Below are 57671 nucleotides of genomic sequence, written 5' to 3' on the forward strand. Positions count from 1 at the left end.
AAGGATCATGTGCCTGTTCGTGGCTAAGGGGCGTTACCCGGAAAATCAAAACTCGCGGAGCTCTCCGCTATTCCATATCGCGCCGCGATATCTTCGAGCGCTTCCTGAAAGACGGCCGCGTCGAAGTGGACTCCACATGTTGAGCGGGCAATCAAGCCCCAGGCGTTAAGAAAAAATAGCCTGTTTGCTGAAGGTGACGAGGGCGCGACATACTCCTCATCTGATGATGTCTATAAAAGAGGATTTTGAACCGGATCCTGAGATATCGGACGCCGGGATCGCCTGGCATCGGCTTCGCGGCGCACGGTTTCGTGTTGAAGGTCGGAAAGCTGGATGATCCACGGCGCTCCGGTGCATAACTGGCGAGCGGGAAGGACACCGCTGCTGACCATCCGGTAGGCGGTAGCTCGACTCACCTTTAGAATGTCGGCGGCCTCGTCGAGGGTTCTCTCACCGCGTTCGGCCCGTTCACCTTCTCGATAGACGGAGATGCCGTGGATGTTGCGAAGACTGCAGACGTGGCTTCGCGTCCAGCTGGCGCCATGCCCTGTCCGCTTGCCGGATCGATTCAAGATCGCTGCGATCGACAAATCGGGCAACTGCCTCGCCAAGTTGCGAACGAGATCGACAACATCAGCCTTAACTGCCCAGCGGGTCTGGCCGATCTTGTTTTTCTTCACCGTCATCCGGGTGTGATCGCCACCCTGCCAATGAATGACGAGCGCCAATGTGTCGTCAACGGTATCGACAATGATTTCTTTGATCAGCAGCCGAATGATCTTTTGGCGTGTCTCGATAGACGCGTCGGGACCTGTGCCATGCCTTACTATAGATCGCTACCGAGCATCATCAATCTTGTACGGTCGTCGGCCGATAAAGCAGGCGTGTTACGGTCGGTCGAGAGCATCTCGAACTGGACCTCGAGATCACGCAATAGGATCAGCTTCTCATTCCAGCGCCGCTCCAGTTCGCCGGCGACCAACCGATTGCCCGGATCGACAGCATCATACTGGCGGCGCGCCCTGGCAGCCTCGTATTGTGCTTGCTTGATTAAGTTCTCGAGTTGCTGTTGATTGTCGCTATGACGCTGCGTGTGCGCCTCCATTGCCCGCAAGGCCGCCTCGATTCCCGGAGGTTGCAATCGCTCGAGCACCTCCTGCGCCACGGCCCGATCGACCCGCATGCCGCCGAACCCGATACAGTTGCCGACCGCCATGGCGCCGAACGTGCCGCGACAAACATATCGCTGCGCCGCCTTTCCCGGAGTATTGAATGTGCAATCGGCGACCGCAGCGACCGCAACGGAATAGTCAGGCAACAAAGCTTGGCGCGCAGTTCAACGAGTTTGGTTGCCGAAAGGCCCGGCGCAGCTACGATCTCGATCGAACTTGCCGCAGGATCAAACATCCATGCCGGAATTTGAAATGAACCACCGTGTGCCAGAATGAGCAGATAGTGAACGCCTTCGTGCTCATGGCTGCCGGTTACCAAGACGGTTTGGTCAACCAGTGGATGGAAGGGATAGGTGACCCTTGCTTCAAACGTCGGAAATCCGGCATTATGAACCCGGCTCGGAAGGCGGCGGCAGGACTTGGGCGACGATCGCGACGCTGCTTCAAACTGCATTTTGCCGCGCGCGGCAAAAGCACGTTTATACTGACCAGCAAACTATGCCGATTAACCGACTTTGCCAACGTTTCCGGCACCATAGCAGCCGCCTAGTCGGCATAGCTTAGGGTCTCTCCGTCGCGAAGGAGAGGACACATGAACGCAACTCAGGATCGCATCGCCCTATGCAGGAAGCTAGTCTACAGTCCACATCGGGACGACGATGCACGTGGCACTCGCTAAGCCTGTTTCGGGATCTGATCGACTGGCATGTCGGCAATGGAATACTCCGCAGGATTTAAGCGAGGTTCACGTCGACCGCTTCCCTGAGCATCGTTTCAAACACTGGAGACCCGACTCGGGCGATTGATCGGCGCTCCGCCGCTCGCCTTTGGCGTTACGGGAGAATGGCTTAATACCGACCGCGCTTCCTATTCAGCGCAGTGAGCACGAGAAGATCGACGATGCTGGCCGGTCCCAAAAACGGGATGGCAGCTTCTAGAAGTCGATTGAACGGACCGGTCGGGACCGGCGTCCGCACGCGGTGCCCCACGGTCTGTCGGCCTCTGAATTCTGTTCTGCAGGTAAAGTCAGCCGACGCCGTCGCGTATCGCGACTTTGGAGCTCGTTGGGTTCGCTCGCCAGCCCCTTCCTCATGCGATGCGGCTCCGCCCCTTTGCAAGAAACGCTCCGGCGTCCCAATACTTTTGGCTTTGCTCGACGGCGCTGTATCCCGCAGCTTCGATAGCCTTGCTCCGAAACGCTTCCTGCGGGGTCGTCAACTCCTGCAGTCAGGCGCCTTCCGCCGCTGCGTTATGATCCGTCGGAGCCAGACTTTCAGCGGCTGTTTCCGCCGCTGACTTTATGGCTGCGGACCCTCACGGTTGAACTCTCCAACCCGGATTAGTGCCGGTCGAGTTCGGCTTCGACCTTCTTGCGACTGTTGCCTACGTTCTTCACGGTCTTCTTCACCGCTTCCTTGGAAATGCCTTCCTTCCGGGCTTCGTACTTCACCTCGTGATCCTGACCACCTGCGACGCGAGCACGATCCTGGCTGCGGGCTTTGGATGTGGTTGCCACTGAGATCCTCCTAATGTCGGTCCTTACGAACGGGCGCCGATTCAATAAGTTCCGGCCTCCGTTATGGTGAGGCGCGCTTCGGCGATGTCGCGGACGCGCTGCACATGGCCTCGGGCGAGATGGTTCACTTCGACGATGAGATCGCGCAAGGCATATCTGCGACCGCAGTTAATCAGTAGCGGACAATTCTTCCCAGGCAGTTGGTACGGCTCGTCGTGTGCCTATGAGCAAACCCATGGATTGATTGTCATAGAAAGCAGGACTAGAACAACAGCGCTAATGCAGGAGCGCTCGGCATCCGAACGCAGAACAAGATCGCGGCGGAAGCCACGCAAGAGCGTCGTCTGCGAAGAGAAACCAAGCGGCTCGGCAGGTTGCGGCTAACCTCTGACCGAGTCGGCACCACGAAGGAGCCAACCCATCGGGGACAGATCCCCCTCAGCCGCTACATCAACGTGATTTGGAGTTTGGAATGGATCAATTTGCTACCGCCGACAACACCTCCGCAGCCGCTCGTCGCCGCGAAGCCAGGATTGCGAAGGGCTACAGCCTTGAGGACCTGGCCATCGCCACCGGACTTACGGTCGAGGAAATCGCAGCGGCCGAGGAACCCCTTCAGATCGTGCCTCAGCACCACCTCGAGCGCATTGAGCATGTGATCTCATAGCTTCCGTCGCCACCGGCACGCGGTCCCGGTTTAGGGGCCGCAGTCAACCACGGAGGGCGCGGAACGAAAGATCGATGCTCTATGGGACGTCCTAGGCGCATTGATGCTCCGCTTCACGCCGACAGAATGCGCAAACTACTTCAGGGCTGCTGGATATGAGCCGGATTGAACAGGATTTGCTCTAGTCGATATTGCGTCCAATTGAAGTGTCATCCGCCATTTTAAGATAACTGCAGAATCACTTAAAGAGAACATGGCACCAATGATCGCACAAACAACCGGTCCGCTTCTGCCAACCGACGCAGTTCCGATTGTCGCGATGTTCTTCTACGATATGGCGCAACTATCTGCTCGGTGGCTTAGGTAAGCCACCGCCGTTCGCGGCTTGTGGCTACTCATCCTGCCGGGCTGCGCTGTCCGTCGCGTCACGCGCCGCACCCAATCGATCGCGATGCTGATGCCAATGCGGAAGCGCTTGGACGCCGCCCGGCACCACACCCCTCCTGTATCACCGCTTCTACAACTTCTCGCGGTTATTCGAAACAGGTCTCGCCATCCAGCTCAGCCTCCTGACCGGCCAGAAGGATGAATCTGATTTGCGTCATAGGGAATCCTTCTCACGGGTCTACCTAAAATCATCCCGCTCTAAGCTTACGCGCACAACTCGCGGTTCAGCATGAACTCGCAACATCTGTTTTACGGTGCGAGGGTCATACCTCGATGCGATCGTCAAGCAGCCCGATCTGTCAAAGCCGCGACTATCTCTTCCAATGCAAATCTTAGGCTATCACTCAGCTTTCGATCTTTTTGCCAAACGACGACGTAGTGATATGTTGCCCCTGGCTGAAATTCGCGGAATGCAACGTCGAATTCAGCATATTCGCTCGCAATGATCTCGTTCGTAATCGAAACGCCGATCCCTGCCATGACATAGCCAATGTCATGGCCATTGGCGTCATATTCCACGGCGATGTCAGGAGCGGTTCCCATATATCGAAGGGCATTGACGCTCATTTGGTGAGAGGCAATTTGCGGGTCGATATCGATGATCGCCTCACTAGCAAGATCTTCGGCAGTGACAAGCTGCTGTGCCGCAAATCGATGGTTGGCCGGAAAAAGACATACGTTGGTGGCCGAGCCGACGGGCACCCAATCAAGAATGCGCTCATCAAGAGGCAATCGGGAGATGCCAAGATCCGAGCGGCCGTTTAACACATGATCTGCAATCTGCTCATAAGTTCCTGATTTCACCTGAACGGCGTAAGAGCGGCTTCTCTCCCGAATCCTTTTGACCACTTTCGGCAAGGTCGCGAAGGAGAAAGCGCTTGGCGCCGCGATGCCGATCATTCGCGTATCGTTGTTCCGCAGGAAGTCGATTGACGGTCCGATCCGATCAAGTCCGGCAAACGCCGCGTCGATTGTGCGTAGAAATTCCCATGCCTTGACGGTTGGCACCAGTCTGTTGTTTTCCCGGCGGAAGAGCGCGAAGCCGACAGTCTCCTCTAGCTGCTTGATGTTTTGGCTGACCGCCGGCTGGGTTATTCGCAACATCTGCGCTGCGAGCCTTTCCGAGCCGGCGCGCATAACCTCCCGCAATATTTGAAGGTGGCGGATCTTCACTCCGGAGTCGGTGACGTCCATGGCCGGGAATCTCAATCGTGGTCGAGCGACGCGCCTCATAAGCTGCGCTTATCAAAACTTCCTGAATCTTATAAATTGACGGCGGCAAGTCAAAGTATATTTTTGACATACGCCAAACTTAGAGCGCCGGTTAAGCTAATGAATCCAATCTACCCTCGGTTAAATCTCGGCAAGCCCTTTGTATATGTCGGGAGAATACCTTTCCTATTTCGGTGCGCTCGCAAGAATATTGGAGACTTGCATTGTACGCATTTGTAGATCAATTTTTATCTGGATTGAAGAACACACTTTTAGTGTTTGCCTTGAGCTGCGCTTTCGGGACCCTATTAGGTTTGCTTATTGCCGTTCTCCGCAACTCGACCCGTAAGTCGGTTTCATCGTGCATGCGGGCCTACACGGGCATCATCCGGGGTGTTCCGGAACTTCTGATCATCCTCCTGACGTATTTCGGCGGAACCGCCCTTTTGAGCGCGATTGCCGGTGGCTACATCGAGATTAATGCATTTGCGGCCGGTGTCGCGGCACTGACCGTCGTGTTCAGCGGGTACGCCGCGGAAATATTCCGTGGTGCGATCAACGCGGTTGCACCAGGCCAACGAGAGGCTGCAGCGGCGCTCGGGCTTTCGAACGCGCAGATTTGGTTTCTGATCATCATTCCCCAGATGATCCCGATCGCTCTGCCGGCATTCTGTAACCTTTGCATCTCCTTGATAAAGGATACATCGCTGATTTCCGTCGTCGGGCTGACGGATGTCATGCGCGTCGCCTATATAGGCGCAGGCTCACTGCGCGCTCCACTCCCCTTCTATCTCGCAGCGTCTGCAATCTACCTCGCCCTCACAAGCCTGTCCCTTCTTTCGTTCCGGTTATTGGAGCGCCGCTATTCGCTCCCGGCGATGAAAGGTTGAGGCAATGAGCATGACCATCGCGCTTGAAGCGTTTCTCACCCTTCCCCGCGGCCTTCTTCTCACTCTGGTTCTGACATTCGCATCGCTTGCCGCAGGCTTCGCCGTCTCGGTCCCGCTCGCCTTCCTACGGGCATCATCAAATCCGTGGGCTTCCGCGCCCGTGCTGGCATATACCTATGCGTTCCGCGGCACGCCACTTCTGGTTCAGCTTTTCCTGATTTACTACGGGATTGGCCAGCTTCCCCTCGTCCGCCAAAGCTTTCTATGGGCCGTGATGCGAGAGCCGTTCTGGTGCGCCTTCATTGCTTTCACCCTGAACAGCGCCGCCCATACGACAGAAGTTCTGCGCGGCGGGATCCAGGCGGTCCCGCGTGGGCAGATTGAAGCGGCCAAAGCCTTGGGCCTTTCCCGTTTCCACACTGCCCGTCTTATCGTGTTCCCTTTGACCCTCAGGATCGCTCTTCCCGCCTATGCAAATGAGGTGGTTGGAATGCTGAAGGCAAGCTCCCTTGCAAGCACCATCACGCTGCTTGAGGTGACCGGGCTCGCCCGACAGCTGGTGTCGGAGACATTCGCCCCATACGAGGTCTTCATTGCCGCGGGGGCTTTCTATCTGCTGCTTACCCTCTTGATCACGCAAGGTTTCCAGATGCTGGAGACGCGTTGGACGCCGACGGCAAACCGTCCACCGCCGGCGCAACCTGTACCTCGAAGAGCGAACGGAAAGCCGCCTCTCGCCTCGGCTGAAACTTGACGCCAGCCCACATCCCGGACGCCAACAATCAAACTCAGCAATGAAAGGAACATCGTCGTGAAACGAACACTTCTGCTTGCCCTGTCTCTTGTCGTCTGCGCCAACAACGCGGGAGCAATGGACAGGAAGACACTGACAATCGCCTCTGAAGGTGCTTCGCCGCCCTGGAATGCCATCACCCCCCAAGGGGAGCTCGCCGGCTTTGACATCGACGTCGGCCGCGATCTTTGCCGGAGGATGAAGTTCGAGTGCACTTTCGTGCCTCAGGACTGGGACGGAATCATACCGGCGCTCACCGTTGGAAAGTTCGATGCCATCATGTCGGGGATGGCGATAACTGAGAAGCGGAAGAAATCTATCGCTTTTTCCAAGCCCTACGCCGGAGGTTTCAACCAAGTTGTCATACGCAAAGATCTCAATCTTCCGCCCACGGATACGTTGGCCGAGCTCGACCTCACAACTATCGACCCTGAAAAGCAGGCAAAGATCGAGGAGCTTCGAGCCGCTCTCAACGGCAGAACTTTGGGCGTATTGCGATCATCGAATTCGGAAGCGGTGCTCAATGAACTGTTCGGAAAGGTCGCGACGATCAGGAGCTACGATTCCCAGGACAACATGCATCTCGATCTCGTGGCTGAGCGCATCGATGGCGGTCTTGCCGACTATTTCACCTGGAAAGCCTTCCTCGACAGCACGGATGGCGGGATTGCGACGCTCTACGGCCCGCGGCTCTCCGGTGGCCTGTGGGGCCCGGGTGTCGGCGTCGGGCTCCGGCAAGATGACGGCGAACTGGTTGCGGCATTCGATAGCGCCATCGAGGCCGCCACGAGCGACGGAACCCTGAAGCGGCTGAGCGAGCAATGGTTCAAGATCGATGTTTCGCCGCAGACATCGAACTAGACACTGGCTTTCCGACACGCATTTCCCCCGAAGCCATAGTGCGTGAGCAGTCGGCAGTCCCAAAGATCGAAGGTAGACCATATGTCCGCACCCTTTTCCATTGCTGTCACCGGCCAGTCGCTCATCCGTCATGATCTTCGAACGATCGGCGATCCACGGCTCGCTGAGATCGCCGAGATCCTCAAAGCAAGCGATGTTGCCTTCACCAATCTCGAGACGACTATCTATGGTCGTCATGGTGGATGGCCGCTCAAAGGCAGCTATTTCGGCGCTGCAGCGCCGGATGTCTTGGCGGCGTTGAAGGAGCTCGGTTTCAATAGCCTGGCTCTGGCGAACAACCATGCTTTCGATCTTGGACCGCCGGGGATCCTCTCGACGCTGGAGGAGGTTGCGGCACACAATTTCCTGCATGCCGGCATCGGCCACAACAAGCATCATGCTTCCACGGCACAGAAAATGACGTTCGGATCCCGAAATGTCGCGCTGATTGCCATGGATGCCGGGCCAGGCCCGTCTTTCATGTACGCCGAGGACGCAACTGAGGGCAGGATAGCAAGGCCCGGCATCAATAGTCTGAAAGTCTCCAGGGTATTCGACCTGGAAGCGGGAACATTCAACTTGCTTCGCTCCATTCAGGAGCGTCTTCTAAGTTCGCCCTTGGAGCGCGCGAATTATGCCCAGCCAGAGGATCCGCCTGATCTTCATGGCCAAGACGAAATTGATTTCTATGGAACCGTGTTTCGCAGATCAGATGAGACCGCTCGCCGCATCGTCATGGACCGGCACAGCGCCAGGGCTCACCTTTCGGCGATCGCGGAAGAAGCGGGCCGCGACACGCTCGTCATCGTGTATTTGCATCATCACCATTGGGAGCCGAACTGGCAGCAAGTCCCCGTCTGGGTCCGCGAATTTGCGCACGATTGCGTTAACGCGGGCGCAGGCCTCTTTGTCAGCCATGGCGCTCCGGTCCTTCAAGGGGTTGAGATATATCGGAATACGCCAATTTTCTACGGCCTTGGCAACTTCCTCTTCCATACGGAAAAGGACGAACAGGAATGGAGCCCGCCGGAAGTGTGGAGGAGCGTCATCGCGACCTGCAATTTTGGATCTAGCGGACAGCTGGAAAATGTACGCTTGCGTCCGATTGTGATCGGTGGAACCGAGGCATTATCGAATCCTGCACGCGATCGCCTCCCCTTCCCTGTGCTCGCCGATGGCAGAATGGCGGCAGACATCCTTGACGATCTTGCCGACCGCAGTGCCGGTTTTGGCACTGTGCTTGACCGAGAGAAGAACGTTGGCCAGATCGCTTTTTAGAACCTGCAGTATGCGGCGATAACTCTACGAACCGCTGACCAATTTTTGCGGCCGCGCTCTTGTTGGTCTTTTTATGGGGAAACGTCCTTGTGTTCTTCCATCTCTTCATCGACAATCGAGCTGACGAGGGCAACGACCCGGCTGCGCACACGCGGAGAAAGGAGCAAAACGTCGTCTATCAGACGCCGTCCCTCCGCCGTGGATATGTAGGCAATCTTCCCATCGATCTCTGTTATGAATTGCTGGCCCTGAGTGGTTTCGGGATCTGGAAGGCCTTCGAAAAACCTCGAAACCGGGATCTTGAGGCAATTGGCAAGCTCGTAGAGCATCGAAGCGCTGACGCGGTTCTTACCGCTTTCATATTTTTGTACCTGCTGCAAACTGACCCCGATGCCGGCGCCGAGATCCCCTAGGGATACATTCGACTGCATTCGGCGGATACGGATTTGCTGTCCGACATGCCGATCGACTGGATGTACCGACTCGCGTGCAACATCCGACTGTTTGGCTTGCGCAGGTCTCGAAGTCCGAACCTGGGCTGCTACATAGCGCTTCATGGTGGTCACCCCGATGGAGAGTTTCACGCGGTGCGCCCCCGCTGAAAACTCGCTCAACCCACTGATCGGGGAGTTAGAACACCGTGCTAGACGGCCCTGTGGCCTTTAGTTCCGAGGAACCTGGACATACGCCACAGGCTCCTCGACCGAAGGTCAAGGAGTGTGGTGCCGAATCGGCCGACACCAACCGCTAACAGGGGGTTCTAATCCCCAAGGCAGCGCGTACTGCCTCGCTGCGAAACCTAGTTGAAATCCGCCCGCCGCGCAACCGAATTCTTTACAAGATTCAATAGCTTCGCTTTACGCGCGGACACTTGTCTCAAAAGCGAGAGGTCACGCTTCGGGCGGTAAAGTGGTCAGAAAACCAAAGGAGGTGCGATCAGCGGAACGCCCATTGCGAGGAGTGTCTGCCCACCCTCCGGGAGGAGTATGCCACCGCAAGCTCCGCCCATAGGGGGTCCTGGGTGAAGCTGGAAAAGGGCCCGCAAGCGTCGATAATGCTCATCTTGCCGAACTGCTCGAGAAGCGTTGCAATACCCCCGCGGCTAACTGCATTCAGCAGCGAAAACGGCTCGCACGGCGAGGAGATGATGCGATGGCCCCAAACCCCCGGCCGTTCGTCCTTTGACAGTGCGTTGAGAAGCTGTGTGTCACGATGGTTGTTCCTCAACGCCTCGCAGAATGCCCAGCGCATCAACGGATAATAGATCGTATGCCGACTTCCACCCAGGACACGCACGCCAGGCAGGATCGACGTTACGATGAACATCAGCAGAAGGTTCGGAACGATCCGGCCAGTTCTCAGGGCCTCCACAAGACTTGGCGGCGAGAATTCAACACAGACATCATCTGTCTCCTTCGACCGGAGGACCCTGCCATCCAGCCAAAGTGGAAAAAGCCGCCCTTCAATGCAGCCCCAGAAAAAATGCGTCGAGTTTTTCAGCCAGCCTCGCCAAGCCGTGTCAGCGAGTTGATCGATGCAATGGATGAGGCGCATCGCGAATGCTCGGTCCTCGATCAACGAGGCTCGCAGCCAGGACCGGCCATCGGAAAGGTGGTCCGCGACCAGATCGGCAACGTCGCTATCGTCAAGCTGAAGAAAGTCCACCTGGCTGTCAGAATACCGCTTCCAGAGGCAAAGATTTGCCGCTTTGATCGCCTCTGCCGCCGACTGGAATTCGCCAAGAGGCAAAAGGTCTCGCAAGCAGGAAATTGCCTCCGAGTCATGACCGGGCCTGTCGACGTTTTGAAGATGGAATCTGTAGCAGCCGTTTCTGCCAAGAATGCTGTAGGGGATCATTTTGCTGCGCGACAGGCCGAAGACATTGACTGCATCGCCATCGACGTGGAGCCAGGCCGGACCCTTGCGACCGCGTTCCACGAACTTCACTGTCGAGCAAGCGTAGGAGATATAGGATGTCCTGCCATGCGCGCGAAGTCCCATCAGGGAGAACAGATGGGTGTAAAAGGCGTCAGGCTCGATCAACAGGTGGAGGTGGGGGCCACACTGCAGCACCGGAGCGACTTCGATTTCGGTTTGAAAGCGCGTCACGGCCCCTGCTGAATAACCCTGACGTTGCGCGACGGCCGCCACGCGTGACCGCAATAGAGACATTGCCTGGCTTCGCGCGACGCAGCCCGATTGATCCGATCCAACCGAGAAAGCCGCCTTTGCGTAGTCGTTCAGCGATGCCTGCTCAAACTGACGCAACCAAGGGAATAATTCAAAAATGAGGGTCAACACCTCACCTTTTGAAACCAGGTCGCTATTGGGCGACGTCTCCATCCTCAGACGCACCGGCTTTCCACCGGCGCTCCCCGATCCATGTTAAAGTGAAAGAAGAGCGCGACGGTCACCATCAGCGCCCCGAAGAGGCCGAAAATCCCCGAAGGTGGAATTGCGTCTCCGATCGTCCCGATGATGCCATACGCAAGAAGCCCTATCGAAACACAGATCGTGTGGATCTGGCTTCGCGCCCGCCCCAACATGTCAATCGAAACAGTCGATTGAACCCGTACATCGATCAGGATCCGCGTGACATTGTAGCAGAAGCCAAGCAACACCAGTTGAACGAGCGCGGACAAAAAGCTCTGGAAAACAGGAAAGCCCAACAGAACAATGCCAGCAAGCGCCGCCTGGAAGAGGATGCTTTGTCGTCGCGAACGCGCCCTTCTGAGAAGAAGGGTTGAACAGCCCGCAATCGAACCGAGGGCCCAACCTGCCTCGAGATAACCGAACTCTAGCGCCGACCCCTTGAGTTCGCGAGTGACATATGCGGCGCCCAATACACTCACAAGCATGCCCATCGCATAGGTCAACGCATACATGACGGCGATGGTCTTCAGTGGGTGAACGACGAAGGTCGTCGGCAACAGATCCATCCGACGAATGCTCTTTGCCTGCAAATCCGATCGAGAACGAGAAGGCGGCTGTCGGCCGAGCAGTGCCAGCAGCCCCAACAGTGATAGGCCGAAAAAGGCGCCAGGCAAGATCGACGTCAGATTCATCCCGATGGCGGTTAAGCTGTACCCGGTGACGATAGCGGCGATGAGATTGCCCGCCTGCATCGCAATATAAGACGCCGAATTGAATGAAGTGAGGTTCTTAGGACGCACGATGTCTGGAATGATGGCCTGCAGCGCAGTCGAATAGGTTCTGTCGATGAACGCGAAGATGGTCCACGATAGGCAAAGAACACTAAGTGGGTCACCGAACATGAGACCAATACCCGTTGAAAATATGAGGATCAACCTTGATAAATCGCAAGCGATACAGACGAAGCGACGATCAAATCGATCAACTAGAACGCCGCCAACGTTGCTGGTGAGCAACTCGGCGGCACTGCCGAGCGCCAAAAGGATGGCGAGAGCGCTCGCGCTCTTGCTGACATCTGTCGCAACCCATGCCGCCAGCACGAAGTAGACATTCCGGCCAGTGGCCGACGCCAGAACACAGAAGAGATAGATGCCGCGAGAGGCATAACACCCTATGCCGCTGCTTTTTGTTGCGCCCACTTCATCCACACTCCCTACTGGCAGGTTCATGGGGACATGCTATTCTTCTGAAGAGCTGGCGGCTTTCACGAATTTGATATTATCTCTAGTTCAGAACCAGGCTACTCCTTCCAGAGCGCCCGGTACTCGGCAGGGGAAAATCCCGTCTCTCGGCGAAATCTGGTCGAGAGGTGGCTCCCGCTGGAGTAGCCACAGGCGATGGCGATCTCGGTCACGCTGATCGCAGTCGTGCGGAGAAGGTCGGTCACGCGTTCAAGACGGCGTTGGTTATAGAAGCCATAGGGCGTCGAGCCTTGCGACTGCTTGAAAGCGCGGGAAAAATGCTCGTAGGTCAATCCCGCCTCTTCAGCCAGAGCGCGCACGCTTGGAGGTCGATCGATGTGAGCTTCAATCCGCCCTATCACGCGCTTGAGAACGGTAGGCGACAATCCTCCTCGAGACAATCTGCCAGATGTGCCGGAGCGGCGCTGCAGAAGTCCGAAGATAGCCGCGAGATGCCCTTCCACGATCACACTCCCCATGGAATCGTCGTGTGAAAGTTCTCCGGCAATCTGCCGCGCCAAGCATTGGATCGGCAGATCTCTAAATCCAAGCTCCGGACGCAAGGTGCCGACGCGCGGCAGCTTAGTCGTGAGGTTTGAAAAAAAATCCTGCGTCACGGTTATCATAAGATAACAACCCTCAGCATCCCCTTCATCCCAACCGCTCCAGTGGCAACCGGGCGGAATGTAAACAAGCGAGCCGTCTGGACGCGGACTGAACTCGACTCTTCGTCCGTCCAGAAAGTTTTCGCCGGATGCCGCCGTACCCCTTATGTTGAGGAAGATCAGGTGGTCATCCGCGACAACGTCGATAACCTGTCGCCCGAGACTGCGCCGGCGAACGACATCTGCGCGGGCATGGCTCCAATGGCCTTGCTGGTGAAGGATGATCTCCCCTTGTGACTTCTTCATCCTCTCGGGGTGAATTGATGGAATGATCCCCACTCGACAGCTGCTCCCTTGAAAAACCGGTGTGTTAGCGACCCTACCTCACCCCAAGTTGTCAACAAGCCAGGCTTTAACCTCAGGTCGAATTTCATGTCAATTTCATGAAAACCAATCAAAATCGTGGATGCGAAAACATGACGTTCGCGATCATCTTCTGCCGACATCATCGCTGACGGCACAATCTTTTCGGGATGCGCGATTTCCCTCCTGAATCCCAACAACGCGATGGTGCGAGAGAAAGGCAGGCTTTCGCATGCGTGAATTTGCCGACTTCATTGAGGAGTGCGACTGCGCCCCGCGCCTTAACGAGCTTTCTGAGTTTTTTTCGACCACCGCATCCGGTGAGGCCGGAATGCCTATCCGTCCGCCTGAGCTCGATCGCCGCTTGTTCCCAGTGGACATGACGTTCAGGCGCTTTTCAGCCCTTCATCCGCTGCGCCAAGGTCCATTCGATAAGCACTACTTGAGCAGCATACCCTACCGCCTCGAAGAGGAGTGCCGCATAGGCGGCGCGATCCTCAAATACGCGCGGGCCAGAAAGGGTCAACTGCAACTCTACACGCTAGGTACAGCCGAGGGGACGATGGCTCGTGTGATCGGCGAACTTGGCAAGGGCAGGATAGAAACACTGTCATGCAGTCCCAACGTCGAGAACCTTAGAAGCTTCTATGCCTATGGCGTTCCTCCTCATGCCATGTTTTTTCACGGACCATTTCATCATCTGACATCGCAAAGGGTCCAAGAAGACGTGGAGCTCCGAAAGTTTGGCAGCGGTTTCGATATCATCCTCGAGGACAAGACTTTCCAGATGTATTCGCCAAATCGCTTCGATCAGATCCGTTTCGTCTCGCAGCATCTCAAGACCAACGGGCTCTTCATGTTCGTCGAGAAGTTCAGGCATGAAGACGACGAGGAATATCGCCGGCGGGAACGCCAGAAGGACCATAGCTTCAAAGCTCGCTTCTTCAGCGCGTCAGATATTCGCGCGAAGGAAGAGACGGTGCTGACGCGAATGGATCGAAACGAAGTCACCCTTTCGGAGATGAGCGAAACACTACGCCGGTTCTTTGGACACTCATTCGTCACCTGGAACAGCGGCAATTTCTACACGCTTGTCTCCAGCAACAGTCAGCAGAATCTCGACCTGTTCCTATCGAAGCTGTCCCCACCCGCGATTCCGGCAGAATATGTCTATGCGGACCTTCCTTACCGCCTTTACCCGGAATCCGAAGCAAGGCGGCTATCGGGGCGATCCTGGACCCTTTAGCGGCTCCTCATCTTCACCGTCGCGTGAGCGCAACTGCGTCACGTCTTCACGAGCCTCAACTGGAACAACGTTCGCGTCAGCAGAAAGCGCTCCATCACGTTGAGCAGCCCTCAGCGCTTTGCCATCTCGAAAAGCCCTTTTTCTCCAAACAGGCAGGAACAGCATGAAGAAATCGATTGGCGAAGTCCATCACTTCGTTGAGCTGAGCCCGCCGGGCAACGCGCATCTGGTCCTGCCACGAGCGCCATCATTCGCGGATGAGGAAGATGTTCCAAAGTGCGTACACGTCGCCGAAGCGTGTGTCGCTATCTCGCGCACGCAGCACGTTGCCGACAAGATCTGCACGCAAATCGAGGACTTCTACCAATCCCTCGTCTCCGTGGGACCTGACAGGTTTCTAGCTTTCGAAGGTGGAGGCGCGATCATAAGGCCGACAAGTGAAAGCTTGTTCTTCAGGGTCTCAGCGCGAGACCACGTCACCTTCTGTGGCATCCGCGCGCTGCTGGAAGCAGGCTTGTTTCTGGCCACGTCCGTGTCCGAGGGGGCTATAGAGTGGCGTCACGCAGACGACACGCGATCTGGTGAGACCTGCAATCGCCTCCACAACGACCGCTGCGGAAGCGACGAACAATAGCTTCGTCCAACTTCGCCACCCAAAGGAAAATCGATCTCGGGACAATCAGGTCGTAGTGCTTTTCCAATCTACCAACCATTTCGTCACCCCGCTTTTCTTCGAGTCTCAGAGGTTGATGCCGCGAGCGCGGCTAGCAGCCCTTTGGCGCCGCTCCGCTATGATCTGCTCACTGCTCTGCAGACGGACAGTCTGCTGCAGGACCTTCAACCGCTCCTGCATCGCCGCGAAAGCTCGGCGCTGCGGTGGCGGCACGCGGTTGACAAGATCCTTGTCACCTCGGACGAGGGCATTGCGACCAAAGCGCTCGTCGAGCGCCCGGCTGACGGCCGCAAACTCCCGGCCAATGCCCGGATCGAGGAACGCGGCGGAGACGCCGAGCCTTCTGCTGTCCTTCCTCGCCTCGGCCGTCAGGCGCACCAGCGCCTCTTCCGCAGCTTTCGAAAGAGCTGGAATGGCAACCGCCATGCGCCGCCGTTCGTCCGTGATAGCCTGGCGTTCTGAGTTGAGCGCATTGGTGTAGGCCGCACCGAGCGCGCGCAGACGCGCTGCAGCTTCCGGCACGGTCCGCGTCGCCTCTTTCCGCTCTCGGCCAGAGGCCAGCATCCGGTCCATCAGGCGATCCGAACCACGCAAGGCACCATAGGCGGCAGGATTGTTGGTCACCGCGGCTCCAATGCGCTCGGCGGCAAAACCTTTCTGAAGAAGTTCCTCGATCTTGCCGACGACTTCAGCCGGATCGCGCCAGATTGTCGTTGCCGCGTTCGCCAGTGCCACACGCTGCTGACGATAGAGAGGCGAAGCAAGAGCCCGAGATCGCGCCTCGTCGTCAACGGGGATCTTGAACTCGGTGACGGCGGCGAGCATCGGGGGAATGGGAAGGTTCTCCTTCCCCACCCCCTTCTCCGTCTCTGTCCTCAGATCGACACTGGCGCCGGCAACGATCTTTGAGCGATCCCGACGTTCGGCGAGGTGCTGCTCGTCGGCAAAGCGCCGCACGGCTTCGAACAGCCGCATCAGCTTTCCGCGCCGTTCATCCGTGAGATCCTCCGGCACGCGCTCGACTATGTTGCGTTCAGCGATCACATCCGCCTTCGCGCTAAATGCGCTCCAGCCAAAGCGGGCCGTCAAAGCTTCGCTCACCGCCTTGATCTCCTGCACCACCGATCGATCTTTGGCGGTAAGCGCAAAGGCCGTCTTGTAGGCATCGTCCCCGCCCTGGCTGCGCACCGCCTCGATTTCCACAAGACGCGCCATGGCGCGTTCGGAGAGCGTCGGGATCGACAATGACATATGCGCGCGGCGCGTCTGCTCGCGCAGTTCGAACCGTACGGCGTTCCTGCGGAACTCGGTCGCATGGGCACGGGCCATCGGAAGCAGTTCCTTCACGGCCGCGACAGCGAGATTGCGCTCTTCACGCGCCACGCGTCCGTCGACGATCAGCTCGGAGCCACGCAGCCGGCCAAGCCGACCAGGGGCTGCCGCAAGGTCGTCGGCGAGCCTGCTGGGTGCGACTCCGATATCCGACGCCAGTGCATTCAGCAAGACGAGCGCTGCATCCGGATCCCGGTAGATCTTCTCCAGCAGCGGCCGCAGGATCACCTCCCGCTCTGTCCAGGCCGGCGACGCAAGCTGCGCCAACCGCGCATCCTCCTCGACGCTGCTGACAAAGGACGTGGCCGGCGGGATCAGATAGCGTGTTTCAGCAGCACTTGCGCCCGAGACGGAGTGGGATGCAGTTCGCGCGTCACTGGATGTCGCTTCGACCATCGTCTGGCTCCGTTCTTCATTGTAGGCGACCCGCCGTTCCCGCTCGATGGCAAAGCCGAGGGCCACGCTTGCCCTCTCCCAGAGCTTGGCCACCTGCTCCCTCTTCTCGGCAATCCAGGCCCAGCGCCGGGTAAGGCTTTCCTCCATCTCGGCTGCGGCAAGCGAGAGATGATCGAGCCCGCGGCGCCGGGCGAAGTCGTTCGCGTGTGCGCGGTAACTGGCCTCGCTCTCAAAATCGAGCGTCGTCGTCTTGGCACCGGAGCGCGACAAGCGTTCGACGAGCGGATTGAAGAGTTCCGGCCGATGACTTTCCCGCTCGATGCGCTCCTGTCGTGCGCTAGCGGTCTCGACCTGGCTGGCCGTCCAGACGTTGCGATCGACCTCTCTCTCCTCGTAATGCTTGTGACCTGTCTCCTCGTCGACAACGGCAATCTGGACCTTGACCCGCTCGACACCATCCTTTCTGAGCGTCACGGTGTCGCCTTCCTGGATGCCGGCCTCCTCGAGTGCCTTCGGCAGGCTGACGCCCCAGAGCCGATGGGCGGTTCCGTCGTCCGTCCTGACATCGGCATAGGGGCTGTCGTCGGCATCCTCGTCCTCGGGCCGGAATTTGGCTTCGCCGGTTTCGACAAGCTCGCCGGTGACACCGGCGGCATGATCGACACGCGGTTTGCGTCCCCATTCCGGTCTCGGCTCAAAATCCTCTTTCGCCGCATAAAGATCGACGCGGTCGCGATGCCGGGTCATCGACACATAGGTCAGATGCCGGTCCATCATGCCGGTGGCGAGCACGAAGGTGCGGTCGACGGTCGACCCTTGAGATTTGTGGATCGTTGCGGCATAGCCGTGGTCGACATTGTCATAACTGTCCTCGCCGAAGACGACTTTATTGCCATTGTCGAGCAGAACCGACAGCAGCGGATCGCCGCGTTTGTCGCCGGTCGCGGTGACCGTGCCGAGCATGCCGTTCTTGACATATTGCGGCCCGGAGTGCTTGGCCCGCGGCTCGAGGAAGCGGGCGTTCTCCAGGAAGATGATGCGGTCGCCGGCGGCAAATTTTCGCGCCCCGCGCTCGGTCCGGAAGCTGCGGCTTTCGCCGAGGGCATTATCGCCGGCCATCACCTCACGCAGCGCCTCGTTGAGCTTGCGGACATCGTCGTTGGTGTGGGCGAGCACCAGCAGTTCATCACCGCGAAGACGGCCATCCCTGCCCTCAGACGTTGATCGCTCGATTGCCTCTCTGCGCGCAGCAGCCCAGTCGGAGACGATGCGATCGATCGTTTCCTCGCGTGACCCTGCCTCGACCAGATGGCCATGGCGGGCATAGGCGTCTAGGCCCTTCTCGACTTCGCCGCGGGCAAACAGACGCGAGGCATCGCGCGCCCAGGCCTCACGCTGGCGGCGCACGCCGGCAAGCTCAGCAAAGCCGATGCGTTCGGTAATTGCCCGGAAGGCAGCACCGGCCTGGATCGGCTGCAGCTGCATCGCGTCGCCGACCAGCACGACCTTTACCTCAGCCTCCTCGGCAATCTTCAGCACACGGGCCATCTGCTGCGAGGCCACCATGCCGGCCTCGTCGATCACCAGCACATCACCGCGATGGAGCGTATCGCGGCCATTGGCCCAGGCCAGTTCCCAGGAGGCAAGTGTCCGCGACTTGATGCCGGAACTGTCTTGCAGCCCTTCCGCCGCCTTGCCGGCAAGGGCTGCACCGATCACCCGGCGTCCCTCGCCCTCCCAGGCAAGACGTGCGGCAGCAAGCAGCGTCGATTTGCCGGCGCCGGCAAGGCCTACAATAGCGGCAATGCCACCATCACCGGTGACATGACGGACAGCATCGACCTGCTCTGCATCGAGCCGGAACGGAGTTTTGGGATCGCCGCTCTCGATGCTCTCCACGCGTTCGATCGCCACCGTCACATTCCGCTCGGAAACGCCGAAGCCGCGACGCTCCGACAAAACCCGCGCCGACTGCGCCATGTCGTATTCGATGCGCAGCATCTCCCGCGTGGTAAACATCGCGGGCTCCGACACCTTTCCTGTCTCTGCCTCGATCTCCTGCGGCTTCAGTATGACCAATTGGTCCGACGCCATCAGCCTGGCGCGGATGTTGGCAAAATCGGTGGGATCGTCGACATAACGGTGCAGCGCCTTAGCGATTTCCCTCTCGTCGAAGGTAGAGCGTTCATTGCCGAGCTGCTTCAGCAAAAGCTCCGGCTCTGAAAGCAGCCGATCGGCCATCTCCTGGCGGCGGGCGAGATCGGCCGGCGCGAAGTGGAGCTCCCTGCCCTTCCTCGCCAGCGCCGCCTTCTCCGGCCCGAGATGTTTTTGCGCGATGCCGTCGAGGCCCTGTTCGGCATAGGAGCGACCGTCGAGGCGGATGTCATGTCCGGCCAGCGCCAGATGCCGGTTGGCCGTTTCCGCCCAGGCGATCTTCCACGCCTTCATCGTTTCCTTGTCGCCCGCCCAGACTTTGTAGACGATCTTGCCGTTCGGGCGGTCCGGCGTGACGACGCGCAGCGGCTTACCATCCTCACCAAGCACTGGAACCTTCTTTGCCCCGAACCCCTCCTCCGTCAGCGGCCGGAGCGTCGTCATCAGGTGGATGTGCGGGTTGCCGTCCTTGTCGTGATAGACCCAGTCGGCGATCATTCCTTTCGAGGTGAGATTGTCGCGGACGAATTCGCGCACCAGCGTGATATTCTCGGCCCGCGTCAGCTCCTCCGGCAGCGCGATGATCAGTTCGCGGGCGAGCTGCGCATCTGCCCGCGTCTCGAAGGCGTCAACGGCATTCCAAAACACTTCGCTGGCCTTGCTGACGGACTGACCTGATATCGCCGACCGCAGCCAATCCGGGATCTCATCCGGCAGCGCCAGTTCCTCATACATCAGTTCGCCCGCCCCACCGCGATAGCTGAACGACGTTCCCGCCTGCTCGTCCATCATCCGGGCGCGGTGGCGATAGGCGGCAGCCGAGACGATGCTGCGTCCCGATCCCCTACTGATCACCTGCGCTCTGACGAACATGATCGCCACTGGCGTCTCCAGACTGGCCCAAGCACGTCGCGACAGCGACGTATATTGCGCCCTCAAACAGATCGGACCGAAGGGCCGATGCCGCTTTTCTGGTTGCACGGTAGCGCATTTTACTATTTTATTCTAGTTAGTATAATCGCTTCGTTTCGATTACCTGAACCCGAAAAGGAACCAGGGATGGCTGCAAAATCATCGATTTCCGATCTCGACGCCCAGATCGAGAAGCTGCGTGAACGCAAACGCCTGCTGATAGTTAAATCGGCCGAGCGTTTTGCCCGAGCCGCGACCAGAACCGGGCTGGCGGAGATGGAGATTGCCGACGAGGAGGTCGATCGGATCATCGAGGAAATCGCCGCGCGATTTCGAAAGGGGGAAAGGAAAATCGCCGCTGGCCCCGCTCCTCAAGCGCGTCGATCAGGAGATAGCGGCGCTGGAGCGCAGGGGCAGGCTCCAAATGACGGCTGAGCGGAAGCGCGACGCGCGCGAGAAGTTCCTGCTCGGCGGAATCGTCGTCAGAGCAGGGCTGTCGAAAGCCGATCGGGCATTCCTGCTCGGCGGCCTCATAGAACTGGCAAAGCTCGCCCCAGGCTCCATTGAGCATCGGCGGCTGCGCGATATCGGCGAAGAGGCTTTCAAGGCTCCGTCGCTGGCCGACGTTTCATCGCATCTCAAGGAGACGGCGGAATGGGCCTAAGAGGGAAACCGCATCCGAGCCTGCTGCTCGTTTTGGCGCCGATCGCCGTCACCACGATCACAATCTACATTGTTGGCTGGCGGTGGCCAGGGCTCGCCGTCGGCATGTCGGGAAGGATGGAATATTGGTTCCTGCGGGCAGCACCTGTACTGCCTCTAATGTTCGGACCTCTTGCCGGACTTCTGACAGTTTGGGCCCTGCCGCTGCATCGGCGAAGGCCGGTCGCCATGGCAAGTCTTTTGTGTTTTCTCGGCATTGCCGCCTACTATGCGCTACGCGAATTCGGCCGGCTTGCACCGACTGTGCAGGCCCGGGTCGTTCCGTGGGATCGAGCGCTGTCCTATCTTGATATGGTCGCAGTCATTGCTGCCGTCGCCGGCTTCATGGCAGTGGCGGTGTCAGCCCGCATCTCCGTCGTCGTGCCAGATGAAATCAAGCGTGCCCGGCGTGGAATATTTGGAGATGCCGATTGGCTGCCGATGGCGGCAGCAGGAAAGCTGTTCCCGCCGGATGGGGAAATCGTGGTCGGCGAGCGTTATCGGGTCGACAAGGAAATCATCCATGCGCTTCCCTTCGATGTAAACGATCGCAGCACATGGGGACAGGGCGGGAAGGCGCCATTGCTCACCTACAGACAGGACTTCGATTCCACCCATATGCTGTTTTTCGCGGGATCGGGCGGATACAAAACGACCAGCAACGTCGTGCCGACGGCGCTCATATATACCGGACCCATGATCTGCCTCGATCCTTCCACTGAGGTCGCACCCATGGTCGTCGAGCACCGCACCAATGCGCTCGGGCGCGAGGTCATGGTGCTCGATCCGACGAACCCGATCATGGGCTTCAACGTGCTCGACGGGATCGAAGCATCCAAGCAAAAGGAAGAGGACATCGTCGGCATTGCCCATATGCTGCTGTCGGAAAGCCTTCGCTTCGAAAGCTCGACGGGATCCTACTTCCAGAACCAGGCGCACAACCTCCTGACCGGTCTGCTCGCCCATGTGATGCTCTCGCCCGAATATGAGGGCCGGCGAAGCTTGCGCAGTCTCCGCCAGATCGTTTCCGAACCGGAGCCCTCGGTGCTCGCTATGCTGCGCGACATTCAGGAGCATTCCGGTTCGGCCTTCATCCGCGAAACGCTCGGCGTCTTCACCAACATGACCGAGCAGACGTTTTCGGGCGTCTATTCCACAGCATCGAAGGATACCCAGTGGCTGTCGCTCGACAGCTATGCCGCGCTCGTCTGCGGCAATGCCTTCAAATCGAGTGATATCGTTTCGGGCAAGAAGGACGTCTTCCTCAACATCTCCGCATCGATCTTGCGCTCCTATCCGGGCATCGCTCGTGTGATCATCGGCTCGCTCATCAACGCCATGGTGCAGGCCGACGGCGCCTTCCAGCGCCGGGCGCTGTTCATGCTCGATGAGGTCGATCTGCTCGGCTACATGAGGGTGCTCGAGGAGGCGCGCGACCGCGGCCGCAAGTACGGCATCTCGATGATGTTGATGTACCAGTCGGTCGGGCAGTTGGAGCGGCATTTCGGGAAGGATGGCGCGACGTCATGGATCGATGGCTGCGCTTTCGCCTCTTACGCAGCGATCAAGGCGCTCGACACGGCGCGCAACCTCTCTGCGCAATGTGGCGAGATGACGGTGGAGGTGAAGGGCAGTTCCCGCAACATCGGCTGGGACACGAAGAACAATGCATCCAGGAGATCCGAGAACGTCAACTTCCAGCGCCGGCCGCTGATCATGCCGCACGAGATCACCCAGTCGATGAGGAAGGACGAGCAGATCATCATCGTCCAGGGGCATAGTCCGATCCGCTGCGGCCGGGCGATCTACTTCCGGCGAAAGGAGATGGATCAGGCAGCGAAGGTCAATCGTTTCGTCAAACCGGTGCTATGATCGTGGTTTTATGAGCGGCCCACCTCGTCCTCGCCGGCATAGGCGTCGACGGCGTTTTCGAGTTCGGCAAAAAGCTCATCGGGCATCGTTTCGATAGTGCCGACGGTGCGTCGGTCTGCCTGCCTGATCAGTTGCTGATAATCTTCGATATTGAGGAGAACCAGCCGGGGTTTGTTCCGCTGGGTGATCGTCACCGGATGACGCAGCGCCTCGGCGATGATGTCGCCGGATTTACGTGAGAGGTCACTGGTTGAATACGTCCCGCTTGGCTTCGGCATTGGGCTTCCTTGCTATCGCTGGAATTTACAGCATTTACAACATTACTGCGATTGTTGTGAAACTTCGCAGCCGTCCTTCCTCGGCTCACTTGAGGGCCATCGGCAACTGAGAGGCAACCTCGTCTGTCGCCTCTCAGTATGTGAGATGGTGCTGCTACCACCATGACCAAACGACGCGCCCCGCATAGACCGGGATGCGAGTTGCCAACGTGATATCCTTGATGATCGGCGCCAGCGAGCCGAGTTCGTCCGCAATCAGCGCAACGAGCTCAGGATAGTTGATATCGACGCCAGTGTCGTCGGCAGCCCAAGCGCTCATCCAATCGCCGCCGTTGACGCGGAATTCATGCGTGTCGTAATCAATTTCGAGTTCGTCCAGCAGATTGATAGTGAAGCGCCCGAAAATCTCGATCTCGCCCTCCAGCTGATATTCGGCGAATTCATCCTCCCCGATGAGAACACTTCGTTCCAATTCCATGATGACGCTGATCCGATCGATTGCCGCGTCGAGCCCCTCAACCAGGCGATCGTGAAGCTCTCGCGAAAAATCGCTGTCGCAGCCGAAGCGGTTTGCCAGGACGACGAGCCGGAAGCCGGCAAACTTGGTGTAGAGTATGAGGTTCTGATCGGTTGTCATAATGTGATCTCCTTCGTTGATGACGGAGATCGGCCACTCTCTTGCAAAGAGGGGTCAAGGACCGCGGGACGCGGCTCGCAAGCGGGGGAACCGATTTTTCCAGAGCGCAGTGAAACGCAGCAGCGGAAAAATTGGGGGAGACGCGCCGTCCTTGACGCCGGATTTGCTGGAGTAAAATTGGACGTCAGAGAGAGAAGAGACCCGCGGACCCGAAGGGGACGCGACCGTTTCCGGCGTGAGCCGGCAGGAGGTGTCGAGGATAGAACCGCCGCCCTGCGGCTGGGCAATTCGCTCACGTCATTCCGCGAGAGGGGGCGTGACCGGAGGCGGAGACGGTGTTCGGGCTCCGTGAGCGGAGCGAATAGCACCCGGCCGCCGATTGGCCGGCTCGCCCAAATCCATGATCTTCGGCTTCAACGATCATCACAAAAATGAATCGGTGTGGGCCGACCGATTCATAAGTGTCGTTAGACGCAAAAGCTGGAAGAGGCGACTCTCCGTCATGCTCACTCAACCCTATCAGCTCTACATCGAACGCAGGGACGCGACGAAAAACATGGCGCGCTTCTACGCGCTCGCAATCGAACCGACGTTGTTCGGCACACCATGCCTGACGCGGCGATGGGGACGCATCGGAACGATCGGACAAGCCATGGTGCATCACTTCGACAGAGAGGAGGATGCAGTCCGTATGTTCCTCGAACTTCTCCGATCAAAACGGGCGCGCGGCTATAGGCCGAACACAAATGTCGGACGGGAACCCATGGTCCGGGCTGTCCGCGGAAGTCTTCCTGGTCCTTGCCGGTAATTATCGGCGTGAAGCGCAGCTTCGGGTCGACGCGCCGGTCGATCCGGCGTGCCGGCCCAGGCGAGGAGGCAAACGCCGCCTCAGAAGGGTGGCGCGGCGTCGATGGCGCCCTCCTGCTCGGCGATCGCTACCCTCAGTTCGGCCCGAGCGATCTCCAGCTCCGCTTCGATCTGGCGGCGCTCAGCCGGATCGGCGTTTCTGAGCTCGGCCCGCAGTTCCTCAACCTGAATTTCGAGTGCAATCGTCATCGTCGTCGTCTCCTGAAATGTGAAAGATGACGCCCGGGGTCGTGAGGATCGGGCCGGGTCAAGGATCGCGTCAGCGACCGGCGGAGCCGGCGAGCGGAGGAACCGATTTTCTGACGGTGCCCTTCAGGGCGCCGGCTGAAAATAGGAGGGGCCGCGAAGTCCTTGAGGCGGCACGAGCCTCACGGCAGACTTCAAGTATCTGAGCAGACAGGGTCCTTGGTCTCGTGTGGCACGACAGGAGGATTGAAGGCGGGCTCGATGCCCGCTTTCAATCCCGCTATTGCGCGCAAAACCTGAGATACGGCGAAGCCGGCCCCGATTGCTCGGGGCCGCTCGCTTTGTTCTTCAGTTCGGGCTGTTCCAGAGGATCACCTTCTTGCTAGGATCGCCGCCGGGTGCCGGTGCGAGATTGCCGAAGATCACACCGATCTCGGGAGCCTCAAGCTTCACTGAGAGGTATTCCTCGCCGGTCTGCCGCGCGATGCGGTTCCAGGCGGCGCCGATCTCGAAGCCCGTCTTGCGGTGAATGACGCGGTAGTCGGGCGCTTCTTCGCTTGCCTTGCTGGCATTTGGGACGATGGCGATCGGGGCGTTGACCCGGATCGTGGCGAAGACGCCTTCGAGGATGCCGTCGGTCTTCTGCGTGAGCGTTGCGATCGTGGTGGCCATGGTTGTTGTCTCCTTCGGTTGCTCGGGACCATTCCCGATGGCGCACGAAGAGACGGCCGACCTGCTGCGGTCAGCTCGCCTGAAAATTTTGCAAAATTCTATTTTCCACCAGGATAAACGAACCGAAATCGAATTTTGCAAAAATTTCGGGCGAGTCTTACCCCTTCAGGGGTTGGCCGCCAAAGCAGGCGGTCGTCTATACGAGCGATATAAAACGGGAATGGTTCGGGGCAATCGAAGGAGACAACAAACCATGGCCTCCCGGTCCAAGCACTGGGGGATATTGGCCGCACACTCCACGGACGCTTCGCCCGCATGTCGATCAACACAATACCCTCGCCCGCTCCCGGCTGCGGCAGGCTGTGAGCACCTCGATAACATTTCTGCTGATCGGCGAGGTCGCCGCGGCACCGCATTGCCGTCTGCACACCGTGCTCCAATCCCGGGTGAAGCTGTTCACGCGGGCGTCGAATGAGTGATCTTCCCCAAACGTGCCCGCTCCCAAGCACCTGAGCCGCCGATGGGTCGCCAGGTACATCGCCATTGGCAAACACGCAACCGGAACGATCTGAGCCGGCTTCATCCGCGGAGCCAAGCTCGGTGAGATCACAAGGCAACAGGATCGGAGCAAGTCACAAACGGAATGCCATAAAGCGCGACATTTTGATCGTCCGAAACCAAATACGCTCCCTCCGCCACGGCTTGCGCCATGAGCAGATGATCGAAAGGATCGCGGTGATGAAGTGGAAGAGCAGCGAGAGCGATAAGATGCGCGTCCGAGATATCCAGCCGGTCGAAACCTTGATCCGGCAAAATCGCAACAATCTCTTCGATATCGGCATCAAGTTTGCCGATGCGCAGCTTCACAGTGATTTCCCAAAGGGAGACAGCACTGACGAGGACATCATTCTCGGGATCGCCAATAAGGCGACGCGCATGGTTCCCTAGCTTCTCGTCGTCGTTCAGCCACCACAGCAAGGCATGTGTATCGAGCAGCAGCCTCACGTCCCGTCTTCCATGGACTTCAGAACATCCGCCGGCAGACCATCGAAGTCATCGGCAACTTTGATCTTTCCGCGCAACGCGCCTGGTTTCCGCATGACGACGCCGGCTGACGGCGGGCCGATTTCGGCGACAACCTTGTGATGCGACGTCAGGACGAACCGCTGGCCGTCTTCGACCTGCTTGAGGAAAGACGTCAGGTTGCCGCGAAATTCCCGCACGCCGACACGGCGGGGAGATGGTATCTGCTGCCGAGATTGGGTCATGGCGAAGCTCCGTTTCAGCGGCAAATGTGTACACAATTTTTGCGAAATGCAAGCATCTCCTTCAGCCGTATGGACAGATGGCGCTTACGCGCCATCTCCCGCCGCTTGCCAAAACGGAGATGCCAAGTCGGCGGGCCTTGTCGGCAAGATTGCCGGTAATGCCGGAGCCGGGGAAGATGACGACGCCAGCCGGCATGACCGAGAGCATGTCGTCATTGCGGCGGAACGGTGCGGCCTTGGCGTGCTTCGTCCATTCGGTTTGAAGGCGATCTGTATCACCTTGCGCGCTTCTGCCCAGCAGGCAGCGATACGTTCGGCGCCCTTCGGCGAGCCGCCGTGCAGCAGCACCATGTCGGGATATTTGGCGAGGGCTTGATCGAGTTTCGCCCAGATTCGTTCGTGATCATTGTAGTCGATGCCGCCGCCGAAGGCGATCTTGGTGCCTGCCGGGATCAGCACTTCGGTCTCGGCGCGCCGGCGGGCGGATGGAAAGTCTCTGGAGTCGATCATCGCCGCGGTCATGTTGGCGTGGCTGACCTTGGAGCCCGTCCGCGGCCGCCATGCCGAGCCGCATTGGCTTCGAAGTGGTCGCCCGCATAGGCGCGCATGAACTCGAAGGCATTGCGGCGCTCAAGCAGCGTGATGCCTTCGGCAACGAGGCGCTCCAACTCGACACTCTTGACCTCCGAGCCGTCCTGCTCGCGCTGACCGTTGCGTTGGCTATCCTCATTACGCTGAAGCTCCCGCTGGATGCGCTCGCCGGCGCGGTGGAAGAGATTGACCGTCGACCACAGGAGGTCTTCGAGATCGGGCTCCAGGCGGGTATCGCCGAGCATTTCGAATAGAGCATCGAACATGGCGGTCAGCGCCGACTGGACGACCGGCTCCTCCGGCAGCGGACGCGGGTCCGGTTCATCCTGGAAGGGGCGATGGCCGTAGATCTGCATCTCGTAGATGAAACGGTCGGTTGGGGACGAGGCGGGGCGGGGCTCGAAGGCGTCGTCGATGGGAAGACTTAGGTTCAGATGGTCTCCGTCGGATTTGGGCCGCGCCTCTCGCGGCCTGACGGCGATCCCTGTCCACGCGGCAGACGGGCCGGAACCGCGGCGCCTGACGCCGCGGCGAAGCGCCGGGCGGCGGAAGGGAGGTTTCTTGCTGTGCCAGGAATGGCGGGCCGCACGCGGCCCAAGCCAGGGGAAGAAACCTGAGCGACCCGCTGAAGGCCCGCCCGCCGCATGGTAAGGGTCGCCTCTCGGCAGGCCCGCGGGCGGGCGCCTACCCGTGCGGCGACCGGCAGAGACCTGCCATCCTGTAGGCCCTCACGCCCTCACCTTCCCCGTCCGGCTCGATCATGCGGGCAGAAAGGCCAGAGCGTTTCAGAACGAGCTGCGCCCTGAGATTAGCGATGAGCCGTTCCGGACTGAGCCGGCGCAGATCCTCGTTGAAGTCGCCGAACTCCGGGGCAAGCACTAGCGGCAGGATCCCCAGCGCCTGGGCGCGGTAGCTCAATCCCTCGATACGTGCCGGCCGGCCGCATCGGCGTCAGCTGCGATGTAGAGACGCCGGCAGCCATCGGGCAGTCGGAAGGCGGCAAGGTGATCGGCGGTTCAGTGCCGGCCGGCTCGAAGGGCTGGGTAGCACGCGATTAGAACTCACTTCATGCTGGCGCAGCCTCTACATTTTGACCGGCTGACTTCTAATCAACGCACCGTTGACTTCTAATTATCATGATCGTTAATTTTAATTTTTGGAGGCTGGAATGCACGTATCTTCTTTCCTGCCTTGGCGTTGAAATCGGCCCCAGCGGCCGTAACATTTACATACTAACTATTTTGCGCTAGTAAAGTCCGCGAAGCTCATGCTACGCCTTCCTTTTACGGCTCGATCAGCCTTTGGCCAGGCAAGGGAGGAACGACGTGCGACAGTTTTTGATCGGCAACCAGGCGTTCGACGACAGTTCTCCAGAGTTTCTGCCGCAGCTCGAACGCGCTTACGAACAGAAGCTCAGGCCACTTTGCCCGTGTCGGCAACCGCCGGTGCCGATGTACATTGCCCGGATGGATGGCCAATTCCTGATCAAACGCATGCCGCTCTCAGGCCGGCAGCATGATCCCGGCTGCTCGTCTTACGACCCGCCGTATGAGCTATCCGGCCTCGGGCCGTTGATCGGCAACGCCATCCAAATCGACGCGGCGACCGGTGCGGCAACGCTGAAACTCAATTTTTCGCTGTCGAAACGAGGGGGCCGATCGACGTCGACATCGCCTTCGGAGCCGTCGGAGACTGTGCGAAGCGAGCCCAAGAAGCTCTCGCTCAGGGCGATGCTCCATTATCTCTGGGACATGGGGGAGCTGACGGAATGGACCTCGCTATGGGCCGGGAAACGCGGCTGGGGGCGCGTGCGCAGCAGTCTGGTGAACGCGGCAAAGCAGATGATCGTCCGCGGCGGCCCTCTCAGCGATATCTTGTTTGTCCCGGAAGTGTTTCATCAGGACGACAAAGAGGGGATTTCAGCGCGGCGTGCGGCTATGTTGGCCGGCGCCCAGTTAACCGGTCCCGGTCCGCGGAAACTGATGATGACCGTCGGAGAGGTAAAGGAATTTTCCTCAGCGCGCGATGGCCAGAAGATGCTGGTGCGCCACCTGCCTTTCCCCTTCATGCTCGATGAGGGGGCGTGGAAACGGTTGAATGCCCGATATGAAACCGAACTGGAACTGTGGCGATCCAACGAGGGGTTTCATCTCATCGTCATCGCCACGTTCGGCATTTCGGGAGCGGGGATAGCTTCGGTCGAGGAAGTGGCGCTGATGGTGGTCAACGAGAACTGGATCCCGTTCGAAACCATCCATGAACAGCGTCTCCTGGAGCGGCTCTCCAGCCTGAAGCGAAGGAGCGTGAAAGGACTCCGGTTCGATCTTTCGCGCGACCAGCCGATTGCCTCCGTGACCTTACCGGAGGCAAGGCCAGCGCCGATCGCCATGTTCATCGTTCCGACGAAGGCCGACGAAGACTACGACGTTGCATTGAATGAGATGATCGCCGCGAGAGCCGAGATGACGCCGTGGATCTGGCGTGTAGCCGACGGCGAAATGCCGCGGCTGCCATAATCCACACCAGCCTCCTTGGTCAGCGACGTAGACGCCCTAAAAGGAAGCCATCGAGCGGGCGATCTCGACTGCGTGAAGCTATATCCCGGTCAAATCGGCCCAGAGAACTCTCTGCCATTTCTGCATAGCTGCACTGCACAAAAAATGTTTACCAAGCGGTCAAAATATGAGCATATTGCCTCCAGTTGATGCAATCGATGGTTTTCCTCCCAGTGCCATCGTATCAGCTGTTCCCCTCTGGAGGTTATTGACCTTCACACCTTAAAGGGCCCTGGTTTTCCAGCGGCCCTATTTTTCTGCATAGTTGGTGAGGCGGCCCCCTTTGCATTGCATGACCACATCGAAAGCGGAGCGCTTGCGGTTGGCGGGTAACCCACGCTTCAAGTTGGCGGGTCGAGCTTGTTCGCCGCGCGCTCCTATGGCACCCAGAAATCGGAGATGGAAAGCGGAGCATATTTCAGTTATTGCAGTTATAAGCGACTTGCCCTATATACATGGTCAGAGGTGTTCGCCATGACCAGCCATGTTCTTCAATTTACCAAATTGTCGGATCGCGACCGCAAGGCCGTCGCGCCTATGCCAAATCTGGCGGAGGGCGACCAACTGGAACTACGGATTCGCCGTGAAGGTGGACAACTTCAAACCCTTTCTCTCCCAGCCTCGGCTCTCGCACCTGTCGAAGCACTCCTCGATCATCTGTTGCGCGGCAAGCGTGTTGCCGTGCTCACGGAAGATCAGGAATTGAGCCCGACCGACGCCTCCACCATCCTCGGCATCTCACGTCCTCTCGTGGTGCTGCGCATGGATCGCGGCGATCTGCCCTTCCGCTATGTCGGCAAGCACCGCCGAGCCAAGTTGAAGGATGTTCTCGCGCTCAAGGACAAGCTCGATGCTCGCCAGAAAAGCCTCGACGCGCTGGCCGAGGACACAGAGGATCTGATCGTCAATCATGGCCTCTAAGCCGCCTGTCGCGGTCTATGATGCCTGCGTCCTCTACCCTTTCCATTTGCGTAATGTCTTGGTCCAGTGTGCTTTCGACGGTCTCGTCGACGCACGCTGGACCGACGACATCCACGCCGAGTGGATTCGCAATCTGGCCATCGGCTCACCCGATATACCCTTCGCCCGTCTGAAAGCGACCCGTGATCGGATCAAGGAAGTTTTGCCCGATGCCGATGTCGGCAACCACCGAATTCTCATCCCCGACCTCTCGCTACCGGATCCGGATGATCGTCATGTTTTAGCTGCAGCCATCGCCGGAAAGGCTTCTCTGATTGTCACGTGGAATCTCAAGGATTTCCCAGCCGCGGACCTTCGGCCTCATGGGGTGGCCTGCGTGTCGCCAGACAATTTCCTCGTGGGCCTCCATTCCACGTTTTCGAGCGCATTGATCGACAGCATCAGGCGCGGCCGGTTGAATTTACGGAAGACGGTGCCGGCGGTTCACGAATTCATTGATGCACTGGACCATCAGGGGCTCCGCGCGTTTTCAGTGGTCCTGCGTGAGAAGGCCGCACAATTGGACTGACGGTCGAGACCGACAGAATTGTTTGAGGCCCGGACGCAACCCGTTAAGCTCGATCCGACGAAGAGCGGCCGAGGTCAGTCGCGGCGTCTCGATAGTAGATCTCGCTCACCCGAAACCGGCCGTCGATCCGCTTGCATTGGATGATGATGTCGACCGCGATCGTCAACATCTCGCGGATGTCGTGCCGTTCGAGGTCCCCACCACCCTCCGACTCCTTGACCAGCAAAGTCAGCTGCTCAAAGGCGAGGCGGGCCGAGTCGGCATGGACCGTGGTGATGGAGCCAGGATGGCCGGAGTTGACATTGCGGATGTAGTAGAATGCCGTCCCGTCCCGCAGCTCCTGCAGCAAAATGCGGTCGGGCCGCATGCGCAGGCAGGATTCGAGCAGGTCCTTCGCGCCGACCTTGGCGAGCCCCTGCCCGCCTTTGGAGTAAAGGAGCCGAACATGGTTGGGCTGCGGGACCACCAGCTCGGGAGTGTCTTCGATCGAAATAATCCGCTCGCTTTGCGGAATGTGGCGGATCAGCGCTTTCGATAGAGTTGTTTTTCCCGACCCGGTGGCGCCGGAGATGATGATGTTCTTTCTTGCAAACACCGCCTCCCGGAGAAACGCTTTGTAGGCGCCAATGCGATAGTATTCCAACAGCCTTTGGTCCGATCGGCTCGCGTCGCCGTCGACCCGCAAAACGTCGGCGAACAATCCTCCATGATCGAGATCCTCAAGGGTCAGCGACACGGAGGACGGCTTGCGGATGGTGATGCTGACGGTTCCCTTCGTCGTTGCCGGCGGGATGACGATCTGGATCCGCTCATCATCCGGCAGGGTCGCCGACAGGATCGGCCGCGTCTCGTCGATCGATTGATCGGAGAAGCTCGCGACGGCGCGAGCGAGACGCATCAGCCGGTCGAACGAAAGTTCGGGCATCTCATAGGTCTGCCATCCGTCCCTACCCTCCGTGACGACCTGTCCCGGCAGGTTGACGACGACCTCATAGAGCGTCTTGTCGCGTAGGAAGCGTGATAGTGGCGAAAGCAGTTCGCGCACGACGCCGGAGTCGGCAGCTTCAGTCATTGCCGAACCTATTTTGTCACGAGCTTCGAGGAGGGGCTGAAATCCCCAAGGACAGCACGGTCGTAGACGCGATTGCGGGGCTCGGTCACGCGAAGCCGATAAACGCTTGAGAAGTCGAGGTCGCGTGCGACGAAGATCGAAACCAACTCGCCCTGATGTTTCATGAGCGTCGGCGGAATGTTGATCGACTGCTCGACGGCGATCGCCGCGGCCTGCTGACCGGCGCTGGTGGTATTTTGCGCTTCGACGTCGCTGTCCTGCAGCCGGCTGCTGGCATAGGAACTGGCATCACCGACGATCGACAGGAGCATTGCGCTGCCGAACCGCTCCCACCAATGGGTGTCCACATAACCATCGATGCCGGCCCGGCCAAGCGCATCGGTCGCCGGCGAAGCCAAAGTGATGATCACGCCTTTCGGCGTCTTCGCCCGGTTCCAGAGAACGAACAGGCGCTTTTGGCCACGGCGAAGACCGCCGCGATATTCTCCGACGATCTGCGTGCCTTTTTCCATCAGCACCACACGGCCATTATCTGAGAGAACGTCCCGGTTGATGACGCAGCTCGTGAACCCTGGCTGATCGGAGGAGAGCGCGGTCTCGAGAACGCAAGGAATGGATGTCCCCATTGCGACAATGAAATCGCGGTTGCCCAACGTGCCGGCGCGCGATCCCTGCAACTGCGTCGGCGTCAGCAAGCGGTTGAAGCGCTGGTCTTCGTTTTCACCCTGCGAGGCGAAGCCGCCGGGATTGGCGCCGAGCGGCACGTAATTCGAGGCCTGATCCGACGCCTCGCCCTGATCCTGCCGCCGCGTGGCCGGCGATTTCTCGCCGCCATAGGCGATGACCGGCGCACGGCGGGCAGCGTCGAGCAGCTTGTCATCCTCGGTCGGCGCCTGCTCGGCGGCGACAGGCGTCGGGAGCTGAAATTGCGGCGGTGTCGCCACCGGCTGTGGCTCCTTCGCCGGTTCGAAATCCGATGTCTGCCGGATGACAACGCGCTCCGGCTGGGCACCGTCTGACGGTTTGTCCTGCCCTCGCATCGACCAGAGAGCGAAGGCGACAAAGACGACGATCGCCAACGCGACAGTGCCGCGTTTGAGGGTGGGGTTATTGTCGAGCCGGCCACCGGCCGCCGTCTCGGCCCGCTCGCCCGGAATCTGGGCAATCTCTTCCTCGGCCATGTCACCTCCTATTGCGCCGCGCCGGGCGGCACTTTGACGACGCGCTCGACCGACGGTGACGTCGTGTTGGTCTCGGAATTGATGCCGACGCGATCGTAGGCTTCGTTGAAGACGCAAAGCACGTCGCCGCCCCGGCGCAGGATGAACTTGCGGCTGATCGCGTGAACAAGGACGAGATTGCCGTCGACCGACTTCGAGACCAGGCTTTCGCTGCCGTCGGAATTTTCCATATAGATCGCCGGCATTTCCTGGTTGCCGGCGAAGGCGAAGGTCGTGACCTTGCCGTTGTCATAGACCGCTTGCGGTTCGAGCGCTTGGGATCCTTGCGCCGAATAACGCCAGTTGCGCGGTCCATAGGCTTCGTGAAGGGCAAGCACGCGATCGGCCTCACCGGCCTGCGCCGCCTGCGCGCGCGCAGCTGCTTCCTGGCGGTGCCGCTCCGCTTCATCAGCGGGATAGCGATATTTCACATAGAAAAAGGTGTTCTGACCGGCTTCAACGCTTCCGTCGCGGACAGTGAGTTCCATCTGGTAGCTGCGGGTCGAGCCGTCCCGTCGTGTCGTCACGACCGAGATATTCGTCACCGGCTGATTTTCCCTGGGCTTCAGGAACAGGATGTTGCCGGCCGGCGCCACTTCCCAAGCAACGCTGTTGCCAAGCGCCACATGAGCGATTTCCTCGTCGGCGGCGAATTCGATTTGCACCGAAGACCGCAGCGTGCCGACGACTTTGGTGATGTTATAGGGCTGGTAGTCGACGAAACGGATGCGGTTGTCCTGCGCGGCGCCGCGCGGCGTCTCGAGGGCGAGCGCTGCAGACGAAAACCCGGTGGTCAGAATGAGCGGAAGGAGAAAGTGCAGTCTCAATTGATGGCCTCCGGATCGGCGCGATATTCGCTGACGACGAAGCCGAGCGGATTGGTCAGCCGGTCGGTCGAGGACATCGGAGCGTTGGCATAGGAGAAGGTCAGGGTCGTAACCCAGTGCGTGGTGCGCACCTCGTCACCGCGGGTCACGGTCCTCATATAGCGGACGGATGCCACATTGGCGTTGATCAGCGAGATGGAAACAATGTTGATCCGCGACGTGGCGCTGCGGCCATAAATGTTCTGCGGGGAATCGGGATTGCTGCCGCGGTAGACTGCGGCAAATCGAGTCTGTTCCGGCTGCGTCGACAGCAAGGCGACGGTGCGGAAATTCTCCTCGCCCTCGCTCCAGACGTAGCCCTCGCGGGCGCGGACATATTTGGCCGCGAAATATTTGGTGACGGCCTCGTCGTAGGTGCCGGCGGCCGACGTCAGCGCCGAGACTACGTCAACGATGCCTGTGGAATTATCGACCCGCACGACGAAAGGCTCGACGGTTTTCAAAGGAGTGAGGCCGGCAACGGCAAAGACGGAAACGGCAGCAAGCGTGCCGGCGCAAGCAGCGACGAACCAAGCGATGCGGGCGGAACGCTCGACCTGGATCATCCGGTCCTGATCGAACCGGCGGGCTTTGTCGAAGTAACTTTTGAGGTTATTCGTGGTCACCATGTCATTCGCCCTCGCATGGACGGTAGGAGCCCGCGACATCGAAATGCGCGAAAGCGGCCGGTGTGGCTGAAGATGGTTCCGGCACATAGGCGGCGGCGTGACTGGTCGGCTCAGCGGGAACGGCCCGGGTCGCCGGCTGCTCGCCTCCACTGTCCTGCCATTGCCACATGGCGCGGTTCAGCGGCCGGCGGGAATAACCATCACATTTGGGCAACGGGTGGGAAATCGAACCGCAGCCTACGAGACCGGCGGTCAGCAAAAACGATAAAACGATACGGAGCATCCCAAAAAAACCTGTTCAATTGTCTGAAGCGTTGGTGGCCGTCATTCGGTCCGGCCTGGAGTCAGGCGGCGGCCAACGGAACGCGCGCCTCGGCCGACCGCTCTGACTGTGTGGGATGTCGCCCAGGCGAGCGTGCTTTCATGCGCATCGCGGGCGGCGCCGTAGCCGTAGGTGAGCGACGCCCCGCCCGCCGCGAGAGCTGAAGCGATGCCGGGCAGTTGGTAGAAGACGTAGAGTGCGGCAACGCAAATGGCGCAGAGCGCGATCGGCCGCATAAGCACGTCACTATAGCTTTCGATCGCCGTAAACGTCGTGTCGATGCAGGTGATCAGCAGCGAGCCGATCGCCACCACCAGCACCTGCAGGATGACGAAGTTGGCGAGTTGGCCGATCCAGGATTCCGTGAATCGGCGGGTCGACTGGAACATGGCGAGCGCGATGAAGATCGGACCTATTGCCAGCACGATGGCAAGCGCCAGCCGGGCATAGAGCGAAACTATATAACCGATCGCCGCGACAAGAAAACTTGCGCCGATAACCAGCAGGCCGCCCACGCCGGTGACGATATCGATAGGCCACGAACCCCGCGACCATATCTCTTTGGCGCATTTCTGGCCCTTATCGAGCAGACTGTCGAAGGTCGACGCGCTCGGCGCCGTGCCGGAGTTTAGCGCCTGCGAAATCTCCTTTGGTAGCGCGTCGAAGAAGATATTGGTGACGTAGGTCTGATAGTCGCCGGCGTTCCTCACCAGCATGACGATGATGGCGAGCTTCATCGCCCGGAAGGCGAATTCGAGGATCGGTTCCTGCACGGAGCCGCGCAGAACGAGATAGCCGTAGAGCACAACATAGAGCGTGAGCGCTGCCGTCAGCGGGCCGCTGACCCAGCTGGCGATATTCGAGGTGCCCGAGGAAATGAAGTTTTCCAGCGGTGTCTTGAACTGCCCGTCGACGAAGCTGAAGACCTGATACATCGCTCAGCCTCCGAGCGACTTGCGCATCCGCTCCAGCCGCAGCTTGCCGTCGGCGGCCTCAGCGTTGCGGCAATTGAGTGTATCGCGGAGTTCGCCGGGATTGTTGCGGCATTCGCCGATAGTCCTGGCGAGCAGCGCATCGTCGGCCACGAGTTCATCGACGGTGTAGATCTTGTCCGTCTGTGGGGAGCAGGCCGACAAGAAAAGCACAGCGACGACAGAAAGAAAGCACCTCATTTGAGCGCCGCCCCCATCGTGTCCATGCGCTTGCGCCAGTCCTCGGCCTTGCGCTGATCGTCGACCTGCACCTGAGCCTGCTGAACCATCTGCAGGCCCTGCATACGGAGAACGTCGGTTTGCAGGAAAGCGGTTTCGGCCTGGAGGCGGGCCTGCAGGTCGGCAATATCCTTGGCGTCGGCAGCGCTTGAGATCTTCTGGCGAAGCTCGTCGATACCATCGATGCGTTTGGTCGCGGCATCGTAGATCTGCTGGCCGAGGCTCATCTGCCCGGCGTTCTGGTTCTGGATGCGCGAAAGCTCCTGCGCATAAAAATCATTGGCATCGCTGCGATAGGTGGCATTGTCCTGAAGGAATTTCGAGGCGGAGCTGCCGAAGGCGCCGCTGCCAGACCCTTTGAACAGCCCCTCGATCGCGTTGAAATCCTGCGGAAGCGCCTTGCGGATCGAAGGATCGTTCAGAAGGTTGGCGACATCAGCCATGTTGGTGATCTTGTTCAGCGATCCGTAGAGCTGCTGGGCCTGCTGGAGCTGCTGGTTCAACGTATCGAGCTGGGACTTCAGCTGCGTGATGCTCTCGATCTGCTTGGCGATCGATGTCTGATCGATGACGGGGATGCCTTGGGCAGGGGCCAGCACCGCCGACGCCAAAAGAGCGGCCGATACAAACAAGGGCCGCATAGTTCCTGTGTGGATCATGCTGTCTTCCTTCTCTTGTGAAACACGGCAAGCCAGTCCTCCGGTCCCTCGCCGATCTCCGATCGGATCGCATCGGCCAGTTCCACATTGGCCGTCCGGCCGGAGAGGATGGCGAGCTCGTCATCGAAACCGTTGAGGTTCAGTTCGGCGACGACGCTGTTGTGCCCCTGCTTGACGATGAAGCGGCGGCTCTCGACGGAGAGCTCGCGCGAGACGAGCTCGAACTCGCGCTCCGTCAGCTTGAAACCGTCGATATAGTCGGACCGGTCGCCGCGCGGGTTCGGCAGGAAGATCTGTGTCGGGCACTGCTCGATGATCGTGTGGGCGATCGGCGAGACGATGGCGTCGCGCGGGCTCTGGGTCGCAAACAGCATCAGCCCGTTCTGCTTGCGAATGGTCTTGAGCTTGTTCTGGGCGAGATCGCGAAAGCCTTCGTCCTGCAGCGCCTTCCAGAACTCGTCGATAACGATGATGATGCGGCGCCCGTCGATCAGCTGCTCGATGCGAAAGAACAGGTAGGCCATCAACGGCGTGCGGATCTCCTCGTTATCGAGGAAATCGGTCATGTCGTAGCCGATGAACCTGGCGCCGATGCCGATCTCGTCAGCTTCGTTGTCGAAGACCCAGCCTAGCGGCCCTCCCCTCTCCCATCGTCGAAGACGTGCGGCAATGCCTTCGAGATCGGTATTGTTGAGAAAGGCGCGCAGGGCGCCGATGGAGCGACGCTCCACCGGCAGGTCCGCCACCCCGTCGACCGCCGAGGCGATGTCGCGCAACTCGGTGATCGATAGTTCGCCGGATGCGGGTCGCACCAGCTTGGCGATCCAACCGCTCAGGAATACTTTGTTTTCCGCAGTGAATTCCAGTGCTTTCAACGGCGCGCAGCCGGTCGCGACACCGTTCCTGAGCGGCAGATAGGTGCCGCCGGCGGCACGTACGAAGAGATCGGCGCCGCGGTCCTTGTCGAAGAAGACCATATGCGGATCATGCTTTTCGAGCTGCGACAACATGAAGTTCAAGAGCACGGTCTTGCCGGCGCCAGACGGGCCGCAGACGAAGGTGTTGCCGAGGTCGCCGTGATGGAAATTGAAATAGAAGGGTGAGCCGGATGCGGTCTTGAGCATGGCGACCGCCGCTCCCCACTCGTTGCCGTCCTTCTGACCTGCGGGATAGGAATGATAGGGAGCAAGGGCTGCGAAGTTGCGCGACGTGATTGCCCCTGAGCGCGCCCGGTAGCGGAAATTGCCCGGCAGTTGCGCCCACCAGGCAGCTTCGAGCCCAAGATCCTCGCGGGCGACGACCGCGCCGCCGCTGGTGAGGTAGGCGCGCGCCTTCGCCATGTGATCGGTCAGTTCCTTGACCGAGGGCGCGAAGACGGCAAGCGCAAGGTGATGCTCCCCGAGAACGAAGCGATTGGATTCGAGATCGTCCATCGCCTCGCCAAGTCCCTCGATCTGCGAGGCTGCCTTGTCGCCGGCGCTGACCATCTGGTTCTGCTTGCGGCCCATGATCGTTCGGGCATCGGCCTTGGAGGTGAAGGCGAAGGACTGCGTCAGGATGAGCTCGAAAGGTGCGGTCAGGATAGCGTCGAGCATGCCGCTGCGCGTCGTCGCCGGATATTCCTTGAAGCCGAACATGCCGGCATAGCGGCTGTCGGCTTCGTGACGGATTTCGATGGTCTCGCGCCCGAAAATGACCCGGTCGGAATAGATCGCCGAGGAAATTCGTCCGTCCGTCAACGGGATCGGTTCCCGCCGGCCGCCGACGATCTGGTGGAGCACTTCGCTCGGCTCGGAGAACAGGATGCCGTCTTGTTCGTGCAGGGTGAGCAGGCGCGGCTCGAAGCGCTGCAGGCCGGCGACGACATCCGCCACACGATCGCGCAGATGTTTCAGGGCCTGTTCGTCGAGTTCGATGCCGGATCGGCGCGCTATGCGCAGCCGGGAGAGAAGATTGACTGCCCTTTCGGCAGGATCCCGGCCGGAGTGCCAGACGAGGGTGAGGTAGAGATCGTTACGAAACAGATCCTCGCGCGCCATCCGCTCGCGGTATTTGGTATTGAGGCCGTCGGAAAAGGGATTGGCGAAGCGTCCCTCGGGATAGGCGTTGTCACGGCGGCGCACCACATGCGTCCAGAGCGCCAGCCGCTCATCGGCGATATTGCGGTAGAGCGTGTTCAGACTGCGGTGCAGGCCGTTGAGGTCCCTGATGTCTGATGTTTCGAAGGAAACGCCGTCGAGAGCGATCATCGTCATCAACGCTCGGGATTCGAGCGCAATGGTCGTATCGTCGACATGCCTAACATAGGGGATAAAGGTCTCCGGCCCGAGTTCGCGGGACCGCAGCGTCGCAATGTTAGCCAAGGCTCAGATCCCTTTCGTCGTAACGCCGGGTGAGCATCAGAGGCGAGAGCGTGGCGCCGCCCCAATAGGCGGCGTTGCGGGAGCGGCCGCGGGTTTCGATCCAGGCGATCAGGATCCGAAACATGTTGTGGTCGTGCTTGACGAGGGCGCGAAACAGGACATGGAAGACGATCCCGACCAGCGCATAGGCGATCGATCCTGCGGTGATGTAAAGGATGGTCGTCAGCATGATATTGACGCCCATCGCCTCCATGGTCACGCCGGCGATCATCGCCGGGCGGGTGCAGGCGAGGAACAGGATGTCTTCTTCGAGGCTCGGAGTGCTCGCCATGGCGCTCAGCTCCCGACGATGGTGTTGACCAGTTCGGTGGCGCCGAAAATGCCACCGATCCCGATGATCCAGAAGCCGGCGCGCCTCAAATCCATGTATCCGAACATCCAGGCGATGCAGATGATGATGACGGCGATCACCGCCAGCAGACGGGCGATATTGCCGGTCAGCATGTCGACGATGTTTTGCAGCACGGTTTCGATACCGGCGGCCTGGGCGAAGGCCGGCTCGCTCAGGCAGACGATGATGGCAGCCGCCATGAGCGTGGATGCGACAAAGGGGCGAAGACGGGCTTTGGAAATCATTCACTTTGCTCCGATCGATCATTCTGGAAAACGAGAACCGAGGATTGCCGGCGGGAGTTGAACACGTCCCAGGATGCGGCCTCGGCGGTTTGGGCGATTTGGGAGGGCTGTTCCGGAAGTGCTGGCGCCGCCTCTTCCTGCGGCTGCCCGCCAGACCCGGCGTGGTCATCGGCTTCGCCAATGGTGAGCGAGGCAAGCCTCGTCGATAGCCGATTCATTTCCTGGCGCACCTGCTCGTCGTATTTGACCATGGCGCCGACAGATGGATTATCGCGGCCGTAGTAGGACTGGAGCATCACCCTCTCAGCATGAGCTGGATCGTCCCCCGCGCCCAAAGCGACGCGATAATATCCGTCGAGAAGCGTGGCTGTCGCCTTGAGGTTCAGGCAGGGATCGAAGGCGTCCGCGACGGATAGTTTCAGTTTCTGAAGCTGCTCGATGCCGATACCGCCAAGGCCGATCTGAATATCCTGGTGGTCGGCAATCAGAGACGTCGCGACCTCGATCGCTTCCGCCTTCGATAAGGGTTGAGCGACCAGCGGCGGGCCGCTGTTGATGCGAATGACGAAAGGCTGAAACCGGCTCTCGAGGCTGACGATGCCTGCCAGCGTCTCGACCTGCACCATCGGCGCGCAAGTTTGCGCGATATCGACGAAAGAACCGGCCATCGATCAATACCAGACCCTCTGCGTGCCCGCGCCATCAATGGTGACATCGACATAGTGCGGCTGAGATCGCACGTTCGGGTGCGTTATCGGATAGCCCATGCATTGGCGGCGCCCATCCACGCGCTGCCAATGTGGAGACGGAACCGAATTATTCTGGGTGTAGTCGTTGTCGCCATTTGAGCAGAGGCTGTTGCTCACCGGCTGCGGCGACGTCGACACGCAGGTCGTTTTCTGCCCGCGCGGACCATAGTTGCTCGTCAGACGATATCCGGCATCGCAGTAATAGGGCTCATAGCCCGGCCGCGAGCTCTGAAAACCGACGCCGCTGCAGGTCGGGAACGAATGGCCCTCGGCAAGTTCCCGCCACAGCTTTTGGATCGGTGGCCGGCATTCGCCATATTGCGTCGGTCCGCCGGGATTGGAAAGGCATAGGATAACTTGGCATCCCCATTCTTCGGCCCGCGCTTTACTGCCGAAAATAAGATAGGGTGGCGCAACGAAGCAGACCGCAAGCAGTGAATTCAGGAGAAGGCTTTTCATGAACAGGATCCTTCGAGACGACGGCGCCCTATTGCGTTTCGGGAGACCCAAGCTGCCTGCCCGCATTCATACTATCGTATATAACATAGTTAAATGACATGACAAGCGCGATTAAAACGCAATGGCACAACCTTGCCTTCTCAGGACTCATTCTCCATGAAATCCTCGACCATCCGCTGGAGGACGAAACCCCGCAGGCAAGGCTGAAGCAGATCGGCATGATGACGATCCTCTACACAATGACCCAGGCCCACCAGAAGCTAACCCTCTCGAATATCATTGAGATTACCGAGCTGACGCGAAGCGGCGTGAAGGAAACGGTCGATCTTCTAGTAAAGCGGGGAATGCTCGCGGAGACGATGGGGAAGAACTCCATGGGCCGGGGAACGGCGCGGCAATTCGAGATCTCGCGAGACCTCCTGAGCAAGCTGAGCTCTTTCCGCGCCAGCCAGGACGCGGGATTAAACTGACTTATTTTCGACTTTCAGTGAGGCGAGATAGCGAATCATCCGCCAGCTCGATCGCATGGCTGCCGGTAGTCATCAGGGACGATCAGGCAACCCGTCCGCAGGCGGGTTGCAATCAAACAATGAAGAGTATCGGAGAAATCAGCATAGCGGCGCCGTGAGGCGGATTTCGGGAATTCTCGCCACGCTAAGGGCGGAACAAGGGCAGCCGCAGGAGCCTCAGCATAGCGGCCGTCAAGGGAGGCGGGACCGACTGCCCCCGCCCGTGCGTTCCCTATCTCCGTCGCCGCTCAGCATATGGAGCGCGTTGCGCACCGGCGAACTCGGCTGGAACATGACCTACCGGTGAGGGCGCCGATGGTTGGCTCTCCAGTGTCTATCCGGCATTACGCGCCAAGCGAAAACAGATTTCATGAACGGGTCCAACGCGTTTGGACGGAGAGATCGCTAATCCCAGGCAGGATCTGACGAAACAGGAAAGACGTTGTTTGCAGCTTTTATCCGACGGCGATAGTGACGGTGCTATCCATAGGAGACTGAAACTTATCCATTCAAACCGTCCGCCTCCATCTTTCCAATGCGCGCCAGCGGCTGCAGGCACCCGCTCGTGTTGAGGCCGCGGCCAAAGCTGTCAGCGCAAATTTATCAAAGCAATATTTTTTGCTAGTTCCAAATAGATCATCCGACGACCCGCTGTCATCAACGCTTCTCTCGATGCTACGCACGACGACTCGTTCGCGCGGGACATCGTTCTCGTTCGCCCTCGGCGGACGATGGCTTCCGCCATCGCGATGCTAAGGGAGGATCTGCCGGAGGAGGTTGCAAGCCTGCACAGTCGCGTGATTTTCAGCATCGACGGTCGAGGGGATGCGCTGGTTCTCACCACGGGCCGCATGACGACGCCGTCGGAATACTTCGCGCGTCACTTCAATATGCCGGTGAACACGCCCCACTAGCTGCGCGAGGTCAATGCCTGACGATTTTAGACGCCGGTTCGCGGGATAGGAGCTTGCGGCCGTCGGGTCGCGGCAGTGGGCGGCGTCCGGGTGGCTAAGAAGGAGACGGCTCACGCCGCCTCCTCCTCGTTGAGGTCCGGCTGCAAGTCATGCAGATAGTCGACCGCGCGCTGGGCATGAGCTGCCGCTGAAAAGATGGCACGCTTGTCGCTGCCGAGAACCTTGAGCCAGTCATCGAGATAGCTTGCATGGTCGGGGCGTGGTTCGAGCTCGGGGACGATACCAAGATCGGCGCAGAGAAAGCAGCTGCCGAGTTCGGCAATGAGCTCTTCGCGGGCGCGTTCGCTCCTGTCTTTCGCATAGCGGCTGAGATCCCGATCGAGCCTTCGCGGTGCAGCGGTCCAGTGCGTCATCTCGTGACTGAGAACGGCGACATAGGATGCATCGTCCCGGAAGGCGTCGAAGCACGGCATCTGGATGTAGTCACGGGCAGCAGCATAATAGGCCGCCGATCCTCCATGGCGGATCAGGGCGCCGGTATTGGCAAAGAAGCGGCCGGCAGCACCGATGCGGCTCATCCAATCCTGGTCAGGCGCGATGGAATGGGCAAGGCCATCAAGGCCGGTGATCTGGTCGGTGTTGAACACGGTGTAGGTTTTGAGGAAGGGGATGTCGCGTTCGATTTCGGCGCCTGTCTCCGTCGTCTCGGCGCGGATGAAAGAGCTGGCGAAGACGACGGTCGTGCCGGTTTCGCCCCTGCGGACGGCGCCGCCGAGCTCGATTGCCTGGCGAAACGTCATCCACCTTGGTGATGCAAAGCCGCGGGCGATGGCTTCAGACCAGAGGAGCAGAGCATTGATGCCGGTGTAGGGTTGGCCATTGTGGCGCAGTGGCCGGCTGACCTCGGCTGTCCAGCCTCCCGTCGTCCATGGCTTGGTCCATGGACGGACGCCCTGTTTGAGATCGGCGATGATCTTGGTGGTGATGCGGCTGTAGATATCGGATCGTTGATTGGATTGCTGCCTGTTCATCTCTGAACCTCCGTTCGAGGTCGCGGCCATCGCGACCTGCTACGGCGGTCCAAAAGCCAGGCTGCAAGTGCGGCCAGCACCCGCAGGGCCGCAACGAAGTGAAGGACGGCAAAGCCGTTGCGGGCAGCGCGAGCCTGGCAGGACCAAAAGCCGGGGCAGGACGGGATGCAGCAACACCACGGCGAGACAGGTTTGAAACCCAGGCAGAAATGAAAAATCCAGTCTATTACGCAAGGCGGGAGCGTCCGGGATGAATCGATGGACCCGAAGCGTGGCATCGACCTTGCGCGGCCGTTCCTCGTCGACGCAATGGAGAAGGTTAGCAACGAGAGTGCCATTTCGTCGAGGAAGCCAAGACCGCCGAGACCAAACTCGTAGTCTTCGCGCGCATGCATTCGACCCGTACCTCAGCCCCTACTTCGTCGCCAACCAGGACAAGATGCGGGTAGAGTTCGAGGATCCGTATATCCTCATCCACGAAAAGAAGCTATCGAACCTGCAGTCCTTGCTGCCGGTAAGTTGAGGTCTGATGGAGCATTCCAATCGGCCGACCGCCTTCAGCAAATAGGCAGAACCATTACGAAATCACGGCGCAATCGCTGGCGTTTTTTTCCGCCACCCGTTCAAATGGCCGAAAGTTTCGAGTTGATCGAATTGAAGCTCCCGTGTTCGGGAAGTGGTGGGATCCGGGAACGTTTGGCAAGATTCAACGAACCACTGGCCGCCACGCCCAGAGAGGGTCATAGGGAATACGATGACAAGCGCGGACGCTCAGTCGTTCAGTCAGGTTGCGAGCACGTATCAGCTTGGGATCGGTATGACTCACATAGCGCCTCCAACTGATTTACGGCACTAGCCAAATCGTGAAGTTCCGATTTCAGCGATTGGATGATGTCGAAATGTCCGGAGCCATTCGAATTCGCAGTTGAACTTTTCAAATCCGCAGAACTTCTATTCGGATGGGGAAATGGGATGAGCTTTTGCACGGTTATGCTTTTGACGATATTGACGCAGAATAGTAGATTGTACTGGGCAAGTCTTTGCAATGGCAATCGAAAGCGAAAACACGTCAACGTATGTTTCGTCGCGCAATTCGGTACAGGGCCTGCATATTTCGGAACATCAAAGCACCTGAAGTTTTAAGTAGTTCCTATTGGTCCGCGTTTTATCCAATCGCCCAGAGTAGTTTGGGCTTCCGTTGGATGAGTGCGGTATAAACAGCGCCGCAGGTGGCGTGGATCCTGCGCGCTGTTAGCCGTAGGCTTCACGCGGTTCGGGTCCCAACAGATGCGGGAGGCAAGCGCATGAGTGCCACCCCTTCCTCTGCGGGCATCGGCGTAAGATGGGAATCACCGCGAGAGAACTCGAGCACTGCGTTTGCAGCGAGAAGTTCGGACTTCGGGATGGGCTTGCTATAGTAGAACCCCTGTGCCACAGCGCAGCCGCTTTCAGCCAAGAATTTTTCTTGATCGACCGTCTCCACGCCCTCAGCGACTACATTTTGCCCTAGGCAGCGCGCAATTGAGAGAATTGCCTTGACCAGTTCTCTACTTCGCTTGTCGGATCGATTGATGAATGACCGGTCAATTTTGAGGGTATCAATGGGAAAGTTAGCCAAATAGCTCAGAGATGAGTAGCCGGTGCCGAAATCATCGATCGCTATGGAAATTCCGCTCGCATGCAATTGAGAGAGTGTCGTCGAAACGCCCTCGCAGTTATGGAGCAGGAGACTCTCAGTTATTTCAACCTCGATCCACTCCGCACGACAACCGGTTTCCTGCAATACGTCCGCCACCGTTTGCGACAAACGCGGGCATTGAAACTGCTTAGGAGACAAATTTATCGCAATCTTGTGCGGGGGCAGTCCATCTGCATTCATGACGGCAGCCGTGCAACACGCCTCATGCAGCACCCATCGTCCAAGATCGATGATCAATCCCGTTTCCTCGGCGACACCTATGAATTCTCCCGGAGGGATCATTCCCATCTTCGGATGATGCCATCGTAGCAGTGCTTCTGAACCGATCACCTTTCCGTTGTCCAATAGGACCTTTGGCTGATAATGGAGTTCAAGTTGCTCATGTTTCAAAGCTAGGCGTAGGTCTGATTCTAGCGCTAGGCGCTTTTCAGCCCCAATCGTGAGATCCTTTGAGTAGAAGCGGAAGTTGCTACGCCCCGAGCGCTTCGCCAAATACATCGCAGAATCCGCATATTTCACCAAATCGTCGGGAGCGTCGCCGTCATTTGGAAATACCGATATCCCGATGCTGCAGGATACAAAGATCTCCCTGTCGGAAAGCATGAAGCGTTCGCCGAATGCGGCAAGCATTCTGCTGGCAATTTGAGCCAAATCGTCATTGTCCTGAACATTGGGCAGCAAGACTGCAAATTCATCTCCACCGAGTCTCGCCACGGTGTCGCTGGCACGGACGCCTTTTTTCATGCGTGTCGCCACCTGCCGCAGCAACTCGTCACCGACGGGATGTCCCATAGTGTCATTGATCGCTTTGAAATGGTCCATGTCGATCAGCATCACCCCGGCTCGCTGGCCCGCCGAAGCCGCGTCCCCGATCATCTCGCGTAGCCGTTCATTGAAAAGTGTCCGGTTAGGCAGGCCGGTCAGAGAATCGTAGAATGCCATCTGATGGATTTTCTTACGGGACGTGTCCAGTTCGGTGATATCGCGGGCGACGCCGAGGATCCCCATCAGCTTTCCCCCCGTGAATACCGGAACCTTACGAGTCTCCAAAAGCGTTGATCGACCGTCCTCGTGAGCGGTAAACCGTTCCTCATTGATGAGAATACGGCCGGCTTGCATGGCCTCCTCATCCTTGTCACGAAAAAACTGGGCGAGTTCGGGAGTAAACAGGTCATAATCCGTTTTCCCGACGATTTCCGCTTCTGCCTTGCCGACCAATTCTTCGAAGGCATGATTGCACAACAGATATTTGCCTGTTACGTCTTTCAGCCATACCATATCCGGAATGGTCTGCAGGACACTTAGGAGGCGAGCCCGAGCTTCAATAGTCGTGCCCTCGGCGTGCTTTCGTTCGGTAATATCGCGAGATAACACCAGAAAAGTGACGGTTGAGTGATTGCTGCTTGGTCGCCTTGCGACCGACAGTTCAAACCAACGGGATTCGCCGTTTGGTAGGGCTATACGGACACAACGACCGTAGGAGGCGCCGGTTTCATCGGCTTCTTCAAGAGCCAGCATAGCGATGTCGGCCTGATCTGGAGGGAGCACATCGCGGACAAGCTTGCCGAGCAGCACTTCTTTTCGCTGCGCCAGGATCTCCTGATTCCTTGCCCAGACCTGCAGGTAGCGACCGTCGGCATTTACCTCGAACAGAACGTCAGGAATGGCGGCAATAATTCCCTCTGCGAATTCAAGAGCCTCTTTGAGATCATGCTCCGCACGTTTTCGCTCTGTGATGTCCAACATCGCGCCAACCAAGCCGATCCTGTTACCAGCGATATCAGTGATTGCGGTCTTGCTGAGTAAAAGATCAACGACACCACCATTCTCGGTGGTGGCCTTTGCTTCATATTGCTGAACACCGCCATTTGCAAAAAGCGCCTCGTCCAACGCGGCATACGTCTCGGCTATGGGTGCGGGCACCAAATCGAAAACGGTTTTTCCGATAATATCTCCCTTTGAGCGGCCGGAGAAGCTTTCGAAGGCCCTGTTGCAACCAAGGTGTATCCCATCTCTGTTTTTGAAGAAGACGGGTAACGGGATCGCGTCGAGTACGACGGCACTGGACATCTCTTCGGCGTTGAATGGCAAGTCGATGTTTGTCGCAGGATGCCGGGGATTCGCCCGGAAAGCCTTCTCAAACGGTTGCTTCAGACTTGCGACATCTGCGTCGTGACCGTGCGATGGCCGGACAACGGAGGCTTCCGAAAATGGCGGGGCCGTGCCCGTGGCAAGCGGAGGGCTGGCATTGACCGCGTTGCGGAAGGCTCCACGCCCCTGGTCGATTTGAGCATCAGTCGGCATCTGCACTTCCACAGGCTGTTCGGGGCGGGATGTGCGTTCCGATTGACGTACGTGTTTCATGTGCCTGTCCTGCTTTGTCACGTGGCTGAGCAATCATGCGTCAAGCCAGCATTTTGTTAGGACCGCACAAGTCATTTGGCGGAGTACCATGCCGCTACCCCACCGGGATATCGCTCTCATTCAGAATCATCAAAGACGTGTATTTGCATGTGGTCGGCGACGCCGCCCATATCATTTAGAACGCTTGCCAATCATCATTCGAAGGCGCGAGCACCAGGTTACCACGGCGCATCGGATAGTCTCCGCGGTCAACCATTGTCTGACCGGGCGGGAAGCTCTTCCCAAGTTCGCCCGTGACCTTCTGTGGCTTCCCGCTCTCGTCTTTGAAGTGGAAATGTTTCAACAGTGCGGCTAGGCTTTGGCTCTCTTGAGCGAGGTGCGATCCTGCAGTATTCATCTCCGCGACCATGCTCGCATTTTCTTGAGTGGCATGGTCCATATGGTTAACCGCGCCGTTGATCTCGCGCAGGCCCGACGATTGTTCCTGGGAGGCCGTTGCGATTGCGTCCATATGAAGATTTACATCCTGCACAAGCTCTTCAATCGTTCTCAGGCCCGATCCGGTTTCACTCACGAGCCTTACGCCTTCGTCGACGGCAAGAGCTGAATTGCCGATGAGATCCTTGATTTCTTTTGCCGCTGTCGCTGAGCGCTGTGCAAGCTCCCTGACCTCCTGGGCAACAACCGCAAAGCCTTTTCCCGCGTCGCCAGCACGCGCTGCTTCGACGCCGGCGTTCAGCGCCAGGAGGTTCGTTTGGAAGGCGATCGCGTCGATGACGCTGATGATCTGGGAAATCTGCTTGGAGGAGTTTTCAATGCGATTCATGGCGCCGATAGCATCGCGTACAACCCGACCGGACATTTCCGCATGATCTCGCATCTGTTGGACGGCTCCGCGCGCCTCAGCCGTCCTCTTCGTGGTCGATGCAACGTTGACGGTTATCTCCTCCAACGCCGCTGCAGTTTCCTCGAGCGAAGCCGCCTGCTGCTCCGTGCGTCTTGAAAGATTTTCAGATGCGGCCGAGACGCCCGAGCTGCCATTCGTGACCGTTTCGACTGAATGGCCGACGGTAACAAGCACGTCCCGGAGCTGACGAATGGAAGCGTTGAAATCCCTGCGCAAACTTTCAAACTGTGGCGCTAACGGCTCCTCAATTTCATAAATCAAGTCTCCATCCGCCATCCGCTTCAACCCGGTTGCCAATGCCGTCGTCGCTCGGATGAGGCGCTCTTCTGCTTCTTTTTCCGCCCTTACCTGAATATCCAGCTTCTCTTGGTCAGAACGAATGCGCTCAGCTTCCGCGGATGTCTCCAGGTTACTTTTCTGTATGGCCGCGCCGCGGAAAAACTCAAGGCAACGCGCCATGTCCCCGATCTCGTCGCGTCGGATCGTCAAGGGCACCGGCGCCGACGTATCGCCTTCTGCGAGTGCCTTCATTCGGCTTGTCAGAGTCCGAATGGAGCTTGAAATTCTCCGAACGACCGAAATGCACAAAATGAGTACCGTAGACATGATCAGAAGCGTGGCGCCGGAGTAGCCGATAAAGGCATTGCGAAGATCGGCGTAACGCTGAAATGCCATCTCGTCCAACTCGTCGCCGGTGCGCATAATGAGTGCGGTCAACAAAGCAGCCCGCTGTTGGGTGATTTCATTCCATCGATCCAACGTCTCGGGGGGGAAGGAAACGCCCGGCTGGTTTGCATACATCTGATCGCGAACGCCCGCGATGAACTTGCCTGCGGCGCTGGCCTCGAAGTCGTCATAAGATTTGACGAGATCGGCGGGGAGAAATTCCTGCATCGCAGGCACATAAAGCTGCTTTAGATTTTTTGACTGTAAGAGGGACGAAAATAGATCGACGGACATGGCTGAATTTTTGACGTAGGCTCGGCCGGGCCTGATCTCCAGCAAACTAGCTTCCGTGATCTGCATGAGCGCGTGAAAACCGGTAATTTGGCGTGCTAAATCCAAATCATTGACAGTCGCCCCAGTGCGACGGACGAGCTCCAAGCCCGCAAGGGCAGCTGGGCGCAAAGCAACAGCTCCCTCCGCCTCGCTAGCCGTTCCGTCATCGACGCGCCGGCGGAAGCTATCGATATTGTCCCGCCTTTCACGAATGATCTGTACCGCCCGTTCTATGGCCGGATCGTCGAATGCCTTTTTCCAAGAGTCGTAAGCGGAAAAGACCGCTGTAAAAGCCCTGTCCGATGCAGCTTGCTTTGCCCGACGCACGTCGGCGCCGGCAAACGCTTCCGCCGCTATAGCTTGGGCGAGGAATCCGCCTTCCCGCCCAAGTCGCTGCGTTGTTTGTGCGCTGCGGAAGGTAGAGTATTCTCGGTAATATCCCAGTGATGTTGATACTCCGATGATTACGAACGCCGTCAACGGGATAATTGCCAAAATCATTAAAAGTAGAGATAGCGGCAGTCTCGACATATGTTCCTCATAGACGACTATAAATTACACCGGCTTCCATTAGCGACGCGGTCCAGAACATTGCGACATTGACCGCTATGTGTGAGATGACCTCGGCATAATTACTATAAGATTAACTCCTGTAGTGGTCTTGAACTGCGTTGCGCAGATCGGAACATCGTCGCGTTCAGGGGATCATCTGCAAGACAGATCTTGGGCCGAGGCAGTCGGCTTTTCTGGAGAGTGCTGTTGCTGCAAGCCTTGAGGACGGTCGAGCGTGCCGGCTGATCGTAGCTCGGTCGGCGCAATCTGCTTATGATATACGCAATGTTTCCGAGGGAAGTACCCCATAGCGCTTGCGATAGTCCGCAGAAAATCTGCCTCTATGCACGAAGCCCCATTTCAGAGCGACCTGCGTGACCGAGAGGCCAGGTTCGCCTGTCATCAGTTCCTGATGCACTAATTCCAACCGTAGGTGCTGCAGGAATGCCAGAGGGGTCGTATTCCGAAAGTTGCGAAAACCGCTTTGAAGAGTGCGTCGGCTTACGCCACAAGCCGTTGCGATTTCCTCAAGAGATAGCGGCCGAGTAATATTGGCACGCATATAGTCGACCGCCCGCTTAACGGCCTTGGGTAAGGGTGATTCAGCAACGCGGCATAACTCAGATGAGTAGCGATGCTGCGCAGCTTCGATCAAAAGCTCCATCGTCGTTTCAGTGAGGTGATGAAGTGCTATCGGTGATTGAAGGAGGGTTCCGTCTCGTAATCCAGCATACAGCACTGGTACCAGTTGAACCAAAAGGGAGCCGAACCCGACCGATAGGTCGATTTCTGGCGAAAAATCGAGGCTGCCTCTTATTGGCGTATTGAGCCGACATCCCAAACGGCGCGTCAGCTCATCATGGGCGATCCTAAGCCCCAAATGTTTCCTGGGCCCAATGAATTGGGTCGTACTCGCCGACATACTGTTCACGAAAACGCCCCGCGTTCCCTCTGACGGGATTTGTCTGCCGTCAACGGTAACGACCGATCGCCCATGTAGTGGAAGCATGATGATGTTTGCCTCCGCCGGTCCCCGGTGCTGGACGGTTAGGTCGCCCTCGTAGTGCGCGGCAATAACTGCAATCGGACCATTGGTAATCGCATGTACATCGTAGGCGATCGTCTTATCGCCATGTACATGCGCTTCAGATTGCGGGGAAAGCCTCGAAAGCGCTGCCGCGAGTTCCTCGCTGCAGGTACCTTTGAGCGAGAAATGGTCAATCTTAGAGGGGGACACTCTCAACTCTCCACATCATCACTTCCTTCCCGAAACGGTATTCAAGCATGAGGCCCGCCTATCGCTAACGACAGGCGGACAGGGCAATAGACTTGTCGCGGCCAGTCCTCGCCGTGAATTCGACGCAGTCGAAGTCGCCTAAGTTGATAGTGCGAAGATCAATCATTGTTATATATGGAACTCCGACAGAATTGTTACCTGCTGCCAACCATCGCTTTGCAACCGATTCCCAAATGTCTGGCCTTTGATGGTCTCCATTCACGGCCCAGCAGACTCGGGCGTGCTCGCGCTAGCGACTAAACCTCATCCTTTAAGGTTTCTTTTTGCGTGATCAAACGTGCGGAGTGATGGCCGGAAACAAAGATCCATAGCCAGCTTAGTCCCACTGCCAATCTGCTCCTCGTACCTATCAGGAAGTAGATATGGGCAAGCCCCCAAATCCACCATGCAATTCCGCCCTTGAGCCGGATCTTCCCAAAGTCGATAACAGCCGAATTCGGCCCGATGGTAGCCAGGTTTCCCAGATGCCTATATCTGAACGCACTTGGAGTGGGTGTACCCAGACGTCGTGCTTCAATTACCGAAGCGACATATTTGCCTTGCTGTTTGGCGGCGGGAGCCACTCCGGGGACGGGTGTTCCATCAGCGGCCTTCACGGAGGCAGTATCTCCAATAATAAAAATCTCGGGCTTACCGCCAACAGTCAGATCTGGCTGCACGACCGCCCTACCCGCCCTGTCCTTTTCAGCACCGACCCAGGCGGCGGCGTTCGACGCTTGCACCCCCGCAGCCCAGATGACGGTCCGGCTTGAAACGAACTCATCTCCGATCGCGATGCCGTTCTCGTTGCATGCCGTCACGGGAATGCCTGTTCTCACTTCGACGCCCATCTTGATTAGCGACTGCTCGGCATATCTCGAAAGTGCTTCCGGGAACACGGGTAGGACACGTGGACCTGCCTCGATGAGAAGGATGCGCGCCGATCTGGTGTCGATGCTACGGAACTCCTCAACAAGGGTTCGTTGGGCCAGTTGCGCTATAATCCCAGCCATCTCCACGCCTGTCGGGCCTGCTCCGATTATGCTGAACGTGAGCATTGCCTTCCGCCGTTCGGGATCAGCCTCCAATTCGGCCTTCTCAAACGCGAGAAGAAGCCGCCGCCGGATGGTCGTCGCGTCTTCGAGTGCCTTTAGCCCGGGCGCAAACGGCTCCCACTCGTCCCGGCCAAAATAGGCGTGCCTTGCACCTGTCGCGAGAACGAGCGTGTCATAGGGAATAGCATTCCCATCCTTGAGCGATACTACGCGTGCCTCGGTATCAACGCCAACAACCTCGCCCAGCAGCGTCGATACATCCTTTCGTCCTCTGAACAATGCTCTGATGGGCCAGGCTATCTCCGAGGTTGCCAATACAGTCGTGGCAACTTGGTAGAGGAGCGGTTGAAAGAGGTGATGGTTGCGCCTGTCGACGATCGTTATGGAAGTGTCGGGACACTTGAGGTCCTTCGCTAACTGGAGTCCGGCAAAGCCACCGCCGACTACGACAACTCGATGCGTATCCATTTCGTCTCCCCAAACCTGCGCGCTCGGGGCGCGCGCCTCGTAGAAATGGCCATTGCGCCCGATCAGTCGCTGATACGGGTATTTACATTAATCGACGGTGGACTCACCAACAGTGGAAGAAGAGGCTCCAGCACCCGCTTGACATTAGGATGTTCGCCATGGCCAACGACAGCCGCCTCATTCTGCCAGCCGTCTAAGATGATGAAAGTGTTCGGATCGTCCGACCGCTGGTAGAGGTCGTAGTAGAGACAACCAGACTCTTCGCGGGCGGGTCCAATGAATTCCTGAAGGAGTTCTTTTACGCGATTTCGATTTTGGGACGTGGTTTTGAATTCAACGACAAGGTGCTGTTCCTCTGACTTCTTCGATGTCATTTGCGCTGGCTCCTAATTGAAAACGACGACCGGCTTGATCACTCGCCCGGCTTCGGCGTCCGCGATCGCTTCGTTGATCTTCTCGAAGGGATACTTGGTGATCAATTTTTGGAAGGGGAAAAGCCCAGCCTGATTAAGATCCATCATCTGCGGAATGAACAGCTGTGGAATCTGATCACCAAGGATCGCACCCTGGATCTTGCGATTGAACACCATTAGATCGAGGGGGATGGGAATGTCGTTCCCGAGCGCGTCGAGGCCGAGCAAGACAACGTGCCCGCCGGCACGGGTGCACTTGATCGAGTTCAGAATAACCGGAATGATGCCAACTGCGTCGATCGCGAAGTCGGCACCGCCGCCCGTCAGCGCATGGATCTGGTTGACTACGTCGGGATCTTTGCCGTTGATCGCATGTGTGGCACCAAGCCCCATGGCCATGTCTAGCCTCTGCTGATTCAGATCTATGATGATAATCTTGCTGCACCGACGAACTTTGGCGGCCATCACGGCGGCCATGCCGACAGCACCTGCGCCGAAAACGGCTATCGTCGACCCTATTTCCGGCTTCATCGCGTTTATCACTGTTCCTGCACCCGTTGCCATGCCGCACCCGAGTGGCGCAGCGTCGGTAAGGTCGAGGTCTGTTTTCGGCAAAAGCGCTGCATTGTTTTCAGTCGCAAGGATATGCGTCGCAAAGGACGACTGGCCCACGAAATTGCTGCCAATGCCAACTTCATCGCAGAGCAATGCCTTCTTACCATTCGGACGAAGCCCCGTAAGATTGTACTGGGTATAATTTTGGCAGTTCATTGGGTGAGAACGGCGGCAGTCGGCGCAGAATCCGCATGAGCTCTGGCTCAGTGCGACGTGATCACCCACTTTGAGGCTCTGAACTTCTGGTCCGACCGCCTCGACGACGCCGACGCCTTCGTGCCCCGGGATCACCGGTGCCGGCGGGCCAAAAATACCGTCGCGAAGCAGCAAGTCCGTGTGGCAGATCCCGCTCGCAACCGTGCGAACCAGGATCTCGTTGCCTTCGGGGTCAGCCAGTTCGAGTTCACGGAACTCCAGCGGGCTCTTTGGCTTCACGGCGACAGCCGCAGTGATTTTCACCATTATATTCTCCTGCGTTCTCCCGCAATTGCTACGGGAATGACTTGATCGGCCCGACGGACTAGACGCGACCCGCGCGCGCACCGTAGATGATTGCGGCAAATGCAATGATCACGCCCTGGACGATAAGCTTGCCCGGCTCCTGGATGCCGAAGACGGTCAGCATCGCGAACAGGAAGCTGAAGGCAACGACGGCAACGAACGGCCCGGCGACGCCGCCCCGGTCGACGCCGAACGTCACACCGCCGAGGATCGTGGCGGCGAGAGCATTCATGAAGGTGTCGAAGCCTGGCTTGATGGTGCCGACCGCCAACGCGGATACCTGGACCAGGGCCGCGATGCCTGTCAGGGCGCCCGCGAGCGTGTGCGAGACAAAAATCGTACGTGCCAACGGAATTCCTGTAGTTTCCGCCGCCCTCGGATTGTCGCCGACGGCCCTGAAGTAACGCCCGACGATGAGAAAGCGAAATGCGATAGAAATCAGGGCGGCGATGACGATCCACAGGACCACGGAATAGGAAAGGCCGTGGATATTGCCGCTCGTAAGTATTCGAAGCCAGCTTGGCGTTGAACCGGGCGCGCGGCCGGCGCTCATGTATTGGACGATCCCAATCAGAATGGCCGAAACACTTAGTGTGGAGATAACGGCAGAAGCGCGCACGTATGCTACGAGTATTCCGTTTACACCCCCCACAGCTAGCCCAATCACAACAGGCATGAGGACGGTCATTAGCGGTGGATAGTTGTTGAGCTGGCCCGAGCTGGCCAGATAAATCGCGAACGCGAAAATACCGCTGACAGAGAGATCGATGGATCGCACCCGCATGACAAGCGACTGGGCGAGCACCGCGATCCCGAGCGGCGCTGACTGCTTGAGGATTACAAACCAGTAGTTGGGATTTATGAGCGTGGCGCTCACTGCTGGAGCAACCGCAACCAGGATTGCGAGCACATAGTATGCGGGCGGTAGCCCGAGTATCCACGAAATGGCGCTCTTACCCCTCAATGAGCGAGATGGTGCTTCAGTTTTCGAGTCTGATGTGGTCATCGAGAAGTCCATTTCTTTCAAAGTCCGATTGTTTTGCGTCGCTGCGAAACGACGAGTACGAGAAGCAACACACCCTTGACGACCGACTGAAGAAATGCAGAGACGTTGGCCAGATTCATCACATTATTCACTGTCCCGAGGATCGCCGCGCCAACGACGGTTCCCACAATGCTTCCGATGCCCCCGGCGAGGTGGACCCCACCCAATGCTGCAGCCGTTACAGACTCAATCCCGAATGAAGCGCCGCCCTTAGGATCACCCGATGCAAGGCGACCTGCAAGAAACATCCCCGCAGCGCATGCGAATAGAGCGGAAAGAACATACGCTTTGATGATGGTGCGCTCGACGGGAACACCGTTCATCCGTGCGTTGAAGTCATTGCCGCCGGAAGCGAAGAGGTAGAGGCCGAAGGGACGACGATAGAGAATCCAGGATGCGAAGAGCGATGCCGTGATCAACCAAAACAATGAGTTAGGTACGGGGCCGATGGATCCGGCTACCGAGCCGGAAAGCCACTCCGGCACGCGCCCGCCTGGGATTGGCAAAATGATCAACGCGATACCTTGGCCGATGCCCATTGTTGTCAGCGTCATGATGATTGGATGTACATTGAGGCGCGCGACACCGTAACCGTTCGCTACTCCGAACCCCATCGCCACCGCGATGCAGATAAGCACGCGGGTTATCTCAGGAAGATCAAGCGTCATGATCGTCGTCGTTAGACTGATGACGGACCCAACCGACACGTCGAGGCCGCCAGTGAGAATGACGAACGTCTGACCGAGAGCCGAGATGACGAGCACCGTCGATTGCGCCAGGAGATTAGACAAATTCTCCGGATCCATGAAGTCCGGCAATAATATTACCGAGGCGACAACCATCACCAGGAGCGTTCCAATGGAAAGCCCGATCGCTCCCGCGCGATAAGGGAGCTTCAGGCGACTGGCAAATGAATTCATAAGTTATCCTCCTCAATGCACCGCAGCACGGGGATCCGGTGACGCACTCGCCCCCAGCGCAGTCTCGAGGATTCTTTCCTCGGTCGCCCCCTCTGCGGACATCTGTCCGACGATCTTCCTGTCATGAACGACCAAAATGCTGTCGCAGAGCCCTATAAGCTCAGCGTGCTCGCGCGACGAAACCACGACCGCACCGCCACGATCACTGAAGTCCCGCAGCAATCTGTAAATCTCTGCCTTTGCACCGACGTCGACGCCGCGCGTGGGCTCCTCAATAACGAGGATGTCCACTCCGGAGAGCAACCAGCGGCCCAGCAGCACCTTCTGCTGATTCCCGCCCGAGAGTTTACCTACGGGCGCATTGGGATCGGCGGCCGCAACTCGTAACGACTTGATCACCTCGCGGACCCTCGACGCCGATCGCCACGCAACGCTTGCCATATTCCGATTGAGCTGTTTTCCCAGCGCGATGTTGTCGTAGATAGGCAGGCGCAGGAACAGCCCTTCCTGCTTCCTGTCCTCAGGGATAAAACCGATTCCTGATGCGACCGCGCGAGCGAACCCTGACCCTACATTCACCACGTGCATGCTGTTGTCGGGGCCGGCACGCCACACGGCGATGGCCTTTGGCGATTCAACGCCCACAATGGCACGCATTATCTCTCGCTGGCCCTGTCCTTCGAGCCCTGCCAGCCCGATGATTTCACCTTTTCTGACAACGAAAGTGACTGTCGAGCTGCTGTCGTCGAGGCGCAAGTCCGAAACCTCCAGCATTGCCGCTCCGGTGGCCTGCGAGCGCGGCGGAAAGAAGTTCTGAAGTTCGCGACCAACCATTGTCGCTACCAGCGTTTGCAAGTTGAAGTCCTGCGCTCTTGCAGTCCTTACCCAAGCGCCATCTTTCATGACGGTGATGGTGTCGCATAGTTCGAA

General features: G+C 58.5%; 54 protein-coding genes and 7 pseudogenes (1 of these 61 running past the window's edge). 19 read left to right on the top strand and 42 right to left on the bottom strand.

What is annotated here, in order from left to right; genetic code table 11:
- A pseudogene (locus tag CO670_RS32630) lies at positions 1-249 on the top strand (transposase); the annotation flags it as partial.
- On the opposite strand, the gene CO670_RS22265 reads toward CO670_RS32630, so the two are convergent.
- The 4 genes and pseudogenes from CO670_RS22265 to CO670_RS22295 form a co-directional block, all read right to left on the bottom strand.
- Entirely contained in the window at positions 231-728 is a 498-nt protein-coding gene (locus CO670_RS22265) for a helix-turn-helix domain-containing protein (RefSeq protein ID WP_010005427.1), read from the bottom strand. The pseudogene CO670_RS32630 and the gene CO670_RS22265 overlap by 19 nt on opposite strands.
- Positions 729-826: 98 nt before the next feature.
- Positions 827-1318 (bottom strand): ATP-binding protein, encoded by a 492-nt coding sequence (locus tag CO670_RS22270; RefSeq protein WP_225882825.1) that lies wholly within the window; start codon positions 1316-1318, stop codon positions 827-829.
- Positions 1319-1404: 86 nt separating this feature from the next.
- Positions 1405-1626, bottom strand: a pseudogene (locus CO670_RS33420) (DUF5372 family protein); the annotation flags it as partial.
- A gap of 885 nt (positions 1627-2511) precedes the next feature.
- Entirely contained in the window at positions 2512-2688 is a 177-nt protein-coding gene (locus CO670_RS22295) for a DUF3606 domain-containing protein (protein ID WP_004668584.1), read from the bottom strand.
- 472 nt (positions 2689-3160) lie between these two features.
- Between CO670_RS22295 and CO670_RS22300 the strand changes: the two genes are divergently transcribed.
- Entirely contained in the window at positions 3161-3355 is a 195-nt protein-coding gene (locus CO670_RS22300; protein ID WP_010068053.1) for a hypothetical protein, read from the top strand.
- Between the two features lie 58 nt (positions 3356-3413).
- A pseudogene (locus tag CO670_RS22305) lies at positions 3414-3524 on the top strand (IS630 family transposase); the annotation flags it as partial.
- A gap of 209 nt (positions 3525-3733) precedes the next feature.
- Here CO670_RS22305 and CO670_RS33425 read toward each other — a convergent pair.
- Positions 3734-3911, bottom strand: a pseudogene (locus CO670_RS33425) (IS630 family transposase); the annotation flags it as partial.
- Positions 3912-4084: 173 nt separating this feature from the next.
- Positions 4085-4996, bottom strand: coding sequence for a LysR family transcriptional regulator (locus CO670_RS22310; protein ID WP_042120104.1), 912 nt, complete (start codon positions 4994-4996; stop codon positions 4085-4087).
- A 242-nt stretch (positions 4997-5238) separates the two neighbouring features.
- On the opposite strand from CO670_RS22310, the gene CO670_RS22315 reads away from it, so the two are divergent.
- The 4 genes from CO670_RS22315 (at position 5239) to CO670_RS22330 (ending at position 8875) form a co-directional block, all read left to right on the top strand.
- The gene (locus tag CO670_RS22315) at positions 5239-5904 is read left to right on the top strand and encodes an ABC transporter permease subunit (RefSeq protein WP_016737469.1); all 666 of its coding nucleotides are present in this window, start codon (positions 5239-5241) and stop codon (positions 5902-5904) included.
- Positions 5905-5908: 4 nt separating this feature from the next.
- Positions 5909-6658, top strand: a complete 750-nt coding sequence (locus CO670_RS22320; RefSeq protein WP_016737468.1) for an ABC transporter permease — start codon at positions 5909-5911, stop codon at positions 6656-6658.
- A gap of 57 nt (positions 6659-6715) precedes the next feature.
- Complete coding sequence (locus CO670_RS22325; protein WP_011053397.1) at positions 6716-7558, top strand: transporter substrate-binding domain-containing protein; 843 nt, start codon at positions 6716-6718, stop codon at positions 7556-7558.
- A gap of 81 nt (positions 7559-7639) precedes the next feature.
- The gene (locus CO670_RS22330) at positions 7640-8875 is read left to right on the top strand and encodes a CapA family protein (RefSeq protein ID WP_004668595.1); all 1236 of its coding nucleotides are present in this window, start codon (positions 7640-7642) and stop codon (positions 8873-8875) included.
- Between the two features lie 71 nt (positions 8876-8946).
- Here the strand turns inward: CO670_RS22330 and CO670_RS22335 are convergent, their stop codons facing one another.
- From CO670_RS22335 to CO670_RS22350, 4 genes are all read right to left on the bottom strand, one after another.
- Entirely contained in the window at positions 8947-9432 is a 486-nt protein-coding gene (locus CO670_RS22335; RefSeq protein ID WP_018247165.1) for a helix-turn-helix transcriptional regulator, read from the bottom strand.
- A 379-nt stretch (positions 9433-9811) separates the two neighbouring features.
- Positions 9812-11218, bottom strand: a complete 1407-nt coding sequence (locus tag CO670_RS22340; RefSeq protein ID WP_016737467.1) for a hypothetical protein — start codon at positions 11216-11218, stop codon at positions 9812-9814.
- 2 nt (positions 11219-11220) lie between these two features.
- Positions 11221-12477, bottom strand: coding sequence for an MFS transporter (locus CO670_RS22345; protein ID WP_097592254.1), 1257 nt, complete (start codon positions 12475-12477; stop codon positions 11221-11223).
- A gap of 71 nt (positions 12478-12548) precedes the next feature.
- Complete coding sequence (locus CO670_RS22350; protein WP_210293994.1) at positions 12549-13400, bottom strand: AraC family transcriptional regulator; 852 nt, start codon at positions 13398-13400, stop codon at positions 12549-12551.
- Between the two features lie 289 nt (positions 13401-13689).
- Here CO670_RS22350 and CO670_RS22360 point away from each other — a divergent pair, with 289 nt between their 5' ends.
- Together CO670_RS22360 and CO670_RS22365 are read left to right on the top strand one after the other, a co-directional pair.
- Positions 13690-14703, top strand: a complete 1014-nt coding sequence (locus CO670_RS22360) for a class I SAM-dependent methyltransferase (RefSeq protein ID WP_097592256.1) — start codon at positions 13690-13692, stop codon at positions 14701-14703.
- A gap of 163 nt (positions 14704-14866) precedes the next feature.
- Entirely contained in the window at positions 14867-15337 is a 471-nt protein-coding gene (locus tag CO670_RS22365) for a hypothetical protein (protein ID WP_097592257.1), read from the top strand.
- Between the two features lie 105 nt (positions 15338-15442).
- Here CO670_RS22365 and traA read toward each other — a convergent pair whose 3' ends face one another.
- The gene (gene traA / locus CO670_RS22370) at positions 15443-20140 is read right to left on the bottom strand and encodes a Ti-type conjugative transfer relaxase TraA (RefSeq protein ID WP_097592258.1); all 4698 of its coding nucleotides are present in this window, start codon (positions 20138-20140) and stop codon (positions 15443-15445) included.
- 177 nt (positions 20141-20317) lie between these two features.
- Between traA and CO670_RS22375 the strand changes: the two genes are divergently transcribed.
- The 3 genes from CO670_RS22375 to traG are packed head-to-tail and all read left to right on the top strand — an operon-like array spanning position 20318 to position 22744.
- Entirely contained in the window at positions 20318-20605 is a 288-nt protein-coding gene (locus CO670_RS22375; RefSeq protein ID WP_097592259.1) for a TraC family protein, read from the top strand.
- Positions 20595-20834, top strand: coding sequence for a conjugal transfer protein TraD (locus CO670_RS22380; RefSeq protein WP_011053389.1), 240 nt, complete (start codon positions 20595-20597; stop codon positions 20832-20834). The genes CO670_RS22375 and CO670_RS22380 overlap by 11 nt, the downstream gene beginning before the upstream one ends.
- Positions 20825-22744 carry a Ti-type conjugative transfer system protein TraG gene (gene traG, locus CO670_RS22385; RefSeq protein WP_046977192.1) on the top strand — a complete coding sequence of 640 codons (1920 nt, stop codon included), beginning with the start codon at positions 20825-20827 and terminating at the stop codon, positions 22742-22744. Before CO670_RS22380 ends, traG begins: the two co-directional genes overlap by 10 nt.
- Positions 22745-22752: 8 nt before the next feature.
- On the opposite strand, the gene CO670_RS22390 is transcribed toward traG, so the two are convergent.
- Positions 22753-23022: a type II toxin-antitoxin system prevent-host-death family antitoxin gene (locus CO670_RS22390; protein WP_008536018.1), complete on the bottom strand. Its 270-nt coding sequence runs from the start codon at positions 23020-23022 to the stop codon at positions 22753-22755.
- A 154-nt stretch (positions 23023-23176) separates the two neighbouring features.
- A complete protein-coding gene (locus tag CO670_RS22395; protein ID WP_004676098.1) occupies positions 23177-23659 on the bottom strand; it encodes a hypothetical protein in 483 nt (160 codons plus the stop codon).
- Between the two features lie 502 nt (positions 23660-24161).
- On the opposite strand from CO670_RS22395, the gene CO670_RS22405 reads away from it, so the two are divergent.
- Positions 24162-24467, top strand: coding sequence for a WGR domain-containing protein (locus tag CO670_RS22405; protein WP_004676097.1), 306 nt, complete (start codon positions 24162-24164; stop codon positions 24465-24467).
- Between the two features lie 80 nt (positions 24468-24547).
- On the opposite strand, the gene CO670_RS33060 is transcribed toward CO670_RS22405, so the two are convergent.
- From CO670_RS33060 to CO670_RS33430, 6 genes and pseudogenes are all read right to left on the bottom strand, one after another.
- Positions 24548-24715 (bottom strand): hypothetical protein, encoded by a 168-nt coding sequence (locus CO670_RS33060; RefSeq protein ID WP_004676096.1) that lies wholly within the window; start codon positions 24713-24715, stop codon positions 24548-24550.
- 345 nt (positions 24716-25060) lie between these two features.
- Positions 25061-25384: a DUF736 family protein gene (locus CO670_RS22410; protein ID WP_004676095.1), complete on the bottom strand. Its 324-nt coding sequence runs from the start codon at positions 25382-25384 to the stop codon at positions 25061-25063.
- A gap of 606 nt (positions 25385-25990) precedes the next feature.
- Entirely contained in the window at positions 25991-26389 is a 399-nt protein-coding gene (locus CO670_RS22420) for a type II toxin-antitoxin system VapC family toxin (RefSeq protein WP_008536014.1), read from the bottom strand.
- The gene (locus tag CO670_RS22425) at positions 26386-26652 is read right to left on the bottom strand and encodes a hypothetical protein (RefSeq protein WP_004676093.1); all 267 of its coding nucleotides are present in this window, start codon (positions 26650-26652) and stop codon (positions 26386-26388) included. Before CO670_RS22425 ends, CO670_RS22420 begins: the two co-directional genes overlap by 4 nt.
- A gap of 84 nt (positions 26653-26736) precedes the next feature.
- A pseudogene (locus CO670_RS22430) lies at positions 26737-27677 on the bottom strand (DUF2493 domain-containing protein).
- A gap of 324 nt (positions 27678-28001) precedes the next feature.
- Positions 28002-28259 (bottom strand): annotated as a pseudogene (locus CO670_RS33430) (toprim domain-containing protein); the annotation flags it as partial.
- A 309-nt stretch (positions 28260-28568) separates the two neighbouring features.
- Here CO670_RS33430 and CO670_RS22435 point away from each other — a divergent pair.
- From CO670_RS22435 to CO670_RS22445, 3 genes are all read left to right on the top strand, one after another.
- The gene (locus tag CO670_RS22435; protein WP_064820021.1) at positions 28569-29759 is read left to right on the top strand and encodes a DUF1173 domain-containing protein; all 1191 of its coding nucleotides are present in this window, start codon (positions 28569-28571) and stop codon (positions 29757-29759) included.
- Between the two features lie 513 nt (positions 29760-30272).
- Positions 30273-30719, top strand: coding sequence for a DNA-binding protein (locus CO670_RS22440; RefSeq protein ID WP_225882822.1), 447 nt, complete (start codon positions 30273-30275; stop codon positions 30717-30719).
- Positions 30709-31287 (top strand): PIN domain-containing protein, encoded by a 579-nt coding sequence (locus CO670_RS22445; RefSeq protein WP_097592260.1) that lies wholly within the window; start codon positions 30709-30711, stop codon positions 31285-31287. The genes CO670_RS22440 and CO670_RS22445 overlap by 11 nt, the downstream gene beginning before the upstream one ends.
- A gap of 43 nt (positions 31288-31330) precedes the next feature.
- Here the strand turns inward: CO670_RS22445 and virB11 are convergent, their stop codons facing one another.
- Genes virB11 through CO670_RS22510 form a run of 13 tightly spaced genes read right to left on the bottom strand, consistent with a single transcriptional unit; the run spans position 31331 to position 41473 of the window.
- A complete protein-coding gene (gene virB11 / locus CO670_RS22450) occupies positions 31331-32359 on the bottom strand; it encodes a P-type DNA transfer ATPase VirB11 (protein ID WP_097592261.1) in 1029 nt (342 codons plus the stop codon).
- An 8-nt stretch (positions 32360-32367) separates the two neighbouring features.
- Positions 32368-33540, bottom strand: a complete 1173-nt coding sequence (gene virB10, locus CO670_RS22455; protein ID WP_064820018.1) for a type IV secretion system protein VirB10 — start codon at positions 33538-33540, stop codon at positions 32368-32370.
- 8 nt (positions 33541-33548) lie between these two features.
- Positions 33549-34406 (bottom strand): P-type conjugative transfer protein VirB9, encoded by an 858-nt coding sequence (virB9, locus tag CO670_RS22460; protein WP_064820017.1) that lies wholly within the window; start codon positions 34404-34406, stop codon positions 33549-33551.
- Entirely contained in the window at positions 34403-35074 is a 672-nt protein-coding gene (locus tag CO670_RS22465; RefSeq protein ID WP_064820016.1) for a virB8 family protein, read from the bottom strand. The genes virB9 and CO670_RS22465 overlap by 4 nt, the downstream gene beginning before the upstream one ends.
- 1 nt (position 35075) lies before the next feature.
- Positions 35076-35357 (bottom strand): hypothetical protein, encoded by a 282-nt coding sequence (locus tag CO670_RS33435; protein ID WP_081278376.1) that lies wholly within the window; start codon positions 35355-35357, stop codon positions 35076-35078.
- A 41-nt stretch (positions 35358-35398) separates the two neighbouring features.
- Positions 35399-36331, bottom strand: coding sequence for a type IV secretion system protein (locus tag CO670_RS22475; RefSeq protein WP_097592262.1), 933 nt, complete (start codon positions 36329-36331; stop codon positions 35399-35401).
- A gap of 3 nt (positions 36332-36334) precedes the next feature.
- Entirely contained in the window at positions 36335-36568 is a 234-nt protein-coding gene (locus CO670_RS22480; RefSeq protein ID WP_097592263.1) for an EexN family lipoprotein, read from the bottom strand.
- A complete protein-coding gene (virB5, locus tag CO670_RS22485) occupies positions 36565-37266 on the bottom strand; it encodes a P-type DNA transfer protein VirB5 (RefSeq protein WP_097592264.1) in 702 nt (233 codons plus the stop codon). Before virB5 ends, CO670_RS22480 begins: the two co-directional genes overlap by 4 nt.
- Entirely contained in the window at positions 37263-39629 is a 2367-nt protein-coding gene (locus tag CO670_RS22490) for a VirB4 family type IV secretion system protein (protein ID WP_097592265.1), read from the bottom strand. The genes virB5 and CO670_RS22490 overlap by 4 nt, the downstream gene beginning before the upstream one ends.
- A complete protein-coding gene (locus CO670_RS22495) occupies positions 39622-39960 on the bottom strand; it encodes a type IV secretion system protein VirB3 (RefSeq protein WP_097592266.1) in 339 nt (112 codons plus the stop codon). The genes CO670_RS22490 and CO670_RS22495 overlap by 8 nt, the downstream gene beginning before the upstream one ends.
- Before the next feature lie 5 nt (positions 39961-39965).
- Positions 39966-40265, bottom strand: coding sequence for a TrbC/VirB2 family protein (locus tag CO670_RS22500; RefSeq protein ID WP_097592267.1), 300 nt, complete (start codon positions 40263-40265; stop codon positions 39966-39968).
- Complete coding sequence (locus CO670_RS22505) at positions 40262-40933, bottom strand: transglycosylase SLT domain-containing protein (RefSeq protein ID WP_097592268.1); 672 nt, start codon at positions 40931-40933, stop codon at positions 40262-40264. The genes CO670_RS22500 and CO670_RS22505 overlap by 4 nt, the downstream gene beginning before the upstream one ends.
- Before the next feature lie 3 nt (positions 40934-40936).
- A complete protein-coding gene (locus tag CO670_RS22510; RefSeq protein ID WP_097592269.1) occupies positions 40937-41473 on the bottom strand; it encodes a hypothetical protein in 537 nt (178 codons plus the stop codon).
- Between the two features lie 98 nt (positions 41474-41571).
- Between CO670_RS22510 and CO670_RS22515 the strand changes: the two genes are divergently transcribed.
- Positions 41572-41943: a MarR family transcriptional regulator gene (locus CO670_RS22515; RefSeq protein WP_097592270.1), complete on the top strand. Its 372-nt coding sequence runs from the start codon at positions 41572-41574 to the stop codon at positions 41941-41943.
- Between the two features lie 770 nt (positions 41944-42713).
- Entirely contained in the window at positions 42714-42896 is a 183-nt protein-coding gene (locus CO670_RS22520) for a hypothetical protein (RefSeq protein WP_016737443.1), read from the top strand.
- A gap of 110 nt (positions 42897-43006) precedes the next feature.
- Here CO670_RS22520 and CO670_RS22525 read toward each other — a convergent pair whose 3' ends face one another.
- The gene (locus CO670_RS22525; RefSeq protein WP_004673402.1) at positions 43007-43927 is read right to left on the bottom strand and encodes a zincin-like metallopeptidase domain-containing protein; all 921 of its coding nucleotides are present in this window, start codon (positions 43925-43927) and stop codon (positions 43007-43009) included.
- A gap of 294 nt (positions 43928-44221) precedes the next feature.
- Between CO670_RS22525 and groEL the strand changes: the two are divergent.
- Positions 44222-44447, top strand: a pseudogene (gene groEL, locus CO670_RS33440) (chaperonin GroEL); the annotation flags it as partial.
- Positions 44448-45191: 744 nt separating this feature from the next.
- Here the strand turns inward: groEL and CO670_RS22535 are convergent.
- The 9 genes from CO670_RS22535 to CO670_RS22575 all read right to left on the bottom strand — a co-directional run.
- Positions 45192-47990, bottom strand: coding sequence for a bifunctional diguanylate cyclase/phosphodiesterase (locus CO670_RS22535; protein ID WP_004671498.1), 2799 nt, complete (start codon positions 47988-47990; stop codon positions 45192-45194).
- A gap of 175 nt (positions 47991-48165) precedes the next feature.
- On the bottom strand, positions 48166-50427 hold the full coding sequence (locus tag CO670_RS22540) for a methyl-accepting chemotaxis protein (protein ID WP_008534399.1): 2262 nt from the start codon (positions 50425-50427) through the stop codon (positions 48166-48168).
- 292 nt (positions 50428-50719) lie between these two features.
- Positions 50720-51685 carry an AraC family transcriptional regulator gene (locus CO670_RS22545; protein WP_008534397.1) on the bottom strand — a complete coding sequence of 322 codons (966 nt, stop codon included), beginning with the start codon at positions 51683-51685 and terminating at the stop codon, positions 50720-50722.
- Between the two features lie 296 nt (positions 51686-51981).
- Positions 51982-53247, bottom strand: a complete 1266-nt coding sequence (locus CO670_RS22550) for an NAD(P)/FAD-dependent oxidoreductase (protein WP_004671504.1) — start codon at positions 53245-53247, stop codon at positions 51982-51984.
- Positions 53248-53309: 62 nt separating this feature from the next.
- Positions 53310-53621, bottom strand: coding sequence for an antibiotic biosynthesis monooxygenase (locus CO670_RS22555; RefSeq protein ID WP_004671505.1), 312 nt, complete (start codon positions 53619-53621; stop codon positions 53310-53312).
- A 12-nt stretch (positions 53622-53633) separates the two neighbouring features.
- Positions 53634-54737 (bottom strand): NAD(P)-dependent alcohol dehydrogenase, encoded by a 1104-nt coding sequence (locus tag CO670_RS22560; RefSeq protein ID WP_004671507.1) that lies wholly within the window; start codon positions 54735-54737, stop codon positions 53634-53636.
- A 58-nt stretch (positions 54738-54795) separates the two neighbouring features.
- Complete coding sequence (locus CO670_RS22565) at positions 54796-55794, bottom strand: ABC transporter permease (RefSeq protein ID WP_026188838.1); 999 nt, start codon at positions 55792-55794, stop codon at positions 54796-54798.
- A gap of 5 nt (positions 55795-55799) precedes the next feature.
- A complete protein-coding gene (locus tag CO670_RS22570; protein ID WP_004671512.1) occupies positions 55800-56741 on the bottom strand; it encodes an ABC transporter permease in 942 nt (313 codons plus the stop codon).
- A 12-nt stretch (positions 56742-56753) separates the two neighbouring features.
- Positions 56754-57671, bottom strand: partial view of a sugar ABC transporter ATP-binding protein gene (locus tag CO670_RS22575; protein ID WP_170967833.1) — the 3' portion only. 612 nt of this gene lie beyond the right edge of the window; the window shows 918 of its 1530 coding nt (coding positions 613-1530); the start codon falls outside the window, past its right edge; its stop codon occupies positions 56754-56756.

This window comes from Rhizobium sp. J15, assembly GCF_002531825.1.
Lineage (GTDB): Bacteria > Pseudomonadota > Alphaproteobacteria > Rhizobiales > Rhizobiaceae > Rhizobium.

Coding starts and splice junctions, on each gene's coding strand:
- CO670_RS22300 (WP_010068053.1), top strand. CDS start 3,161: ATGGATCAATTTGCTACCGCCGACAACACCTCCGCAGCCGCTCGTCGC.
- CO670_RS22310 (WP_042120104.1), bottom strand. CDS start 4,996: ATGGACGTCACCGACTCCGGAGTGAAGATCCGCCACCTTCAAATATTG.
- CO670_RS22320 (WP_016737468.1), top strand. CDS start 5,909: ATGAGCATGACCATCGCGCTTGAAGCGTTTCTCACCCTTCCCCGCGGC.
- CO670_RS22330 (WP_004668595.1), top strand. CDS start 7,640: ATGTCCGCACCCTTTTCCATTGCTGTCACCGGCCAGTCGCTCATCCGT.
- CO670_RS22335 (WP_018247165.1), bottom strand. CDS start 9,432: ATGAAGCGCTATGTAGCAGCCCAGGTTCGGACTTCGAGACCTGCGCAA.
- CO670_RS22340 (WP_016737467.1), bottom strand. CDS start 11,218: ATGGAGACGTCGCCCAATAGCGACCTGGTTTCAAAAGGTGAGGTGTTG.
- CO670_RS22345 (WP_097592254.1), bottom strand. CDS start 12,477: ATGAACCTGCCAGTAGGGAGTGTGGATGAAGTGGGCGCAACAAAAAGC.
- CO670_RS22350 (WP_210293994.1), bottom strand. CDS start 13,400: ATGAAGAAGTCACAAGGGGAGATCATCCTTCACCAGCAAGGCCATTGG.
- CO670_RS22360 (WP_097592256.1), top strand. CDS start 13,690: ATGCGTGAATTTGCCGACTTCATTGAGGAGTGCGACTGCGCCCCGCGC.
- CO670_RS22365 (WP_097592257.1), top strand. CDS start 14,867: ATGAAGAAATCGATTGGCGAAGTCCATCACTTCGTTGAGCTGAGCCCG.
- CO670_RS22375 (WP_097592259.1), top strand. CDS start 20,318: ATGGCTGCAAAATCATCGATTTCCGATCTCGACGCCCAGATCGAGAAG.
- CO670_RS22380 (WP_011053389.1), top strand. CDS start 20,595: ATGACGGCTGAGCGGAAGCGCGACGCGCGCGAGAAGTTCCTGCTCGGC.
- traG (WP_046977192.1), top strand. CDS start 20,825: ATGGGCCTAAGAGGGAAACCGCATCCGAGCCTGCTGCTCGTTTTGGCG.
- CO670_RS22390 (WP_008536018.1), bottom strand. CDS start 23,022: ATGCCGAAGCCAAGCGGGACGTATTCAACCAGTGACCTCTCACGTAAA.
- CO670_RS22395 (WP_004676098.1), bottom strand. CDS start 23,659: ATGACAACCGATCAGAACCTCATACTCTACACCAAGTTTGCCGGCTTC.
- CO670_RS22405 (WP_004676097.1), top strand. CDS start 24,162: ATGCTCACTCAACCCTATCAGCTCTACATCGAACGCAGGGACGCGACG.
- CO670_RS33060 (WP_004676096.1), bottom strand. CDS start 24,715: ATGACGATTGCACTCGAAATTCAGGTTGAGGAACTGCGGGCCGAGCTC.
- CO670_RS22410 (WP_004676095.1), bottom strand. CDS start 25,384: ATGGCCACCACGATCGCAACGCTCACGCAGAAGACCGACGGCATCCTC.
- CO670_RS22425 (WP_004676093.1), bottom strand. CDS start 26,652: ATGACCCAATCTCGGCAGCAGATACCATCTCCCCGCCGTGTCGGCGTG.
- CO670_RS22440 (WP_225882822.1), top strand. CDS start 30,273: ATGACCAGCCATGTTCTTCAATTTACCAAATTGTCGGATCGCGACCGC.
- CO670_RS22445 (WP_097592260.1), top strand. CDS start 30,709: ATGGCCTCTAAGCCGCCTGTCGCGGTCTATGATGCCTGCGTCCTCTAC.
- virB11 (WP_097592261.1), bottom strand. CDS start 32,359: ATGACTGAAGCTGCCGACTCCGGCGTCGTGCGCGAACTGCTTTCGCCA.
- virB10 (WP_064820018.1), bottom strand. CDS start 33,540: ATGGCCGAGGAAGAGATTGCCCAGATTCCGGGCGAGCGGGCCGAGACG.
- CO670_RS22465 (WP_064820016.1), bottom strand. CDS start 35,074: ATGGTGACCACGAATAACCTCAAAAGTTACTTCGACAAAGCCCGCCGG.
- CO670_RS33435 (WP_081278376.1), bottom strand. CDS start 35,357: ATGCTCCGTATCGTTTTATCGTTTTTGCTGACCGCCGGTCTCGTAGGC.
- CO670_RS22475 (WP_097592262.1), bottom strand. CDS start 36,331: ATGTATCAGGTCTTCAGCTTCGTCGACGGGCAGTTCAAGACACCGCTG.
- CO670_RS22480 (WP_097592263.1), bottom strand. CDS start 36,568: ATGAGGTGCTTTCTTTCTGTCGTCGCTGTGCTTTTCTTGTCGGCCTGC.
- virB5 (WP_097592264.1), bottom strand. CDS start 37,266: ATGATCCACACAGGAACTATGCGGCCCTTGTTTGTATCGGCCGCTCTT.
- CO670_RS22495 (WP_097592266.1), bottom strand. CDS start 39,960: ATGGCGAGCACTCCGAGCCTCGAAGAAGACATCCTGTTCCTCGCCTGC.
- CO670_RS22500 (WP_097592267.1), bottom strand. CDS start 40,265: ATGATTTCCAAAGCCCGTCTTCGCCCCTTTGTCGCATCCACGCTCATG.
- CO670_RS22505 (WP_097592268.1), bottom strand. CDS start 40,933: ATGGCCGGTTCTTTCGTCGATATCGCGCAAACTTGCGCGCCGATGGTG.
- CO670_RS22510 (WP_097592269.1), bottom strand. CDS start 41,473: ATGAAAAGCCTTCTCCTGAATTCACTGCTTGCGGTCTGCTTCGTTGCG.
- CO670_RS22515 (WP_097592270.1), top strand. CDS start 41,572: ATGACAAGCGCGATTAAAACGCAATGGCACAACCTTGCCTTCTCAGGA.
- CO670_RS22520 (WP_016737443.1), top strand. CDS start 42,714: ATGGCTTCCGCCATCGCGATGCTAAGGGAGGATCTGCCGGAGGAGGTT.
- CO670_RS22525 (WP_004673402.1), bottom strand. CDS start 43,927: ATGAACAGGCAGCAATCCAATCAACGATCCGATATCTACAGCCGCATC.
- CO670_RS22535 (WP_004671498.1), bottom strand. CDS start 47,990: ATGAAACACGTACGTCAATCGGAACGCACATCCCGCCCCGAACAGCCT.
- CO670_RS22540 (WP_008534399.1), bottom strand. CDS start 50,427: ATGTCGAGACTGCCGCTATCTCTACTTTTAATGATTTTGGCAATTATC.
- CO670_RS22550 (WP_004671504.1), bottom strand. CDS start 53,247: ATGGATACGCATCGAGTTGTCGTAGTCGGCGGTGGCTTTGCCGGACTC.
- CO670_RS22555 (WP_004671505.1), bottom strand. CDS start 53,621: ATGACATCGAAGAAGTCAGAGGAACAGCACCTTGTCGTTGAATTCAAA.
- CO670_RS22560 (WP_004671507.1), bottom strand. CDS start 54,737: ATGGTGAAAATCACTGCGGCTGTCGCCGTGAAGCCAAAGAGCCCGCTG.
- CO670_RS22565 (WP_026188838.1), bottom strand. CDS start 55,794: ATGGACTTCTCGATGACCACATCAGACTCGAAAACTGAAGCACCATCT.
- CO670_RS22570 (WP_004671512.1), bottom strand. CDS start 56,741: ATGAATTCATTTGCCAGTCGCCTGAAGCTCCCTTATCGCGCGGGAGCG.